We start from the raw sequence: 57,671 nt of genomic DNA on the forward strand, positions 1-57,671 counted from the left end.
CCGCCGCCGCGTCCAGCGCCGCCGTCAATCGCTCGCGCCACCGCTCATCCTTCTTGCGGCGCAGGGCGATGGCAGTCAGGACATTCAGGTGGATGCCGTCGATGATGCGGGCGCAGTTTTGAATGTACGGCTCCAGAGGGGCAAGCGTCAGCTGCGCCGTGTCCGGTCTACCGTCCTCCAGCTCCACCATTGCCTGCGTGAGATACTGGTAGCGCCGCATGACGTTCAGGTGCGTGAGTTCGCGCGGGGCTTTTTCCCGATACCACGCGTCTGCCGCATCAAGGTCGCCGGTGTGCATGTCAATACGGCAGAGCATGGCGTCCATATTGGGCAGAAAGCGTGTCAAACCGCGCTCGGCAAAGCATTCACGGAGTACCTCGATGGTGCGCCGCGCGTCGGCGGGCTGCCCGTTTGCAAGCTGGCTGCGAGCCAGCAATCCACTGACGGCGAACTCCATGTCCGGCGTGCCGTGGTTGCGCACCTCGTTCATCTGCGGGAGAAGGGACAGCATCCGCCCTGTGACGTCCTCGCCCTTTTCAAACTTACTTTCGGCAATGGCGCAGTCCGCAAGGCCCATGCCGTCCCTCCCCAGTACAGCCTCCACAGGGAGACGGAGGGTCTTGTAGAGCAGGTCGTCCTTTTTGCTCCATTCGGAAAAGTCCTTGCCGCCATTCATGATGCTCGGCAGCGCGCTCGTGACGGAAAAGGACGGCAGCGCCACCTCTTTGTTCGTCAGCAGACGGAACACGGCGGGGATGGTCTCCGTCAGACCGTTCACGCCCCGCTGTGGCAGGGAGATGTCCAGCCATGCAAGGCGGCTGCGCGCCTGCTTTCCGGCGGCATCCTGCCTGCCGCAGTGTTCGGCAAACTTTTGCAGTTCGCCATACCAGCGCTCCGAGCCTTCGTAATCCATGGCCAGTGCGCAGAGCATACTCATGCCCTGCATCAGCGAGGGGGAGGCGAGAATTTCCGTCTCCGGCAAGCTGCGGTAGTATTTTTCCATCTCGGCATAGTGACCCATGCCGGGGTGGAGTTCTGCATTACGCACCAGCAGCTCAGAAACCTTGGAATTGTCACCGCCGCTGGTGTAGCATTCCAGGGCATGGGCGTAGTCCTCCTTCAGCTCATAGTACAGCCCGCCCCGGCTGAAGAGCGCTTTGCGCTTTTCCTCGGTATACTCCCGTTCCATCTCCCAGAGGAGAAAAGCCCTGAAACCCGGCCAGAAGTGGAAGCGCTGGCAGTCTTCGTAGCGCAGCATAGTAGTGTATCGAAGAAGCCAGTCCAGCCGTTCGCCGGCACGGGGATCGCCGCTGACCATCCGCGCCATTTCCAGGTCAAAGCTTTCAAAGGGGGCCAGCTCCAACAGGAAGTGCCTCACCGGCAGGTCAAAGCGCCTATAGATGGCGGTCTCAAAGTAGAGGAACACCTCGTGGAACACCCGCGCCACCAGCTCCGGCGTCCACGGCTTGTCCTGGGACATGCACCTCACCGTGATGGCCACACCCAGCGGATAGCCCACGGATTCTTTCAAAATTCCATCGATCTCGCTATCTGTTACGTTTACTCCCGAAAGCTGAAACAGCCGCCGCACATCGCCCGCGTCAAAAAGCAGGTCGTCGGCCTCCAGCACCGTCATCAGCCCCGTGTACTGAAACGCCGTCAGGCAGCCGGGCGGCACACCGCGCGAGAGCAGCACAAAACGGTGCTCCGGACTTGAGCGAATCAGTTCGCAAAGAGCCTGCTGCCTGGCTTCCTCCTGCATGAGCTGAAGATCGTCAATCACCAGAATGTCCCAATCCTGCGCTGACGGTGGAATCACGCAGTCTGGGTCTGCCGCACTTAGCCGCAGCACGTTCCGACCGCGCAGCAGGGCGTCCGCCAGTACTGTCTTTCCAAAGCCGCAGGGCGCACTGAAAAAAAGGACTCTGCCATGCAACATGAAGCTGTCAAACCGTTTCTGAACGGAGGTCTTTATGATGATATTTTTGGTCATTTCTTTCCTCCCTTTGATACAGAGTGAGATTTCCATAAGCCTTTCGCAACCTATCTTAAATTATATTATACGAGTCTGTTTCAAAATGTAAATCATACCAAAGGATGAGACACGCTGCATGCGTTAATTGTCATCATGCCAAGAGAGGGCATACATTCAATGATTATGAAATCATAAAAATCTCTTAACTTCTCTACCAAAGATTTAAGTGTCAGTTCTCTGCTCATTGCACACGCAAAAAAATCCGCCCAGATTAGAACCTAATCTAATCTGAACGGAATACTCATTCAGGCTTGATATTTTCCAAGCATAAATCTCATTTTTTTAGTTTCCTGTTAGCAGAAAAACAAAAAAACGGCAATGATTTTTCTCTCATTACCGCTTAAAATAGAGCGTTCCCTATAGGAATCGAACCTACAATAGACCCTTAGGAGCTCGAATCCACCTTGGGAACACCGATTATTTTAAGTAAATATAAGTCAAGGAAAGCCTTGATTTTCCTAACTATTTTGTAAATCTCTGTCAAAATAAGAAAACGGAAAATCATCTGAGAAAAACGGTTTTCGCTGTCAAATCGCTGACATTGTCACCCTGAGGGTTCAGCTATTCCGTTCCAATGATTTTTTCATAAATATGGCTACCATTTCATTTATAGCAGTAATGATAACACTGTTTTCTTATTAGATTATCTACATAATAGCGTGTATGAGGTCGGACGTCGATGGTTTTTTGACCATAATTTGCTTATATTTACCACAGGCTTCTTCGATTGAAAAAGGTGTACGCTACTACTCCCACCTTTACACTTATACTTATCTCATCAATGTACCATTGAAATTTTATTTTCTTCTTATATAAAATGTATCAATGGCTTTACTTACAAACTCTGCTGTGCCTACTCCTCCAGCATCATCGATATTTTCCGTAAGTTCTCCTCCACCGGCATACATTCTTCCAAGGCCGCTTAAAATCTTATCAGAACATGTATAAAAATGATCCGTAATGTAATCCTGAAGTTTTCTTACATGCACCTGCACCTGTTCATCTGCTGGATCCATTTCTTTCATCTGACCGAATTCAACAAATAATTGCATAAACTCATTTGTAACAGTAGCTTCATCATCTTTCGTACAATTCTTTGTTTTCTCTTCAAACTCCTTATACTCAGAAGTTTGTCCCCATTGTTCTTTTGCTCGTTTAGAATACTCATCAATCTTTCTTGTATCAAATACTTTAAAATCCATATATTTCACTCCTATTCCTTTTATTCCTCGAGCAAAACTAATAAGATTTTCAAGATGCTCCTTTTTCATAGTAAGCAATTCAATCTGCTGCTCTAATGCTTTGTTCCTGTCAAAGTTAGGAGCATCGATTATCTTTTTAATCTCCTTAAGCGGAAATTCCAATTCTTTAAACAGTAGAATTTGTTGCAGCCTTTCCAAGGATGTATCGTCATACAACCTATAACCTGACTCTGTATATTCAATAGGTTTTAAGAGACCAATGGTATCATAATACTGCAGAGTGCGTATACTCACTCCTGTTAATTTACTTACCTCATTCACTGTCATCATTGTCATTTCCTCCTCTCGATAAACATATCGTAAACTATTACGTTGCGTAGGAGTCAATAGTTTTTCAAAGAAATTTTCAAAATTAACAGCTTGATAAATTTATATTTCTACGAAGAAAGCCAAAGACATTTAACTGTTCACCCAATCAAACGTCTTTGGCTTATTTAATTACAACTATTTTTTTAGAGTTTTACCCAGTAACTCATACAGAGCTTCTGCCTCTTCTTGAGATAAAGTAATTCCTTTTCCCATTTTTTCATGTTCTGGTGCCCAGTCATGAATATCATATTTTTCTGCAACTCCATTCCATGAAATCATATTTAATTCTTTTTTCCAACCTTTGGCACTTTCTGAAAGTATTCCTATTGGGTAACAAAAAGCACCGTATTTCTACGGTGCGTTCTGTCAGATATATTCTGTTTTATGATAGCAGAAAACTGGAATTCACAGTTCTTCCATCCTTCCCATCTTCAGCGCCATAACAAGAGTTCCGGCTGCCATCACAAAGACACCAATTTCAATCACATAGATGGGAAGAAGCGCCGAACCTGCCACGGCAAAGAAATCCACGATAAAATGAATCCCATATGCAAGAACCGCTGTAAAAGCCGCTGTCCTGCATTTGCCTGCCTTTACCGCCCGGTAGATCAGCAGTGACAACCCGATATGCAGAATGATGGCACTGATTCTTTCGATTCCGCTTACAAAAAAGAGTGGTGCCGGTGTTGTCCATAGGGCCGACAGCTGTGACACAGTCTGGTTTGCAGACTCAGCAGGAAGTGCCGCCAGCGTATTCTGCATGGCTCCGCTGTTGATCATCAGCATGGACACAAGATTGCTGATTCCGGAGAGTCCTCCGAGCAGAATGGCCTCCACACCGCCATGCCCGATTCCATACATCAGTGCATTTGGAAAATCCAGCCATTTCTTCATCCAGAACTTCATGGCAATCAGTCTTCCGGTCTCTTCAAAAACCGCTGCAGCCAAAGCCGCGTACACATAGTAAAGCCATGGCCTGCTCTGTGCGTTCAGTCCGCAAAACTGAATGACAAGAACATGCAGCAGCTGCTCCAACAGCATGGCAAACAGCAGATAGGTTCCTGCTCCGATAAAGAACGAGGAAATCCTTGCCTTAAGCCTCACCCTTCCTGCAATGAACAAAGCAATCGGTACCCCCATCGAGAGGACAACGGAGCAGATAACTCCCGCTATCGCCAGACCTGATATTGTGTTCAATTCCATCTTTATACCTCCCTGATTCTCAAAAAATTCCTTTATTGTATTTAAACTGTCCATACAATATAAAGCCTAATCCGACAATAACTGCTGGAAGAATGATATAATCTATAATTATTTCACTCCAAAACGAAACAATAAAACCTAATACAAGAGATATTCCTATAATCAGCGTTCCTGTGCCGACTGTTTTTCCATACTTTGGTATATCTTCTTCCTTTACTTTTCGCCTGTTATAAGAGTGAATTGTGCTGATATTGCCTTTGATATTTACAATTCCCACAACAGATATGAACACTCCCAAAATCAACATTATAATATTTTCCATAATGACCTCCTAAAAATAGAATAGTTCCTCAAATTTTTTGTCCAATGCAATACAAAGAATTAGAGCCAATTTTGCAGTTGGATTAAACTGTCCTGTTTCAATAGAACTAATGGTATTTCTTGATACCCCTACCATTTCTGCAAGCTGAGCTTGAGAAAGATTTGCTTCTGTGCGAACTTCCTTTAAGTGATTTTTCAGTTGTAATTGTTCTTTCATATTCTCACCTCTAAAAGATGGCTAACAAATCCAACAAGTGCCAAAATGGAAAGCACAAAAAACAGAACAGTCAAGACCAAATCGCTCTTTCGCTTCATTTTGATAAAACGAACTAACCATTGTGTTGCAATAATGCTGAAGTATATAACCCACGGACTGTAAATCATAGTATGAGCAAGCACAGAAGCTAACAGCGAAAGCAAACAACACACTAAAGCACCAACTCTGCTTGCGTGACTTCCGGCTTGATATACCACTTCCATTTCAGCCAAGTCCTTATTGCGATGTTCTTTTCTGCTTGCATTTAAGATTTCGTCCTTTTTCATAAAAACACCTCCATACCAAGTTTTCTTTGCATATTTTAATCATACACATACCAAGTTTTCTTGTCAATAGAGTTCATAAAAAAGTTACAACCGATATAAGAGATAACTTTTCTACCACTTCGATTATCCTCACGCTTGGTAGCACCTAACACTTTGGCAATGCTCTGTGCAACTGAAAGCTTTTCAGCCAAAACTAATTTCATTTGCATCTGCTCCTTTCGTAAAAAATAAGCAGCCACACACCGTAGTGCATGACTGCTATGTAAAAAGTTTGGAAAGGATTTTTGCAACCTGATACAATTTTCTGTTCTATAATCTCCGTCACAATAAAAATATTTCCATCATTTCAAAAGAGAATGACGGAGATATTTCGCCCTGCTTATTCTTGTAGCAACCAATCGGCTATATCGTGAATTTCGATTCCTTCATAGCTATATTGGGGATGTTTGGTTCTGGCAATAATCATTTTCGGATAAGCATCTCGAATCTGAAGCAGAGGAGAGCATTCTCTCTCAAATGTTTCCTGCCCGGAAATGTTGTCGCTGACCTGAATATAAAACTTCTCGCTGCCTCTCTGAGCAACAAAGTCGATTTCCTTTTGATAGAGCTTGCCGACATAAACATCATATCCACGGCGAAGAAGTTCGATGCAAACGATGTTTTCATATACTCTGCCATAATCCATATTTCTGTTTCCCAGTATTGCATATCGAATGCCGCTGTCACACAAATAGAACTTTTCAGAGCTTTCAAGGTATTTCTTACCTCGGATGTCGTATCTCTTAATATCATAAAATACAAAAGCATTGCACAAATACTTAATGTACTTTCCAACGGTTACATGATTGGTTGGAGTCTCATTTGCTGTCAGTAGCTGACTGACCTTATTCGGAGAAGTCAGGTTGCTGATATTATCCATAAGGAACTCGCTCAGACGCTGTAAAACCAAAGTGTCCGGGAGCGTATATTTCTGTACCAAATCCCTTGTAACAATCGTTTCGTAGACCTCTTTGATATAGTTTGTTCTGTCTTTTTCGGTTCTATAAGCATAGGAACCTGCTAAACCGCCCTTGATAGCGTACTCATCAAAGAGCTTATCTTTGTCACTAATATCATCATAATACTGGCAATATTCCTGGAAGCTGAAAGGAAACACATGAATTTCAATATAGCGTCCGGTAAACAGAGTTGCCAGATCTGCACTCAACAGGAAAGCATTAGAGCCTGTTACATAGATGTCGTATTTTCCCTTAGAGTACAGGCTGTTGATTGCCAGTTCAAACTTGGGACACATCTGAACCTCGTCTACAAACAGGTAGTTCGTTCTGCCTTCCTGATAATGTTCTTCCACATAGGCGTGTAAGGCATGATATTCCTTGATTTCTTCATACGCCAAATCCATGAAGTCGATGAAGATAATATTGATGTTTTCAAAATTGCTTTTCAGATACGCAATATACGCCTGCATCAATTTGGACTTACCAGATCGACGAATACCTGTAATGATCTTGATGTCAGGAGTGCCATTCAGTTCAATGATTCTATCGAGATATTTTGCTCTCGTGATTGTTTTCATATAGTCACCCGCTTTCAAAAACTGAAGTTTTTTCATTTCTCGAAACCGCTTTGCTGTACTTATTATACTGTCTGCTAATAGTATATGCAAGATGTCGCTTTCAAAAACATATTTTTTTTTATTTTTTGAAAGTGGAAACTATGTAAAGGCAACCCGAAGGCTGCCCCAGGCATCAAGCCTATCCTGCTTACACAGGTTCATTATCATCTTCATCGACGGAGCTATCCGGAGGCTCAGGAGGCTGAAGCATAGCACCGGTAATTGTACAAAAGTGTGTTGACATTTACACTGGTAATCTATTTGCCTCAATAATTTTTTCGAGCATTCTGGCAAATCCTTCCGGATTTTGGATTTGATACTGCATATGGTTAAAATCCCTCAAAAACAGGAAAATTACCGTGTATATATGTCTGCATCACTGCATTTCTGTATTTAAAATGTTCTTCTATTTGTTTTAAATACCATACTTACACCTTCTATTTTAATCTATTTTTCTGCACTCTTCCATTCAGCAACAGCATTTTTCACCCGCTGGTCAATATCCAGACGTGCTGTCTGACATTCTTTCGGATACTTTCTTGCCGCCTGAAATGCCAGTTTCATAAAGATTCCAGAACCAATTGGCAGCATCGTCTTTAACATACTCTCCGGAAAAACAAAATGGGTCCCATGCTCGTAAATGACAGACTCCAACCTGCATGTGTGGGGATGATCTTTCATACGCAGCTCCATACGGCGTATATATTTTGCAGTATCCCACAACACATCATCTTCAGCGCCAATCAGCAATAACGTTCCATGAATTTTTTCAATCTTGATCATTTCTTCTTCTGTAATTGGATGAGCTGTTTCTGAGTCATCAAACAATTTTCTCGAATTAATCATATCACCGGTCCGTTTTGTTTCTTTCTCAATCACGTGCCAGTAGTCCGGATGTTTATAACAAAACGGCATATACGGAAGCGGTTCACCTTTATAAGAGAAAAGTGATTCTCCCTCAATCGGCCATTCCTTACAGCCATCTTTTTTCCCCTGCATAAATCCCTGCCAGATAAAATCACTCGGTGTCAGACCAATCGTCAATGTAAGATCTTCAAAATAAGAAGCGGCAGTTAAAGCAAGTGTTCCTGTAGTGGATGCCCCGACAATTCCTATCTTCTGATTACCATGTGTTTTTAACCAACTGATTGCTTTTTCTATACGTTCCAGCGGATAATTATGATGTCCATAATCCTTTTTTGCCGGAGACATTGTCATCACATTCACACCAAGTTTATGTAACCATTTCACGGATGTTCGTGCCAGATAATCCTCTGAATCATCTCCGATCATGGCAATCATTGCACAGTCTGCGTCCGTTTCACATTTCCAATATGCACCATAAAATCCATCTGTTTCCATTTCAAAATGTCTTTTCTGCATCTGCATCATCTCCTTAATATCAACCATATTTCTCCAAAACTATTATTTTGTTCGAGATATTCCGAACAGCCGGAATCTTCCCAATCACATGATAAATCGGCATAAGTTCTTTCATACCCTCAACCAGACTGACTTCATGCAGGATAGAAAAATTTGCTGCAATCTTTTGTAGTTCTGTTCCGTTCTTAACTCCCCATGTGAATTTTGCATTGCTGCCCTCTATAGATTTTTCTTTCACATGTTTTACAACAAATGGTGACATGGTTTCGACCATTACAGTTATTTTCTGAAATGATTTTTCAATAATAGAAAACATCTTTCTGATGTCCTTCTCACACAAATACATAGTAAGTCCTTCAATTACTACCAGAACATTTTCTCCATGATAATCTATATCGTCGACGTAGGAATCATCCATTGCAGACTTTGCAATCTGATAGATTGGACCTGTTTCCAGAAGAAACTGCTGCCTTATCTTCATAGTCTCCGGCAAATCTACATTGTACCAGCGCAGATATTTTCCCTTCAAACGATAACATCTGGTATCCAGTCCGCATGCAATATTTACAACAACTGTATTTTCATGCTTCCCCAAATATTGCCTGACCATCCGGTCTAATACAATTGTCCTTGCAATCACACCATAAGTCATGGCACTATCTTTATCCGCTCTGGAAAAATCATAATCAAGCCTTTCCACAAGTTCTACGGCAATCTCGTCCTTAATCTTCGCATTTTGTTTTTTTGTTTCTTTTGCTCTTGCATACAGGGTCTGTACCATCGTTTCCGGTACACCTGTCACATCCACTTTTTCTTTCATTGTTTGTCGCCTTCCACTGCCTTTCTTACTTCTTCCACCCACTCTGCACTATGACAGCAAAACAGTTCTTCGTGCTGCATATTGTGTCTCCGGATATCCGGATTTTTGAAATAAGTACAATATCTCTTTTCGTATTTTTTTCCCATCTTTGTTGCGTAAAACACATGGATTGTAGTTCCCGGCACATCAATTCTTTGCCACAATGTCAAGTGGTGAATTAAAAAAGGTAGCCAATATCAAAGAATTTATCTTTGTGGCTACCATTCTGATAATTTTTCAGCCTGACTCATACTGCTTAACTTGTACTATTCGAGAGTACGAATTATAATATGACAATATGGAGGTGCAGTATGGATTACATGACTTTGAAAGAAGCAAGTAAAATTTGGGGAGTAACACCCCGTTGGATAAATTATTACTGTTCTGCAGGACGTATCCCAGGAGCGGAAAAAATGGGAACCGTCTGGCTTATCCCGAAGAATGCAACAAAGCCATTAGACGGACGAAGAAAAGCTGCCGGGCAATCAGGAGGGGAACATCATGATTGAAGTTTATTATGCGGAAGATGACGAAACGATTGGCAAGTCTGTAAAAGAATATTTGGAGCAGCAGAATTGCAAAGTGACTGTTTTTGATAGGATTGCCGATGTCAAGAAAGCATTGATCGGTCATTTGCCTACGATCGTTTTGTTGGACTGGAATATGCCGGACGGACAAGGTAGTGAATTGTGCCTTTGGATTCGGGAAAGATGGATAACCCTCCCTATTGTCTATTTGACGGTTCGCGGTGATTCCCATGATATTGTTACGGGCTTCCAAAATGGGGCGGATGATTATGTGGTAAAACCCTTTGATCTTGCTGTTCTGTATTCGCGTATTTTAGCTCTGCTGCGGAGAACCGAGGGCGTAACCCACACAAAACTATTCTGCGATGACTTGATGTTGGATAAAGAGAAAACGGCTGTTTATAATGGGCAGAAAGAAATCGTTGTCAGCCAGCCGGAGTACCGGATTCTCCTGATCCTGATGGAAAACAAGGGAAAAACGATTACCAGAAACCAGTTATTAGAGCAAGTTTGGGATCGCAGCGGGAACTATGTAAATGATAATACGCTGACGGTCACCATGAAAAGACTGCGGGAAAAGCTGAATCATCCAGCCTGCTTAAAAACGATCCGAAGTTTTGGCTACCGTATGGAGGATACACAATGAGCGAAAAATGGAAACAAAAAATACTTCTGATTTTTCCGTTTGCTGTTCTTGCGGCAGGCATGATGCTTACCACCGCTTTCTTCCTGCACACATACCGGCAGATTGCATTTGAACACACTTCGGCATTATGCGAAACCATATTGGCAAATTCTCCCGAAGCCGAGCCGCAGCTATTAGCGGCTCTGAAAGACTATCATTCATTGACGGAACAAGAACTCAGAGGCAACGATTATCTGGGAAAATACGGATACCGGGCCGATGATTTTTGCTATGATTTCCCACCGGATACCGTGCTTTTTCCGATTCTATTTTTCCTTGTGACCGCTTGTGCTTTTGGGGCCGGGATCTTTCTGTCCCGCAGAAAAAATCGAAAGCGAATCGATGATTTGACCGAGTATTTGGAGCAGATCAATATCGGTGCTGGCTGGACATTGATACAAGCGAAGGAAGATGAATATTCCCATTTGCAGGACGAGATATACAAAACTGTCACGATGCTTTATCAAACAAGAGAAACAGCAGTCGCCGCAAAGAAAAATTTTGCAGAGAACCTGGCTAATATTGCGCACCAACTGAAAACACCGATCACAGCGGCATTTTTATCGTTGCAGCTTATGGAAAAAGAGATTCCGGGGGCTTACGCAGAACAGGTTAAACAGCAGTTGAAGCGATTAAACCGTCTGGAAGAATCCTTGCTCATGCTTTCCAAAATTGATGCTGGAACGCTGCCGCTCAAGCGGGAAAAGGTCGATCTTTATACGGTGTTAAATCTGGCGGCAGATAATCTGAACGATCTGTTGCGGAAAAATCATATTACTGTTGACATTCCAGAAAATGGCTGTATTGAATTTTGGGGGGATTTAGAGTGGACAATGGAAGCCCTCATCAATCTCATAAAAAACTGTATGGAATATTCTAAACCGGGCGGAATCGTCCATTGTGACTATGCAGGCAATCCTCTCTATGTAGAAATTCGGGTATGGGATGACGGGGCGGGCTTTGACACAGAAGACTTACCGCATCTTTTTGATCGTTTTTACCGGGGCCGGCGTGCAGCATCCAATGGCATTGGAATTGGCCTGGCTCTTACCCGTTCCATTTTTGAATTACAGAACGGAACTATAACCGCTTACAATTTGCAAAACGGCGGTGCTTGCTTTGAAATAAGGATATACAGTCACTGAGATGTCACTTTACTTTGCTATACTGTATGCAAAACCATCCGGTAGAAAGGAGAAAGTGACATGGAAATATTAAGATGTGAAAACGTCCGAAAAGTATATGGTGCAGGAAACAATCAGGTTGTTGCACTGGATCATATTGACCTGTCCGTACAAAAAGGAGAATTTGTTGCCATCGTAGGGGCGTCGGGTTCAGGAAAATCCACCTTACTTCATATTTTGGGAAGTGTGGATAAGCCGACAGAAGGGAAAGTCCTGATAGAGGGGACAGAACTATCTGCCATGAACCGAACACAGGCAGCCATTTTCCGGCGTAGGAAAGTCGGGTTGGTCTATCAGTTTTATAACCTTATCCCCACCCTTACCGTCCGAAAAAACATTCTCATGCCGCTCCTGTTAGACAAGCGCAAACCAAATCAGGAATACTTTGAGCAGATTGTACATTCCCTGGGAATTGAAGATAAACTGGAATCACTGCCCAGTCAGCTTTCCGGTGGACAACAGCAGCGAGTTGCTATCGCTCGTTCTTTGATTTATCGCCCTGCCATCCTGCTTGCCGATGAACCAACCGGCAATCTGGATCGGAAAAACGGAGAGGAAATTATTGACTTGCTGAAATTGTCCAACCGCAATTTGGATCAGACCATTCTTTTGATCACCCATGATGAAAAAATTGCGTTGGAAGCGGATCGCATTATCACCATAGAGGATGGAAAAATCATCAGCGATCAGAAACGGAGGTAAGGATATGTGGAAAGACTATTCGACAGGATTTATAAAAAAGAATCGGGCTTCCAGCATATCCGTTCTGGTCGCAGCTTTTATTTCCGCTTTGTTTCTGTCTTTACTGTGCGGTCTATTTTATAACTTCTGGAATTATGAGGTAGAATCCGTTATTTTAGAAGAAGGAAACTGGCAAGGACGTATTACCGGGGCATTTGAAGAAGATATAGTGTCTGAGATCGAAAATTTTGCCAATGTAAAAACGGCAGAAATCAATGAAGATTTATCTGACGGGCAAACGCTTGTCGTTGATATTTGCTTTGATGACATGAGGGCTGTATATCATGATATGCCTCTTATCGCCCAGCAGGCAGGCGTTCCTGAAACTTCCGTATCCTATCATGAATCGCTGTTGTCAAGTTATTTCATCAACGATCCGCAGGATAGCACGCCACCCTTATTGATGGCTTTTTATCTTTTTGTACTCCTTCTAGTGTCAGTGTCTTTGATTTTAATCATTCATAACTCCTTTGCAGTATCTATGAATGCCCGTGTACATCAATTTGGCATTTTCTCCAGCATTGGGGCGACACCGGGGCAAATTCGTACCTGCCTCTTACAGGAAGCGGCGATACTTTGTGTGATTCCTGTTTTACTCGGAAGTTTTATTGGAATTGCTTTGACGTTTGGAGCCATCCAAGCTGTCAATGTTCTCGCAGATGGTATTGTCGGCAGACATGAGGCTACCTTTATCTATCATCCACTCGTGTTTGCCATCACCATTCTTGCCTCGTTTTTGACGGTGCTGATTTCTGCCTGGCTGCCGGCTCGGAAATTAAGCAAAATGACCCCGCTGGAAGCTATAAAAAATACGGGGGAATTGCAGTTAAAACGGAGAAAAAAGTCCCGTATTCTTGCGCTTTTATTTGGGACCGAAGGAGAGCTTGCCGGAAATGCGCTGAAAGCACAGAAGAAATCTCTGCGAACCGCTACGTTGTCGTTAACTCTTTCTTTTTTGGGCTTCGCGTTAATGCTGAGCTTTTTTACGCTATCTGGGATTAGTACAAACCATACCTACTTTGAACGCTATCAGAATGCCTGGGATGTGATGGCAACACTTGAGGACACAAAGATCGAGGACTTTGCTTATACGGATGAAATCCATGCATTGGCTGATACAGATAGCATAATCTATCAAAAGGCAAATGCTGTTTGCTCTGTTCCGGTGGACTCTGTCAGCGAAGAAGTAAAAAGCCTGGGAGGTCTTGAAGCAATCGCAGAAAGCGATGTCCGTATAGCGGATGGGATTTATACCATTCAGGCTCCCATTGTAATTATGGATGACAGCAGTTTTGCCATGTACTGTGAACAGATCGGCGTTTCTTCAACTGAGAATGGAAGTGTTGTTCTTAACCGTATTTGGGATAACATAAATAGCAATTTCAGGTACAAGGAATACGTTCCTTTTTTATCAGAAAACCAGGACACGATGATTTTGCAGAGCCAGGGAGACACGGCTGCGACTGTGACAATCCCAGTTTTGGGTTTTACGCAAGAGCCGCCGGTTTTAAGAGAAGAATATGATAACTATGCCTTAGTTCAATTTGTGTCACTTTCCACCTGGGAACAAATCGAGGAAACGATTGGAAATGCGGAACCAGACACTTATATTCGCATTCTTTCAGAAAAAGAAAGAACCCTGACAGAACTGAGCACGATTGAGGTTGAACTGACGAATGTGCTGGGACACGACATTTCTTTCGAAATGGAAAATCGAGTTCAGGAAAAGCTGGACAACGATGCTATGCTGAACGGATACAAACTGGTCGTTGGAGCGCTGTGTGTGCTGCTGGCCTTCATCGGGATTGCCAATGTGTTTTCCAACACGTTGGGATTTATCCGGCAAAGAAAAAGAGAATTTGCGAGATATATGTCCATCGGCATGACACCGGAAGGTATGCGAAAAATGTTTTGGATCGAGGCCCTCGTCATCGCAGGCCGCCCGGTTCTGATCACGCTGCCGATTACTGCTGTGTTTGTGTGGTTGATGATAACGGCAAGCTACCTGAATCCAATGGAATTTTTGGCCGTAGCACCCATTGTTCCCATCCTGCTTTTTATCGCAACCCTTTTTGGTTTTGTCGCACTGGCATACTATCTGGGTGGCAAACAAATCTTGAAGTGTGATCTGGTAGAAGCACTTCGAACTGATTATATGGGATAATTCTATCAATTCGGACACACAAAAGCCCCATCCCTCGAAATAGAGAGATGGGGCCAACTATTTACGCGGCAATCTCCGGGATTTCCCCGACAAAGTTATAAACGATCCTGACTTCCTGCACCTTCTGGCCGTCCACCTTTTTGACTTCGCCAATTAAAATCTTGCTGATAAGCCGGTTCAATACCGCCTCGTCCAGTTTCTCAATGGCGGCATAGCGCCGGATTTCCTTGATAAAGGTACGGACTTCGCTTTCCTGTGCATCCGCCCGGCTCTGCATCACCGCCAGATCGTGCAGGCGCTTCTGGTTGGCTTCCTGCTCCTGCTCCAGCGCCGCCGTCAACTTCATAAACCGCTGCTCGGTCAGGACGCCTTTGGCCTTATCCGTGTACAGGCTTAAAAACATCCCGTCAATTTCCTGATTCCGGGCTTCCAACCGTTTCCGTTCCTTCTCCGTCTGGGAAGCGTCCACCAGATACCGGCGCTCCATCCGGCTGCTGAGCCGCTGGTAGAACGCATCGGCGTCCTTCATGGCCTGCGCCGCCAGTTCCTGTATATCCTTCAGTACCAGATTATATAAATCCCTTGCTTCAATCTTGTGGCTGGTACAGGCGTTCTTACCCAGCCGGTTGTAGGTCTGGCAGATATAGTATGCCTTGTCAATCGGCTCTCGCATCTCGCCGGTGAAACGGTTTTTGCCGGTTCTGCCGACTTTTTCATACCGCACCTGCATGGACTTCCCGCAGGTGGCGCAGTAGACAAGCCCGTGGAACAGGTTATAGAAGGGGCAGGCGTTGCCTTTCATAATGGTTGGCCTTCGGTCAATGATTTCCTGCACCTGTTCCCATTCCTCCGGTGTCACAATCGCTTCGTGGCAGCCCTCAATGACCTCCCATTCCTCACGGGGGATAATGTCATAAGTGTTGGAGCGGATGCCCTTCTGATGTGTCCGGCAGACAAGATGTGCGCCTTTATAAAAGGGATTCCGCAGGATATGGCTGATCCTCGCACTTCCCCATGAATAGTAATTCACGTCACATTCTGTATGGCTTTTTACTCTGGTAATAGGGATTTTATCATCCATGAGCTGCTTTGCAATCCGCATACAGCCCCAGCCATCCAGCGCCATATCATAGATTTTTCGGATCACCGGCGCAGTATCCGGGTCAAGGATGAGATGCCCTTTGTCCTCCGGGTCACGCATCAGGCCAAGAGGCGGCTGCCCGCCACAGAACTTTCCCTGCCGCGAACGGGTCATGCGCCCCGCCAGCACCTTTTTGGAAATATCCCGGCTGTACATATCGTTCAGGATATTCTTAAAGGGCGTGATGTCCATTTCCTGACGGGTCAGGCTGTCCACGCCGTCCGTGACGGCGATATAGCGTACATTGTGTTTTGGGAAAAAGATTTCGATATAGCTTCCAGCTTCGATATAGTTCCTACCAAGTCTGGATAGGTCTTTCGTGATGACGCAGCCGATTTTCCCCGCCTCAATGTCAGCGATCATGCGCTGGAAGGCAGGGCGGTTGAAATTGCGGCCCGTATAGCCGTCATCCACATAATACTCATACTGGAACATCCCATGCTTTTCTGCAAAGTCCCGGAGCATGAGTTTCTGGTTGCTGATGCTCATGCTCTCATTGTCGCCGCCATCATCCAGAGAGATACGGCAGTAGAGAGCGGTGATTTTCTCATAGACTTGTTTTTTCCTGCTCATAGCGTTCTCCTTCTATGAACAGGGACACGATACCATTATAGTACCATGCCCCTGTCCCTGAATCAACCGTTTTTACGCCGCTTTTTCTGCCATTTCGCGCTGCTGACGCCATTCTTCGAAGTGTTCACAGGTCTGACGCTCGATCAGCTGCTCAAAGGCTTCCCGCATGGACTTCTCCCCGGAGAACTCCCGCACCACCACAAAACGGACTTTATTCTTCTGATTTTTGCTTTTTTCCATAGGCTACCTCCATAGAAAGGCAGGCCGGGCGGCAGTTCCGGCAACGAAGTCCGGCAACGAACCTCTGAAAACCTGTAAACTACCGTCTGGCCCGCAAATCTTACTTTGTGAATTTTCTTGAAAAATCTCGTTGCTTTCGTTGCCGGAGATAAAGATAATGATAAAAATATCCCTTATTTACAGGCTTTTCCCGTATCCAGACAGGGAAAAACCCGGCAACGAACCCGGCAACCAAGCGGCAACCATCCCGGCAACAGACCGCTATTTTCAGGCGATCCACTCCTTTGGAAGCTCCAACTGGCGGCATTCTTCCTCGCTCAGTTCCACAAATCCATCTTCGTTGCCGGGCAGTTCGTTGCCGGAAACATCCCGTTCCCAACCCTTCTGCCTGCCGTATCCGGCGAACATTCTCGGATTAGAGAACGGCTTCCAGCCCGTCACCACCGTATTCATGATCTCGTTGATATTATGAAGCTGCCACCGCTTCGGCTCGTCATAGGTGTGGCCCAGCGCCTCCTTAAAAAGCTGTTTGGAGCAGACCATGCTGCCGGTGTAGTGTTCCAGAAAGCCCTGTATCTGCCCGGCCTCGGTGTCCTCCGGCATGAAATCCTTTTGCACCTCCACCAGCTGGCGCTGGATAGACTTGCTGAACTTCATGGAATAGTGGCCGCTGCGGTAAATCGTCATGGCCTCCGCCCAGACCTGCAACAGATAAGCTCTGGAAGCGTCCTCGTCCTCCAAAATGTGAACCTCCGCATTCTCCGGGTAAATCATGATCGGAAGGAACCGCCGGTTCCCGGCCCGGTCAAGGGGAAGGAAGTCCAGCGTGTTAGACGAACCGCCGAACACGCACTGCCGCAGCCGGTCTTTGGGCTGGGCCTCGTAAGGTGTGCGGTAGGTTTCCTTCTGGCGGCTGATGAACGAGCGGATTTCCTCTATGCTTTTGGCGCTGCTGGTGGCCAGCATCTCCGACATCTCAATGATCCAGTGGCCTTGCAGCTTTAGGAACACCCGGTCATCGTCCAGCTTTTTCAGGTCATCGGAAAACCATTCGTCCCGGATTGCCAACAGCCGGAAGAAGCTGGACTTTCCAGCCCCCTGTCCGCCCACCAGACAGAGCATTTCCTCATATTTGCAGCCGGGAGAAAACACCCGCCGGATAGCCCCCAGTAGGAAGTGCTTCAGCATTTCCTCCACATAGTCGCTTTCGTCTGCACCTAAGAAATGATGGAGACAGGAGCGGATGCGGGGCGTCCCGTCCCATACAAGGCCGTTCAGCACGTCCTGTATGGGATGGTAGCAGTTTTCATTCGCCACGATGGACAGGGCCGCCGTCATTTTCTTCTCGCTGGTCAGGCCGTAGGTCTGCTCAAAATAGAGAAGCAGATACTTCACGTCCGTATCCGTCAGGGCGCTTGTATTCCTGCGCCAGCCCAAATCCCGCACAATGTCCACCCGGTCAGTCAGGAGATTTAGCCGGATAGCGTCCCGCAGCAGCGGGTCATGGCAGAACACTGTCCGGCAGTTGCCGATGGTGTTGGCGGGCTGGCCTTTTTCCGTGACAGAGAGGCTTTCCCGCACCTCGTCAACGCTCTGCTCCGGCGCTAAGGCTGCGGCTGCGCTCATGACGGCCTGCCGGGTGGCTGGCTCTAAACTCTGATACTCGCTGCTCAATCTTCCTCACCTCTTTTCCATGCTGGACGACAACGGATGCCCGTTCCTCTATGCTGCCGGACAGGAGAATATCCAGCAGATACTCCGTGTACGATTTCTTTTGCAGGGCCTCCACGAACAGCGGATTCCATGCTTCATCCGGGTTCTGCGGGGCGTATTCCTGCTCCCAGTGTTCCAGCAGATGCAGGTAATCGCACAATACCCGGAAACATTTCTGCTCTGCCTGCCGGTAGCGCAGTTCCTCGCTGATTTTTCGCTTGACCGGCCTCCTGCGGGGCGGGTCATGGCCTTTGGCGTCATAGCTGACAGAAAAATCCTCCGCCAGTTTCAACGCCGCCTCCTTACTGCTCAGACCAAACAGACGGGCGGTAAAATCAATCACATCCCCGTCCGCCTGACAGCCGAAACAGTGGAACCGGCGGTCAATCTTCATGCTGGGATGCTTGTCATCGTGGAAGGGACAGCAGGCCATCCCGTTTCTGCCGACCTGCACCCCGTAAGATTCCGCAGCCTGCCTTGTGGGGACAGCCTGCTTTACCGCTTCAAACACATTCGATTTTCTCACCTCCAGACAGAGAAAAAGGCACCTGAATCCTGAAATCAGACGCCTCATAACTCCATATCCTGTTTCTTAGTAGGGGCAATCCGCCCCTCACGTTCCCAACGCTCCCGGTTCTCCCGGGCAGTGTTGATTTTTGCCTTTGCCAGTTTATCCATAATGGATTCTTTGGCTTTCTTCTTGATCTGCTCCTTCCCGGCCTGCTTGACCTCCGGCTGCATCAAGGCCGTCTGCACTGTTTTCAGAATCTTACCGGCGGATTGCAGTAACCTCTCCCGCACCCTTCCGAGGATTGTGTTTGCTAAACGCACCACTTCCGGGGAATTTTTTGCCTTTGGCGATGTCACATTCTTTCGGTAATCCTCGATCACTTTCAAATCTTCAAGCTGGGTCTGCTCCCGTACTTTGTCGGTCACCACCTCCACCGCCTTGTCATAGGCCACATCGGAAACATCATCTAACAGCGTCTCCACATCCTCAATTTTGAGCGTCAGTTCTTCCAGTTTCTGCTCCTGCGCCGCAAGCTGCTCCTTCTGCTTCATCAGGATATAATCCTGCTTTTCCAGATAGTCCCGCCCGCCGTAGGACGGCTCCTGATCCAGATGCAGACCATGCCTGCGGCAGATGTCAAAAAGCAGTGTCCGGCAGATGGCATCAAAGGTCTGCTTGCGGTTATTGTTCCGGCCTTTGGGCTTGTCCGGTTTTGGGAGAGGGACGCCAAGTTCTTCCAGCGCCTTCTCCTGTTGGGGACACAATTCCCCGTAGCGGTTCTCACAGTCAAAGACGTGCCGCTCATGAATGTGGGGCGTGGCTTCGTCCAGATGAAGCGCCCAATCAATGATATGGACATGGGAACCGAAGCGGCGGTCAAATTCCTCTTGAAATTCTGTGACAATCTGAAACAGCACTTCCGGCGGGACGGATTGCTCCATCGTGCCGATCTGGTAGAGCGTTTCTTCCGGACAGGTCTTGTTATTTTTCAGCAAGTCCTCCACAGTACGGTTGCGTTCCGTGTGGCGTGTTTTCTCATTGCGGGCGTTCTGGGCCTCCACATGGCCGCCGTAATGCTCGTAGTAGAACATCCGCTCAATTTCCTCAAAGCTGAAATCCGGCTGTTCCGGGTTCTCCCGGAACTCATGGGTGGTAAAGCCCCGGTAGCAGTCCCAATAGATATTTTGTCTGGCCCGGTCAGCGTCAATGTGTTCGCTGTTCTCCACATCGAACCGGCGGTCATTGTGACGGGGATTGTAAGTGCCATGCTTGCCGGAGCGCCCATTATGTCGTGTCAGTTTCAAACAGTTTTCCTCCTTCCTGCGAAGATGTTACGGGGCCGGGGAGGGCGGCGAAGCCGCAAATCCTGCGAAAGTCTGCGTCAGGTAATACCCAGTACAAGTTGACGCAAGCATCAACTTTCCCTGGGCCGAGGTTTTCCACCTCTGGACACCGGAGTAAAGGCTCGCCGCCTCTACACACCGCACAGGCGCTGCCGCCCTGTACCCGCCCAATGGGCGTTGCCCCTTGACCCCAGCAGTGCGCTGCCGCCCCTGCACCCCGGCACAAAGGGCTGGCTGCCCTCTGTACTCCCACACCGGCGAAGCTGGCTTCCGCCGCAGGAGCGGCTTCCGCCAGTTTCACCGGCTCCGTATCCGCACATTTGCGCCCATAGGCAGGGAGTGGATACGGAATACGCCTGTGTGGATTGCCGGTCAAAACACCGGGTGCAGACCCGGCGTTTTTTCCGTAAATGCCCCGATTTCAGGCGATTTTTTCTCCTGCCACCACCACCTGAAAGCCATGCTCCTTTGCGTACTCCCTTGCGGCGGCTTTCCGTTCCTCGCTGTACGGCGGCACCAGCCGGATGGACAGCCGGGACTTGTCCAGCACATAGGTCACGCTGCCCTCCGGTGTGCTGCGTTCCAACCGGCACAGCAGCGGATACTTCCGGCTGAAATCTGCAAGCCTGCGCTTCAAGCTGGCGTTGAATGTGTAGATGCTGGCAAGGTTCTCCGCCTCGTTCCAGTTGATAATGGTTTCCTTCTCATACTTAGACAGCTTCTTCATACAAATCCTCCTCATAATCAGTATAAGATTTCAGCACACGCAGGCTGCGCTTGAGACGGCGGTACTCGTCCATCTCCATCCGCAGATGGTGATAAAAATCCGCATACCAGCTTTCGTCCACCTCCGTCTCCACCTTCCGGGCCAGCCCCAGCATCCGGCGTTTGGCTTCCGGGTCAACGGTCAGGGCCGTCAGCCATTTCAACCGTGTCACCGTGTTGTGGTGGCTGGGGCAGCCATAAGCGTAGAGAATCTTCTTTTCTTTCATACTCAGTGTCATAATGATTTCCTCCATTTCTTTGCTGCGGAGCCATGCGCCCCGCGTGATAAACTTGTTTCTGTCCGCCGGTCTGCCTGCAAGCCGCTCCTGCCCGGAATATTTCCCGGCGTATCGGCCTCTTTGGTGCGCTCGATTTCTGTCCTGGCGTCACTTCCCCGGAGGCCATACCCCTTGCAGCCGGTCATTCGATTTTCAAGGTTCTGTGCCTGTCTGCAAGAACCAGTTTACCGAAAAAAGAGGCCCTTTCCCGTATGTCCAAAACGTCGGAAAAACGCTCGAAATCCGCATATTTCCACGCTTATGGAATCGTGCTATAATGAAGGTAATCACTGAAAAAACAATGACGAGAGGGGGCTTTGGATGTACGCAAAGCTGACAATCCCGGAGCGGCTCAAAGACCTGCGTGTAGTGGACAAGCACCTGACGCTGGAACAACTGGCGGAGCAGACCGGCCTATCCAAATCTGCGCTGGGAAAGTATGAAACCGATGACTACAAGGACATCAGCCCGTTTGCCATTGCGACACTGGCGGATTTTTACGGCGTGTCCACTGACTATCTGATGGGACTGACGGAAAATAAAAATCACCCAAATACAGAACTTCAATCTCTGCATCTGAGTGATGATATGGTGGAACTTTTAAGCAGCGGCAAAATCAACAACCGGCTTCTCTGCGAACTGGCTACCCACCCGAACTTCCGGCGTCTGATGATAGATATGGAAATCTGCATTGACCAGATCGCCAATATGCGGGTGGAACAGATGAATCTGGTGATGGAAGCCACCCGGCAAAGTATCCTCAGCAAATATTCGCCTGGAGAAGATGATCTCTATGTGAGGACGCTGGAACTGGGCCAGGTACAGGAAAGCGATTTTTACAGCCATGTTATGCACGATGACCTGGACAGCATCGTCCGGGACATCCGGGAAGCGCACCGCAAGGACAAGACCACTGCCGACCCGCAGCCCACGCTGGATGATGTGAAGGAAAAATTTGAGCAGGCATTGCAGCAAGGTAGCAACGAGGAAATGGTAATCCACGAATTCTGTGACAGGCTGCAAATCCCGTTCGAGAAGATTTCCTCGGAGGATTTCTCGGCCTTCCTGCGGATACTGAGCCTGTCGAAGATGCTCAAAAATCCCAACAACATGAGGGGAAAGACTAAGCCGCAGCCATACTATGCACCCAAACGTAAGAAACGCAGGTAACAAAAAAGCCATCCACCGTAAAAAGTGAATGGCTTTCATATTTTCAGGCTATACAACGGGGACTATTTATTTTCGCCCCGCTGCACCTGTTCGTGGGCCTCCTGCTGGACAAGTAACCCAGCTGAAAAACCATATTTGAAGTGGCTTTCGTTTTCCTCGCACTGGGCTATCGACACCTGCTCTCGCAGTTCCTCGACCAGTTTATAGTCCTCCTTGCTCAGACGCTCAGATAATGTCTCCATCAGGTCTGAACAGGCTTTGAGCGCCCGTTTGTACTCCGGGGAATCAGCGACCACCGTTTCACAAGGATAAAACCTGCCGTTATACATTTCTTCCAGAATCATGCACCCCACCTCCTTCAGACGAAAATCATCTCAGAGCAAATGATTTCTTCTGCCCGGCTGCGGATGCTGTTCATAGATTGTACCCAGCAGAGCCAGTTACGGGCTTTCAGTTCCTCAGTAACACCTTCCGCTGCCTGCATCTGCGAGATGATACACACCAGCCGGTCATTGGCCTGCCCGTTCAGATCGGCAAGATACGTCCAGAGTTTTCCCGACAAAAGCAGTTCATTGTACTGGCCGGGCCGGTGTTCTTGCAGGAACGCCTTGTGCATCCGACCCCATCGCCCGATAGGGCGGCTTTCCCCCGGCAGTCTCAGGTCGGGGATGTAGTAATCTCCCATCAGCGTATAGCTGATACCATTGTGATGGATTTTCTTTGGTAAATGCTCCATGTTCGACCTCCTGTATTCAGTTTTTTCAGAATCCAGTTGATCGTGTCCCTGTTCATGTAAAATTCAAGGCAACTGAACTCTTCACGAACAAGTATGGCATATCCATGCTGGACTTTTGTAACCAGATCCGAATAGAACTGATTATAAATACTCTGTTTTGTAATCCACGGACTTCCTCCTTTACCGATTCCAAACATATTCAAAAATCCATTATATAATTCTTTTTTAGCCCCGTCTGCCTTGCTCAGTTTTTTCTGCATATATTTCGGAAGAGCACCTGTATGTGCCATTTTATACATGAAAGGCACTACCATGGATGCCTGAATTTTTGCTACAAGTTTACCTGTTTCATCCATATCGCTGCTCCCAATGATGCCATGTTCTATATGAATTCTTTTTCGCTGAATCAAAAGAGAGACTAAACTTCCACCAAGAGAACATCCATACGCTGCCTTAATTCTTCCACAATACTTTTTCTTGATTTCCTGCTCAATCTTTTCGCATTCATCTTCCATTGAATAAAATTCTGTTTTCTCATTTGGATCAAATCCATCATAAGAAACTGTTATCGTGTAAAAATAAGAATGTAATCCATCCAGTACATGTTCAAAGCTGCTATACAGGCAACAGGTACCGGGAAATAAAAATATTACCGGTTTACTACTGTCTCCACTTTCATAAAATTTCATAGCTGGCCTCCTTTAGGCTTTTCTCACAGTCCTCTTTTAGATTGTTCTGTATATCGCATATGTGTTAGTTTTGTCTAACTACATATTACTAAAAAACCGTGCGCACTGCAAGACTATAATATCGCACGGTTTCTTTTCCATGTTTTTCTTTTTCCCGCTGTATTTTTCCTCCCTGCGTTTAGATATATAGAGGGATGAAAACACAAGAGCAAGTTATCAGAAATTGAAACTGGAAGTATAGTGTTTGAAGGATGGCCCTCAGTTCCTCCTCCGTCTGGAACGGTGGAGAAAACCATCCCCTTTTTTGCGAGAACATTTTTCACAAGCCAATCCGTTATTTTTGATTTACCTTTAACATAGAAACAGGCAATAAAAGTACCGCCTGATTTCAAAACACGCCATGTTTCCTGAAATGCTTTTTTCTTATCGGGAAAGGCATGGAATCCATTCATAGACAGCACAATATCAAATGACTCATCATCCATTTGCAAGTTTCCCACATCACCCTGAATACACTTAATATGTGCATAGCCATTAAATCTTCTCTCGGCTTGTTCAAGTATATCCATACTATAATCAAGACATGTAATATTCGCATTTTTCAGGGATGTCCACTTGCATTGTGTAAATACAGCCGTCCCAACTGGAACATCAAGAAGACTTCCTGAAAAATCGTCAGGAATATACGATAAGATTTTCCGGGCTATATCGTTGTCATCCGTACCACTCCAGAACAGCTTAATATACAGCCTGCTAAAAAGGTTTCTCTGTGTAAGTACATCGTCATATATATTTTTTGATGTTTCATAAGCGTTTTGTATTTTGTCTGCCATATTACACCTCCAAATTGCGATAAATCTATGTATTTCTTTCCAGTTTATTGTGCCATTAACTTAAAGTGCTATGTAAATTTGTTATTAAATTGTGCGTGAATCAGACAAACTTGAATCTGTCGCTTTAATACCCGTGGTCAACATGTTCCCAATTTCCACTGTCATTCCTAATTAGAATCCATTTCCAATCATCATATGTTGAATCCGGATTAAGCGAACCATCCCCGCCTGATGAGTCTACATCGAAAGATGATAATATTACGATTGCTTCATCCGCGTCATATTGTTCAGCCCATTCATAAAATTCATCGGCGTATGTATCTCCGGGATAGGTCAGTTTTGTCAGTGTGCAGCCGTCAAATTCGTTGCCGAAATAGTCTTTTACTGTTTGGAAAGCCGCCTCAATATCACTGTCTGAATATATTTCCGATGGTTTCCAATCAGGAATTTGAACATTGTCAATATTCCCACCACTATTCTTTCCACCACAGCCGGCAAGAACAAAAATCATTATCAAAGCTGTCAGAAAACAGAATATAGTTTTCCTATTCATTTTTCGATACCTCCTACGAATTCAAATTTTCCAGCTCGACAAGCTGGGATTTGTCTATACATTGATACAACTATCCAAAGCGAAGATACAGAACATATCCAATCACTAAGACTATAGGAACAGAACACACTATGCACAGGACTAAACATATTTTTCCTAGAAACTTCAGCTTTTTATTCTCCAGTTCTTTTCCTTTTTTCATAAGGACAATTGCTGCAACGAGCAATACGAGCATAAATACAAATAAACCTATAAAGAACCACCAAAACAATATAATTGTAGGTGCATTTTCCATAATACATACCTCCCAAGTCTATAATCCAAACAAATCACGATTGAGATTTCACCTATTCTAAGGAATTTAATAACTGTTATATTTTGTTACTAAATTTCTCACGAGCCATTGAAAACACTAAGTTTGTGGTAGGTGAACTTTCCCTTAGACTTTCCCTTGTGTTATATCTTCCCACAGGTTTTTACGAACTCTGATAAGGGAAAAAGTAAGGGAAAGAAAATCTTATAAAACAGTATAACACAAAATAAAACTGACATGGTGAACTGATTGAAATGCTTCAATATTTTTTGATTTTAAGGAGACACAACATGAATACCATTTACGCAGAATACAATATGTATCACAACAGCATTGATATCTACACATCTGCCGGATATATGTTACGCATTGACTGTAATAAGGCAGAGGATGGACTAAAAACTACTCCCTGCTCACAATGTTCGTTAAATGCTCTTGCGATTGATGAGCCACTAGAGTATGTTAAGCTATATCTTGATGGAACTATGCAGATGTGGGTAGATGCAGAAGACGCATAAGAATAACACTCTGCATATACCACCATATATACAGAGGGGATAGCCAGCATTTCTTTCGTGCTAACTATCCCCTTTACTGAATATATATGCCGTAAGTCTTAACGCTGCATATTATTCATCATCTTTTTTCATGCGTACACTTAACAATGCAAGCAGACCTGCAAGTGAAGCAGCCAATAATGTCACCCAGAGCATTAGATGGCTGTTATCGCCAGTCTGAGGTGCTGTTATCTGCTGGCTGTCGTCTGTATTATTTCCACTGTTACTGTCATTAGTTTTCTTGTCATCAGGTACAGCTGCCGGATTACTATTTGGATTATCATTGCTGTTGTCCTTATTACCGTTGTTGTCTTTACTACCTTCATTATCTGATGTATTCTTGCTTACCTTAAAGCTTGTAACTGCTGAGCCATCTGCCCATACGATTTCAAATGAATGTGTTCCGACAGAAAGTGTTTTCAGGTAATCTGCCTTTAAGATAATAATCGTTGAACCTTCTTTTGCGATGTAGTTCTTTGCATCAATTATGCTTCCATCAACTTTTACGCTTTCAAATTTAGAAAATTCTCCATTTCCTCCGATAGTGATGGTTCTGTCTGTATTCTGCTTCCACTCACTGTCTGCACCAGATATAATTTTATAAGATGCCAGAGCTGCATTTACCTTTATTGTAATATCCTTTGTCTTTGTTACGCCATTCTTAGTATATGATACTGTCAGTATCTTATCTCCATCCGCTGACATATCTATTGCGAATACATTGGTTGTATAATCCTGCACAGGTTCACTGTATCCGTCTGCATAGTACACAGTGACTGCAAGGTCATCCACATTCAGGGTATCGCCTGCTGTATACGTGGTCTTTGTCTTTGATGCTTCAATCCGCTCAGGAGCAAGGGCTGTATTGTGGGTAATCTTCAAATTACCATTAGCCATTGTGATATCATAGTTGGCTGTCACATCCACACCTGCAGCATTTTCAATCTTCACACCACTTACGGAGATTGTTCCATTCTCTGTACGATCTGTTGTGCTTGGTGTAAGGGTTATTTCTTTAATGCTGTCACCTGTAATGAGTCCATCCTCTGATACGGTATACAGACTTTGGTTAATATCTTTACCCCAGACAATATCCTGTTCCTGTGCTGTTATGGTAACAGGCTTTTTATTTATGGTTACTGTCTTTGAACCCTCAACGGTAGTATAGTTATCCTTCGTAATCCGATAGTATACGGTATACGTACCTTCATTGCTAAAAGAAGGATTATCACTGCCGTAGGTTATGCCATCGGTGCTGTAGGTTACGGCTGCTCCTTCAGGATTGGTCACGCTCACGCTGATGCTGTGTGGCTGTCCGTCATAGGTTGTGCTGTAATCCGTTGCCGTATACAGGATGGTTCCGTTATCTACCGTAAGAGTAACTGTTTTCTCTCCTGCCGCAAAGATTCCGTTTGCTACAGTACTTACCTTAATCTTAAAGGTTCCTGTCTGGGTTACGGTAAGTGTTGTACCCGAAAGCGTGCCTTTTCCGGTTCCGCCATTCGTTCCAGTAACAAGTGTATACATTGCAGCTCCTGCATTATTGTCGATGCTAAAATACTGTGATACATCAACGGTTTCACCTGTATATGTTATACTGCTGTCTGTTCCGGTGATGGCGACAGGGGTTGCGGCTTTATTCTTAACCGTAATCGTGCCTGTGATATTGCCTGTACTTGTATCATAGCCCTGACAGTTAGCAGCGTTATAATTCGTCAATGCAGATTCAGGGATTGTCCACCTAAAGATGTTCTCTGCTTCCGGCGTTTTGTCATAAACTCCTCCGTCACTCTCAATGGTCCATGTCACAGCCATATCTTCTGTAGTTGGTGACGTTGTTCCTTCAAATGTTACTGTTGCCGTCTTTCCAAGCTCCGTGTTCGTTCCGCTTATAGGCGTTGTATCATATCCATCATAGCCATAGTAAGCTGTAAATGTATTATTTTCCGGTACTGTCGGCGCAGCTACACTTTCTATCTTTCTCTTGTCTGTTGTAAATTCTTTGGTTACTGTCAATGTATCATCTGCAGCATTCTTTGTAACACTCGTTGCGGTATTGCCTGATACGGTAGCTGTCACATTATCTGCAAATTCATAGCCTGTATCTGCTGTAAGTGTAATGCTTGCCGTGTATCTCATATTATATCCCGCTGTGGTATCACTTGGTGTCCATGTAATCTGTGGTGTGGTGCTTTTTACACCTTCTGTTGTACATGATGCTTCGGTATCCAATGCAGTATCAGGCATCGGAGTATCAATATCTGTAATTGCTATTGAATGAATTATTTTAATATTTGTCTCAGTTGCATTGACCGCATAAGCCACATTATCCTCGGTTATTTCCAGCCAAATTTTGCAGGTTGATAAATCGATTGATGCCGGTGTATATGATTCTGCCTCAATAGCAGATACGTTCACAACATCTGTTCCTGTAATCTTCTTACTGTAATACCAATCATTTGTTTCATCTTTGCCTTGCACAACAAGTGCCACGGTTTGTGAGGTAGCACCACCCTTCACCGCCTTAATATCACCTGTTGTGGTGTTATAGGTTACTGTACCAATATTCTTATCTTTTCCATCAAGTCTTAAAGTCATCGCCGTACGTTCTGCAATCGTTCCCGATTCTGTACCAGATGATGCTGCTGTCGCAGCAGATGCGAAGAGAACAGATGACAGATCCAGATTGGAAGCGGGCTGAACAGGGCTCCCGGAGTCGATGTCGACACGGCCGAGGATGACATAATAGCCCCGATCCGCGCACAACGCAGTGTCACCACTACGACCGTAAGGCGAGCGCAGCCAGAACCACTCTCCGTTCCTCAAGTAACTACTCATGGCAAGTACTGTACTGTCATCGGTTCCTGCCCACAAGTATTGGTCATTATCATAATCTCCCTGTAACGCATACAGTTTGTCTGTGGTGGTATAGGTTACACTACTATTCTTCGTATCCTTCGTTGTCACTGTGGTGGCATTCATCAAGCCCTGCTCGGCTGAGGTGAAGTAGGATGTATTCGTAGCCATACCCTGCAGTGTATCACGAAGTTCACTTGCTCCGTAGTGATTTGCGTATACTTCTGTTATAGTCGCTTCACTATAAACACAATCTGACCATAGATTTTCATCATTCTTATTGCTTATGTCTGAATTAAACTTCTGCCCTCTTGCAATCGGGCTTGCGGCAACGATGATGGTATTATCCCCTGATACACCCTCATCCTTTCCTAAGATGTACCATTCCTGTGCTGTTGTTCCATCTGATTTCTTACCAAATACCAGCTTGCCGTAATTTACTGCAGTTCCATTACTGTATGGTTTAAATGAATTCATCAACTGTTCTTTGGTTACATAGGTGGTATTGATTTTTTCAATCTCTTTTTCTGCGTTTACTGCATATGAAACATTATCCTCGGTTATTTCCAGCCAGATTTTGCAGGCTGATAAATTGATTGATGCCGGTGTATTTGATTCTGCCTCAATAGCAGATACATTTATCGTCTCTGTTCCTGTAATCTGTTTACTGTAATACCAATCGTTTGTTCCATCATTGCCCTGTACGACAAGTGACACGGGTTGTGATGTATCACCCCTCACCACCTTAATATCACCTGTTGTGGCACTATAGGTTACTGTACCAATATTCTTACCTGTTCCGTCAAGTCTTAAAGTCATCGCCTTACCCAATGCGATTGTTCCTAACTTTGCTTGATCAGATGATGCTGCTGTCGCAGCAGATGCGAAGAGAACAGATGACAGATTCAGATTGGAAGCGGGCTGAACAGCTAAATCGTAGTCAACATAGCGGTTGCCGACAATCAGACCCGGAATACCTATCAACGCAATGCTAACATCATCAGCGTAAGGCGAGCGCGACCAGAACCAAAAATCGTAGCTCGAAGAATAGCTGTTCCAGTAACTATACCTGGCAAGTACTGTACTGTCACTGGTTCCTGCCTGCAGTTTATTATCATTAAAATCTCCCTGTAATGCATACAGCTTGTCTTTGGTGGTATAGGTCACATTACTGTTCTTCGTGTCCATCGTTTTCACTGCGGTATCATTCATCAAGCGCTGCTCGGCTTTGGTGAAATAGTTTATATCCGCAGCCATACCCTGCAATGCCTTTCGAAGGTCACTTGCTCCGTAGTGGTTTGCATATACTTCTGATGGATTACTTTCATATACACCAAAACTTGAAGCAAAAGACTTATTGTCATAGCTTGAATTAAACTTCTGCCCTGTTGCTATGGGGCTTGTGGCAAAGATGATGGTATTATCCCCTGATACACCCTTATCCTCTCCTAAGATATACCATTCCTGTGCTGTTATTCCATCTGATTTTTTACCAAATACAATCATTCCATAATTTTCTGCAGTTCCATCTGCATTCGGGGCAAATGTATTATCCATCAACTGTGTCTTTGTGGCATAGGCTGACACACTTGGTTCCGTTCCCGAACCGGATGCTGCCTGCACCTTATTTGCTCCGCCTGACATAGCAGGAACCAGTCCTGCTATCATGGCAAAGGTAAGAACAAACGCCATTCCTTTCTTAAAATTATGCTTTAATCTTCTCATCTGAATCCTCCTTTGTTTTTGTAAATATAGTATTAAAATAGATACGTTTTCTTAATTTCCATGTATGACCATGCTTTAAATTCAAATCAAATGATCCCCCCTTATCAGACAGAAAAAGCACCACTAAATACATACATCTTATCCATGTACATATTTATTGATGCTTTTATCCGTTTCCTTTTATGAATATGAACAGTCGAAAAAAAGGCGCAGTCAGAGTGCTGTGCTGTGCTGTGCTGTGCTGTGCTGTGCTGTGCTGTGCTGTGCTGTGCTGTGCTGTTAAGATTATCTCTCTGACCGCCATGCCTGTCTACCTCCGTTGCAATATTTCTATAATAATTAGAATAGCAAAAATGTCAGGATTTATCAATCATTTAAATCTGATATTATAGTAATATTGGCTGGACATCATTTCTAAAGAAGCGGAGTATTACCTCATCTCTTTGTCAAATGTTCTTCTATTGTTTTGTCTAAACTTTCCAACATCTTTCTGCAATCGGGCAAGTTTCTCTGACATCATTTCTGTCTTATTCATTGGTGTTTCTGCATTGTCATTGGATTTCTTCCAGTCATCAACTTCCTGCTGATACTCTGCATATGCATTTTGAGATTCCTTGTAGCTTAGATAAAATTCATTCATGTTCTCAAATCCGTAGTTACGAACCATATTTGAAAGTCCTATCTTCAATCGATTGATATAATCAGTCTTTTCATCAATCTTTCTCTGTAATTCAGCTTTTCTTGTAAGCTTTGCCAATCCCTTCAAATCAGATAATTCAATCTCAAGATTACCCCGTTGCTGTTCAGCCTGAAAGATAAGATTATTCTGATTATCAAGCTCTGCTTTTATTTTTTTAAGCTTTGGATATGTGGCTGCCTCTGGTGTCATTACAGGCTTGTCTGGTTTTGTAACATTAACTTCCTTGATTGTTTCTTCTTGCGTTGTTATTTTATTCTCAACTTTTGTAGATTCTTCAATAGCAGAAGTATTATCTGTGTTATCTACCACTATATTGCTTGTAAAATCTGTTTTTTCGGCATTTGTAACATCTGTATGCAGTATCTTATTCCGAATAGCTCTGGCTGCTTCAAGCACCTTCGATATCAGCAGTACCAGTTCCGTAATCGCCATATTAAGTATCAATGCTAATCGTTGAGGTTTGTTCCCATATATTTCAATCGACCTTTTTATCGGTTCTGTGATATGTTCCCTTTTTATCTGTAAAATATCATCCATAGGAACATTGCTTATGATTGCCCTGTCAACCTCCCGATTCCAGTCCATCCGCAACTTATTATCCTGCTCAATCTGTTCTGCCTTTGGATTATTCCTACCAATCTTCTTGGTAGCAAGATATGGACCATTGCGGTCAAATACTGTTAATCTGTCTTTTTCGTCCGTTACCCAATGGTTTATCATTCTGGTATAGAATAGTTTTACCTCATCCAGAAAATCTTCCTGCTTGAACCTCGTATTCTTTGAGGTAAACAGCTTCTTCTCATAAACCTCGCCTTTCCCTATAACCTTACATCTTTTGCGGATATTGCCAGCTTCATCAAGGATTTCTTTCTTAGTCCTTACATGATTACCATGCTCATCATAGAACATATTTCTTGTGGCAATCTTTATAACAGGCTCCGCTAATAACTGCCTTTCGGAAAAGATAAGATGGATATGGAAATTTGTCATACGCTTATTGTGGTGAAGTGCTGCAACACATTCCACACCATACTTTTCTTTGAATTTATCCGTAAACGATTTTAGCAGCATATCGGGCATTCCCTGTTCATAAAGTGATTCAGGCAGGGCAATGATAAGTTCTCTTGCCTCGATACAATTTCCCTCAACACCGCTTTTCTTAAATTCCTGCTGGCTGCATCGTGCAAGTTCTGTCCAGTAACTTCTTTCCGTAGTTTCATAGACAGCATACAGATGTTCCTGCTTTGCATGGCTTGATATATAGGTTATTCTTCCCCGGACATTCGACAGCTTGGTCATCTGTATAAATGAATGTCTTGTTGTCAATGTGCTTTCTTCTCCTTCCTCTGCTAGTGGGAATGGAGTACGAACAGACAATATAAGTGGTATTGTTGTTGGCTTATTGCCGTATCCGGCATAACCAAATGCGACAGCATTTGTATAAGTCACGCCTGCGTGGCTTTGCTCCCTGCAAGGGCGAAATACGCTGAGCATAAACCGCAGGTTTGTGCGAGGGGTGTATTTCGCTCTCAAACGCCGAGGGCTTTGATATCTTGTGATTTTCCTGTCCTTCCATTCCAATAATTGGTTGTTGCATATCAGAAGAAGCACATGTTATAATCCTCTTGCGTGTAGGTATATCATGGCTTCGGTCTGATATATCAGAGGCGGTTTCATTAGAAGCCGCCTCTCTTAAGTTGTCACTTTTCTTGTGACCGGTTTTACGCTGCTCTTATCTCTCAAGTCTCTACCTTCGTTTACTTCCATGAACTTTTCAAGCATATCCGTTTTTATAAGAACTTTTCTTCCGACATTTAGAACAGGAAGCTTTTCCCACTCAACAAGTTTTCTCAGAGTGTTTCTTCCAATTCCTGTATAGTCGGCAGCATCTTCTATAGATAGAGCTATCTTTCTTTCCGTCATTTAACCGCCTCCTTTAAAATTGCATTATGCAATTTATTTTTTCTGTCAGTATATCGCATTTATATTTTATTGTCAAGCGTTACGAAATTGTAAAGATGATTATAGTATTGCATATTGCAATTTTAATTTTTATATGATATAGTATGAACATACCGAAAGGAATAATCAAAAAGGAGGCAGACAACATGAAGGATAAGGAACTTCGCCGGATTATCGGTGAGAGGGCTAAAAGCCGAAGAACAGAATTAAACCTTACACAACCTTATGTTGCAGACAAGATGGGAGTCACCGCTTCCACCATACAGCGTTATGAAGCCGGAACAATCGACAATACCAAGAAGATGGTACTGGAAGGACTTTCCGAAGCACTTCATGTATCTGTGGAATGGCTCAAAGGTGAAACTGACAGCTACGAAACAGATATAACAGATAAGAAAGAACTTCTTATAAAAGACGCAATGACAGGTATTATCGAAAACCTTCCAACAAACCTTGATAACGCAGAAGGAGATTTTGCCAAGAACCTGTTGCTGGCAGTATTAAACGAATACAAGCTCTTTGCTGATTCATTTACCAATGCCTGCAATAATTTCAAGGGAAATACAGAATATGCAGATGTAGCAGCAAAGATGGGGTTTGAATCCAATCAGGAATATAACGAAATAATGTTTCTGAGAGAGATTACTCACTCAGTAAACGCATTCAATGATATAGCTGACATCATAAGAACATATTCCAAGAATCCGGATGTGGCGGCACAGAGACTATCCAATCTCTTAGAAGATAATTCCGATTCGGTATAGAACGACAACCGGAGTTATGATACAATGAGCACAAGCGAGTCAAGCTGTTTACAGATTTGACGAGCGGCGAATTGGCTTATGGACTTGTCCATAAGATGCCTACACGCAAGAAGCATTTCATCAGTTCCGATTGTCGAATATCGAAAGGAGAAACACGATTATGGCAAAAGGATCTGTAAGAAAAAAAGGAAAAAAATGGTACTACCGCTTCTATGTAGAAGATCAAAGCGGCAATCTGGTTCAGAAAGAATACGCTGGAACAGAAAGCAAGAGTGAAACGGAAAAACTGCTCCGTCAGGCAATGGATGATTATGATAATAAAAAGTTTGTTGCTAAGACAGATAATCTCACTGTAGGTGATTTACTTAATTTATGGTCTGAGGAAGAACTAAAGACAGGGACATTAAGCAATGGAACTGTTGAAAACTATCTCGGTGCAATAAGGGTTATCAAGAAACATCCTATTGCTGACAGAAAGTTAAAAAATGTTACTGCGGAACATTTACAGTCATTCTTTGATTTACTGACATTTGGTGGCGAATATCCGGATGGAACTGTCAAAAAGGGATACAGCAAGGATTATATCCATTCATTTTCTGCTGTATTACAGCAGGCTTTCCGATTTGCAGTATTTCCAAAGCAGTTTATTACTTTCAATCCAATGCAGTATATCAAGCTGAAAAAACAGGCGGAGGATGTGGATTTATTTTCGGATGATGACATTGAAGAAGGTGTTCAGCCAATTTCACACGAAGATTACCAGAGGTTAATAAAATACCTTGAAGAAAAGAATCCCCCAGCAATACTGCCAATTCAGATAGCATATTACGCAGGGCTTCGCATCGGTGAGGTTTGTGGTCTTACATGGCAGGATATTAATCTTGAGGAACAATACCTGACTATCAAGAGAAGTATCCGTTATGATGGAGCTAGACACAAGAACATCATTGGACCTACCAAACGAAAAAAAGTAAGAATTGTTGATTTCGGAGATACGCTAGCAGGCATACTGAAAGAAGCAAGAAAAGAACAGCTTAAAAACCGGATGCAGTATGGTGAACTCTATCACCGCAATTACTACAAAGAAGTACAGGACAAAAACAGAGTGTATTATGAATATTATCATCTGGATGGAACACAGGCTGTTCCTGAAGAATATAAGGAAATATCATTTGTCTGCTTAAGACCGGATGGTTGCCTTGAATTACCAAGCACACTTGGTCTTGTGTGCCGGTCAGTTTCCAATAGGCTGGAGGGATTTGAAGGATTTCATTTTCACCAGTTAAGACACACCTATACAAGCAACTTGCTTTCAAACGGAGCTGCTCCAAAGGATGTGCAGGAACTGTTAGGACACTCAGATGTCAGTACCACTATGAATGTCTATGCTCACTCCACCAGAAAAGCTAAGCGAGATTCGGCAAGGCTTCTCGACAAAGTGGCAGGCAATGACTAAAAAGAAATTTCCCTTATTTCCCTCACGATTATCTCACAAGGGCAAAAATAAGGGAAAATACATATCATTTCATCATACAAGGCTCTGCATGCCTTGAAAAACACGGAAAGTTCAGGAAATCTCTCCACAAATATCGATTTATAGACTTCTCGTATATATATTTTACCACATACTTTTTCCAAAGGCACTGACTTCTCAACCCTTAATTTTCATCTCTGCTATTATACGTTCTTCCCTCTGTCTCTCTTCACAATAACCCCAGAAGTCTTTCAATGCTTCCTCATCCGATTTCCACGGCAATGGTATGGGATACAATTCATCTAATCGCTTCACAAGTTTGCGTACCGCTTCGGTATCGAACTCCTCATCACTTGCCTCCATTACATAAAAATCCAGTTTTTCATTTATCATTCTGATTCCTTCGTCTTTGGTCATGTTAAAACCTCCCTACATTATATACATGGCACTTCCCCCCCCTTTTCCCTGAACGAAAAAAAACGCCCAGACTAGAATTTTTAATCTAATCTGAGCGATACTTCGTCAGGCCCGTTTTGTCTTTTTGGTACCCGCAAGCACCATATAATAAAAAATGCAACAATGAATTTTTACAATCATTGTTGCAAAAAACCGATGTTCCCAGCGGGAATCGAACCCACAACTAGCGCTTACAAGGTCGGGTCCTTACAGAGAACCTATGATTAGTTAAGTTAAGATAAGTCAAGGAAAGACTTGATTTTACTGACTTCCCTGTAAATACATATCAAAATAAGGAAACTGAAAATCATCCAAGTTAAGCACCTCTCGCTGACAAATGAGTGACACTGTCACCCTGAGGGTTCAACCATTCCGTTCCTACGAATTTATATTTACGACTACCATTCTCATTTAGCAATGCAGTAATGATAACACTGTTTTCTTTTTTCTGCTGCCTATTGTTATGGTAATTAGTTTTTTGGTTTTTATGGATGGAATCTTCCAGATACGCAAACTCAAAAAAGGGTTTATGTGGAATCCAGGTTGAAATTACCAGAAAAAACCAAGCACGAACATACTGATCACACAGATAATCTCGTCTGTTAATAATAAATTCTACATTCTCTTTCTCCATTGTACCTTACTACTGGGGTATATGATCGGTCTTGTTTATGGTATTAAAAAGACCTTCTGCAGAAGCCTGTTTTATCCTTTGATGAATCCAGCCTTTTCCACAGAAGGTCTTTTATTTCTACATATATTTAAACTATGTTTGGATTTTATTTGATGAATCCGACCTGTTTGCTGATGATTTCGACCTGCTCATCCTTCTTTTTATTATATTCCACTTTCTTCTCTTCAAAGTAGTTTCTTCCATAAGAGTCAATGGATACAATCAGAGGGCCAAATTCTTTTACATGGCAGTGCCACAATGTTTCCGGCATTCCTAAATCCTTCCACTGTGCCTCCACGATTTCTTCAACTTCCACTGCTGCCACAACTGCATTTCCGGCAGGGAATACACAATGGATGGCACCGAAGTCCTTGCAGGCTCTCTCGGTGTTTTCCTTCATACCGCCTTTTCCGACGATGACACGGACACCTGTGGTCTCTACGAATTCATATTCAAACTTTTCCATTCTCATGGATGTAGTAGGTCCTACGGATACCATCTCGTATTTTTCATCTCCCAGAGGACGGATAATCGGACCGGCATGCAGGATTGCAGCATCTCTGACATCCACAGGAATCTCTCTTCCCTCTTCTACGACACGGCGGTGTGCCACATCACGACAGGTTGTGATATCTCCTGTCAGGTATACAATATCTCCAATGTGAATATCTTTTAAATCCTCTGCCGATACAGGTGTTACCAGAATTTTCTTACCATCTTTTATTTCTACTGCCATAATGATTCTCTCCCTTCTGAATTAGTTCTCTTCCTTATATTCAAAACCGGTATGGGTATCTACCGTAAAGTTTAAGTCCTTATCAAATACAATATGTCCTCTTCTGTGGCTCCAACAGCCTACATTCACTGCCACACCAATCGCAGATGGATGACGTGCGGTATTCTCAATATTAACTCCCATGACAGAGTAATTGCCACCCATACCCTGCGGTCCAAGGCCAATGGAATTAATACCATCTTCCAACAATTTCTCCATTTTAGCAGCGTTGGCATTATCGTTGTGAGAACCTACCGGGCGCATCAGTGCCTTTTTCGAGTTTAATGCTGCTGTTTCCACGGAAGTACCGACGCCGACACCAACTAAAAGTGGAGGACATGCATTCAATCCGTAAGTTGTCATGCGGTCTAATACAAACTTGGTCACTCCCTCATAGCCTTCACCCGGCATTAAAACGGTAGCATTTCCCGGAAGCGTGCATCCGCCACCTGCCATGTAAGTATAGATTTCACACTGGTCGGAGTTCGGAACGATGTCCCACCATACGGTAGGAGTTCCTTTTCCTACATTTTTACCGGTATTGTACTCATCAAAAGTTTCTACTGAGTTGTGACGAAGCGGTGTCTGAACCGTAGCCTGAATGACTGCTTCTTTCAGCAATGCTTCAAGGTCATCAATGAAAGGGAATCTCGTACCACATTTTACCCAGAACTGTAATACACCGGTGTCCTGGCAGGACGGGCGGTTTAATTTCAATGCCAGCTCCTGATTGCGGAACATGGTGTCATAGATGACCTTTGTCATAGGAGTGTCCTCTTTGTCTCTCATCTCCTGCAATTTTGCAATTACATCATCCGGCAGTTTCTTTGCGGTAAATCCTACGAACTGCGCCATAATATCAGTCAGTTTCTTTACTTGTGCTTCATTTGACATATCTTTTTCCTCCAGATTTTTAATCATTTATTAAAAGTGAAATTTTATTGTGGTAAACATTTCACCCTACGGGTAAAATGGGAATGCGATTGGTAAAATTATCATGCTGACCACGGTTGCAATGACGATTAACGGCATTCCGCATTTTACATAATCCATAAATTTATAGTTGCCGGCTCCGACTACCATCGTATTGGCAGGCATTCCGATTGGAGTTGCGTAAGCACAGGAACCTCCGATAACACATGCCATCAGAACCGCTCTCGGGTCTGCTCCCATACCCTGAGCAATGGAAACACAAATCGGTGCCATCAGGGCTGTGGTAGCTGTATTTGACATAAAGTTCGTCATGATACAGCATAAAATAAATACTACAAAGGTAAATAATACCGGGGAAGGATTTTCTCCCAACGCTCCAATCGCCTTGTCTGCAATCAGCTCTCCGGCTCCTGTAACTTCAAGTGCCTTTGCCAGGGAAAGCGTACCGCCAAACAGGAAAATGGTCTTTAAATCAATGGATTTTAACGCTTCTTTTTCGGAAATAACTCCGGTGACCATTAATAAAATAGCTCCCACGCAGCCTGTGATACAAAGTTTTACACCAATCTGTTCTTCAAAAATCATTCCAATCAAAGTAACAATCAGAATCACCAGAGATAATACTTTTTTCCACTTTGGAACATTACTGAAATCCCGTGATTCATCAAAAATAGAATCATCTGCATCCGTTGTGTCATGATGTGGTAAAATTTTAAATCCGATCGTAGCATAAAATAGAATACCAACAATCAGAATCGGCAGACCAACAATCGCATACTCGAAAAAGCCAAATTTCAGTCCCAATGGTTCAAGTGCAGATTGTGCGATCATATTGCCGGGCGCACCAATCAGGGAAAGATTTCCTCCCATCGCTGCTGCAAATACTAACGGCATTAAAAGTCTTGAACGCTTATACCCTGACTTCGCTGCTATTCCAATTACAACCGGAATAAGAACTGCTGCCGTACCGGTGTTAGAAAGAAAACCGCTCATAACTCCCACAATTACCATGATTGCGATAATCAGACTGCGTTCTGTTTTTGCAAATTTTGTTACCAGACTTCCAATCTCATTTGCCATACCGGTTTCAAACAATGCCCCGCCTACAATGAACATGGCAACAAACAGAATCACGTTACTGTTAATAAATCCATTGAAAGCATCACTTACGCTCAACACACCGGTAATTACAAGACCAACACAGACAATCATGGATGTCAGACCGAGCGGAATCTTCTCTGTAACAAACATGATAATGGCAAATGCCAGAAATATTAATGTAATTACTGTCGGGCTCATAGAAAACCTCCTTTTTCTCTTTTTTCTCGTTTTAAAAAGTGACATGGCCTTGTCGTTTTCCTTTTGTAAACACAGCATATCGCATTTTCAGTATAATGTACATTTCATATACTTGACATCAGCATAGCTTTTCCCTATACTGAAATTATAATATAAATTTTCTGTACAATGACGGAGGGTTCTATGACACTGACACAATTAGAATACTTTTGTATGGTATGCCGCTACCATAGTATTACCCGCGCGGCTGAGGCGCTCTACGTCTCCCAGCCTACGATCTCCACTTCGATCCGAGATCTAGAAAAAGAGTTTCATCTGAAATTTTTTAACCATGGAAAGAACAGAATTTCCCTCACCAAAGACGGTGAGACTTTTTATCAGAAAGCAGAATTTATTCTAAAACAGACGCAGGAACTGTACACCGACTTTTCAAATATTGAAAAAAAGCGGCACCCGCTGCGGATCGGTATTCCTCCTATGATCAGCACGGTATTTTTTCCGCGGGTGACCGACCAGTTTCAGGAGCAGTATAATATTCCCATTCAACTTTTAGAATATGGCTCCCTCCGCGCCCGTACTTTAGTCGACAGTGAACAGTTAGATATTGCCATGGCAAATATGGATTTTTATAATCTGGATAAATATAACAGTTATGTCATGATGGAAGACAGATATGTCTACTGTGTTTCCAAGACGCACCGGTATGCCGGTGAAAAAGAAATTACAATTGATATGTTAAAAGATGAGCCCATTATCTTATTCAATACGGACTCTGTTCAGACCCAGACAATCGTCACCCGTCTGCGCAGTGCCGGGATCACACCAAATGTCCACATGTACTGCAGCCAGCTCGTTACTGTTCTTAATTTTGTCCGGGGTGGTAAATGTGGTGCTTTTTTATATTCCTCTCTTGCTACCAATCCCCGTGATTTTGTTGCGATTCCGGTTTTCCCGGAAATCACCAGTAAATTTGGTATCATCTGGAAAAAGGGAGTTTTTGTGCCGGATCAGTTAACTAAATTTGTAAAGTTTATTCAGGAGTACGATGTTACCCCTTATTTACCGAAACTTTAATCTGATCAGCCGTTTCTCAGAAGACATTGATCTGATTCTTGACTGGCGTGTACTGGGTTATGGAAAACTTGAACCCTGGGAAAACCAATCCAACACAAAACAGGATGCATTTAATAAAGAAGCTAATAACAGGGCTGAGATTTTTCTTACAGAACAGTTCTGTCCTACCATAAAAAGGAACTGTCATTAGAACTGGGGTGTGACGCTAATATTTACATAGAGGAGAATGACAAACAGCCTGTTATTTTCGCTTATCCAAATCTGTTCACAAATCCTTCTACCCTACAAGTAATCCGCCTGGAAATCGGAGCATTAGCAGCCTGGACACCTGCTAAGATTGCAAGCATTGAACCGTATACAGCTGTATACTACCCAAAAATCTTTGAGCAGAAAAATACTGAAATTCTTACCGTTTCACCAGAGCGTACCTTTTGGGGTTAAAGTGCTATGTAAATTTGTTATTAAATTGTGCGTGTCAGATAAACCTAAATTTGTTAATTAGAATTGCTCTCAAAGCAATAATTATCTTAACATTCCCCAAATACACTCCAGTAATGTTAGTGCAAGGATAATGTTAATAACTCCCCACTCATTATGTCCGTAGATTCTGACATATTCCTTTATAAGTTCTTTTACCTTGGTGCATTTTGGTACAACAAATGTTCCCAGGGACTGCTTATACTCAATCTCCTTTTTTCGCTTTTCGGCTTCTTTCAGCGTGGTATAGCCTTCCGACTTCTGGTGCTCCGTGCCATCTGCATCATTTACACGGTAGACAACACTGTATGATTTTTTTCGCTTCCTTATATAAGCCATATTATCCAGCTCCTTCCTGGTATTCTTTCAGCCATTGCAGAAATTCTTTGCGGTTTATTCTCAGAACTTTCCCGGCTCCAACACATGAAAAGCGTTCCATCTGCATCCATTTTGTGATTGTTCCGCTTGTAACTCCTGCAAGAGCCGCTGCCTCTGATCGGGAAATATATTCTTTTGTCTCCATACTCTCCTGATTATCCTGCTTTACTTGCTCCGACTTCTTCACAACCTGATATACACTCTGCGCATTCAGAAAATGCTGAAAACTCTTTTTTGAAATCCACTTCTTATCCTCAAACACCTGAATTTCAAAACAGTCCTTAAATCTGCTTGCCCTGGTGATTACAGACATCTTCTCCTTCGTAATTCCAAGAAGTGCTGCCGCTTCGTGCAATGGAATAAAATCTGCCTGCAGATCCGTGATCGTAGGCATCTTTCCTACTTTCTGATACATGATCTGATTCTCATACCATTTTTCAAATACCTCAATGGGAATTCTCTTTGTAAAATCTACCGTAAAAGTCTCCAGTTTTTCTTCACGCCATATCTCATACAGGTTTGAAGAATGGATTCCAAGAAGATTTGCCGCATCACGAAAAGAATAAGATTTCTTTGTCAGTTCAGCTCCCGGATCTTCGCCATTCACTTTTTTATGTTTTACCTGGTTTACATACCATTTTTCAAAACTCTCCAGATCAACACGCATCTGGCCATTGATGATCTCCGTCTTGAAAAAATTCCTGTGTACCAGCCAGTAGCTCTCTGTCTTTTTGATTCCCAGAAGTTTCCGCATCTCCGGAACAGACATTGTTTTCTTCTTTGCCAGCTTTCCGGATGCCATATTTTCTTCCATCTCCATCTCTTTTCTTATATTATCTGCACCTGTAAGATTATCCATAGCTTTGAATTTCTCCTTTTCCTGTCCTTTCCTCAATATACCATGATTCCTGTTAAATCTTTAGAACGTCAGCGACGTTCACAGACACCTACATGTCATGCTTCTGATCCAGCCATTCGTCAAAACTCTTCTTTGAAATACGGTATTTGTTTCCAATCTGGATCCAGCGGAATTCATTTTTCTTCAACAGCTCATATACAGTCGGTCTGCTGATTCCAAGCATTTCCTGTACTTCCTTTACGGTATAGCATCTTTTTTCTGCAATATTCTCTGCTGTCATTCCCATTATGCAATCCCTCCCGGCTGTCCATCCATGAATCTCTTTACCTGCTTTTTCATACGGACTTTTATTTTCTGCATCTGCTGTCTCGCTGATTCATAGGTAATTCCCTGATCCTCTGCAATATCCGAAATTGTCTTTTCTTTCAGCAGATACTTGGTAAATGTCTCCTTTTCTGTGCCAAGAATCCCAAGCTGACTGTTAAACAGGTTATAGTCTTTCCTCATATCCCTGAGAATGTATGCATCCCTGATATATACTTCTGCCTGGTCTACTCCGTCCAGTGCGTTACCTGAAAAATCACAGTTGATCAGCGCTTCCCTTGTAATAACATTGTTGATTGCTTTTCTTGCGGTGGGATTACTGGTCATTCCTCCTGTCTGTACTCTTACTCCAAGATCTCCAGCTGACTGCCGGCGGCTGCTTTCCTTTTCACATTCAATCATGTAACGCAGCCCGTCTGTATATCCGTCCACGATGCCAATGAATTTTGTATAGTTTTTGATAATGATATCTATGCGCTTCTCTGATGTAGCTCCTGTATATACTCTGATAAGGTTCTTTTGCCTGCCATAATGCCATTCCGGTTTTTACACCATATCTCTTGGCCGTATAATCAGCGGTCAGCACAATTCCATGTCTCGCCTCAGGATCACCTCCTACTGCTACAGGCTTTCCCCGAAGCTCCGGATGATGCAGAAGCTCTACTGATGCATAAAAACAGTTACAATCACTATGCAGTATTGTCCGGTTCACTGAATCACCTTCTTTCCTGCTGCCGGATGATATGCCATCCGTCTACATGGCATAATATAATACTTTTTATATTGCTATTCAACGATAATTTATTGCATATTATCAATACAGTTGATATTGTGTATTGATTTTTAGGGATTCTTATGCTAATCTTGATATATCCCAATAGGGAGATCATACCTGATATGATTACTTAGAAAGGCATAATACTATGAAAGATTTAGGAAAGACCATTGCTAAATACAGAAAAGAACATAAGCTGAACCAGAGCCAGCTTGCAAAAGAACTGGAAAACTATGACATCTATGTAAAGCAGAATTCAATCAGCGCCTGGGAGCTTGGCACAGCAACACCAAATGCCAGACAATTTCTCGCCTTATGTGAAATTCTTGAAATATACGATATCTATACGGATTTTATTGGTCAAAGTCCCCTTAACCCATTCCGAAACCTGAATGAAACGGGAATGAACAAGGTTCTTGAATATATCAGAGATCTGGAAAGCACCGGCAACTATAAACCGGCAGATATCATTCCTATTCACGTGATCCAGGAAAGAAAAGTATTTTACAATACAGTTTCTGCCGGTACCGGCTCTTTCCTCGATAGCGATGAATATGAGATGATTTCCTCTCCTGATATTCCGGAAGCCGCAACCTTCGGTGTATATGTAGATGGTGACAGTATGGAGCCTAGATATCATAATAAGGATCTCATCTGGATTGAACAGACAGCATGCCTTGATGATGGCGAAATAGGTATTTTCTATCTTGATGGAAACGCATATGTGAAGAAATTTCAGAATAACAGACTCGGAACCTATCTCATATCACTGAATAAAAAATATGATCCAATCCCGGTTACAGAGAATAGTTCCTTCAAAATATTCGGCCGTGTTCTTTCATAAGTCCTTTTTTGGGGACACTTAAAACTGTAGTATTATTATAGCGGAACAGACCTGAACAATTCTTAATTTGGAGGTGCATATATATGAATACTGATATGGATATAGACATAAACACCATGACAGACACAATTACTTACAAACTTGTTGAAGCAAGGGCAGATCTTGGCATTACCCAGAAAGAACTTGCATCAGCAACCGGCATCAGCCTGAAAACTATTGCCAATATCGAGTCAAAACAGCATATTCCTTCTCTGCTATACGCCATGAGAATTGCAGATTTTTTTCACAAACCGGTAACAAGCCTGTTCTGCTATCATCCTGGTGTTCAGCAGACTCCCTCTAAAGGAGATGATCTGAATGAATAATAAAAAAATGTTAGATTTCCAGACAATCGCTGTTGATTTTGATGGCACTCTCTGCTACAGCAAATGGCCGGAGCTTGGTCAGCCAAACCAGGCACTGATCGAATATCTCCAGGAATGGAAACGCAATGGCAACAAACTCATTCTCTGGACCTGCCGCGCCGGTGAAGCTCTGTCGAATGCTGTCGAATGATGCCGGGAACAGAATCTTGAATTTGATGCAGTTAATGACAATCTTCCGGAAAACGCAAAGGCATAGAACCCGTAATGGGACTATGCCTTTGTGCTTATTCTGGCATTCATTTTTAGTTAGTGCGGGTTATTTACCTAATACAGTTCTTCTCATAATAAAAATCTGTTAGTTAAACTTTTTCAAATTTTGCTACTTCATCCGATAAATCTTCCGAAAGGTTCTTATTTTCGTCCGCCTGCACTGTAATTGCTGAAATTGCTGTTACAAGTTGTGATATCTCTTGTGCTACGTTTGTAACACCTTTTGCAGATTCTTCAATTGCTATAGAAATGTTATTGATACCTTCATTCATATCATTCATTGTACCTAAGCTATCTTTTGACTTAACTGCAAACTCGTTAAATGTATTACTTGCCTGATCAGAATCAGCATCATAATTTCCAATAATTTTTACAAAGTTGTCATAATCAAGTGCTACCTTTTCATCTACAAAACGAATCATTTCCGTTGCATTTCCAGACAGATTGTTTACTGCCTCAATAACTTTTCCACTGATTTCCTGAATATTGTTTGCTGTATCACGTGAACTATCTGCAAGCTGTCTGATTTCATCTGCAACAACGGCAAAGCCCCTGCCTGCTTCCCCTGCTCTTGCTGCTTCAATCGATGCATTAAGTGCTAGAAGATTTGTCTGTGCTGCGATATTTAAGATATTTTCTGTAAGTTTTGCAATTTCATTTACAGACTTAGATGCTTCTACTGCCTCCGCGACATCCTTTTGAATGCCATCAAATGTTTCTACTGTTTTTTCTTTTGATGCAATCGCTTCTTTATAGCTATTTTCTGCAGTAAGCTTCACTTCATGCATCTTCATTGCAGAGTTCTTAGCATCCTCATTCATGCCTTCCATTTTCTTTAGCAGATTATTACATCCTTGGGCTAAATCATATAGAGAAGCAGATACCTCTTCCATGGATGCTGCAAGTTCTTCCGATGTTGCACTCACATTGGATGCATTCATATTTGAAGATTCCGCCTCATTTTGTACAAGATAGGAAGATTCTTTCATATCTTTTGATACACTCTGAATCTTTACCATAAGATTTTGTAATGTTTCAATAAAATGGTTGACACCATTTGCAAGCTGACCAATTTCATCACTGGTTTCATCAAATACTCTTAACGTAAGATTACCCTGTCCTGATTCTATACCTAAAATGATATCATCCAAATCATTCTTTGCTCTTTTTGCCGGACGAACAATGGACTTATTAATAACAATCGAAAGAAGTACGATTACAATAATATCAGCTACCACAAGTGCAAGATCAAAAATGATGCTTCCATTTATTCTGTAGTTGATATGTCTGATGGCTTCTGCCACTTCTCCTTTTGCTGTTTCAAAAACCGCGGTATCATTATTTTCCACTGCTTCTTCATATTGTTCAAACTGTTCTATAAGCACATCATTCTTTCCTCGAATAGCTTGTAATGCCATTAAATTCAAGGCTGTAATCAAAACTGCAAAAAAGCCTACAGACACTAACATTGTTACTAACTTTTTTCCCAAGTTCTTTCTCTTTTTCATGTATATTTTCCTTCTTTCTGCGAAAAGCACCAATGCGTTATGTTTTGGAATTTTTTAGCATCATTCTACCCCACCCCACAAAATTTTGTCAATACTTTATTCTCTTGATAGAAAATTTTAATCTTTACTCTGATGAGGATGGCGTGAAACACATCCGTATCAAAGCCAGACCTAATAAATGGCATGAGAATGACTGCCCTTTCTGTCACAAGTCATGTCCTGCTTATGACAAACATTCCAGCAGACCAACCACTTGGAGGGGACTGGACTGGGGTGGTATTCTGGTCGAAGTTGAATACCAGACGCATCGTATCATCTGCCTTGAACATGGGGTTATATGTTGCCGAAGTTCCATGGGCATATCCAGGTAGTAGATTTACCAAGGATTTCGACCTTACCGTTGCATGGTTTGCATCCTATCTTCCAAGAAGTACCACATCATACTTCATGAGAGTGGACTGGGAAACTGTAGGCCGCTGTGTCAATCGTGCTCTTCACGATTTAGAACCGGAGCACTCAAGAAGACTTGATAGTCTGGTTAATATCGGCATTGACGAAACCAGTTACAAAAAGGGTCACAAGTACATTACAGTAATCGTTAATCACGATACCAACACAGTGGTATGGGCATCGGAAGACCATGGCAAATCCGTTCTTGAAAAGTTTTATAAACAGCTTACTCCAGAGCAGCTATCCAGCATCAAGGTTGTTACAGGTGATGGTGCCAAATGGATCACAGAGTGTGTAAATGAATACACTCCTGACTGCGCCCATTGTGTTGATTCCTTTCACGTAATCGAGTGGGCTATGACAGCTCTCGATGAAGTCAGAAAAGATATCTGGCATGATGCCTACAGCGAATATAAGCAGGTCAAAAAAGATAATCCATGTAGCAAGGGTCGTCCTAAAAAGGATGATCCTGAACTTGCTATTGTGAAAGCAGCTAAAGCTAAAGCAGATGAGATAAAAGGCTCTGCATACATGATAAAGGTTCTCTGTTTCCTTTTTGATACCAAATATCATATGCATTATATAATATCTTTCTAAACTCTTCCATGTTTCTATTATTGATAGTATTAAAATCTCCTATGAGAATATACTCTTCGTTAGAATGTTTCTGTAAAAATGAATACAATTCATTCCAAAATTGTTCATCATATTTGGGTGGAATTGGTTATCTAATTAACTACATTATTTTCTGTCTAAAATATCCATAAATTCGTCACCTGTAATTGTTTCCTTCTCATACAGGTACATAACCAGTTCGTCCAGTTTTTCCCTGTTTTCAGCAAGGATTTTTCTTGCTTTTTCATGCTCTGCTTTTACGAGCTGCACGACTTTTTCATCAATTTCCTTCTGGGTATCTGCGGAACAGGAAAGAGACGTATCGCCGCCAAGATACTGGTTGGTCACGTTTTCCATTGCCACCATGTCGAATTCATCTGTCATGCCATAGCGGGTGATCATCGCTCTTGCAATTTTTGTTGCCTGTTCGATATCATTGGAGGCTCCGGTCGTGATCTCACCAAATACGATCTCCTCTGCCGCACGTCCGCCTGTAAATGTAGCAATCTTATTCTCAAGTTCTTTTTTCGTCATCAGATATTTATCACCCTGCTCAACCTGCATAGTGTAGCCGAGTGCACCTGAGGTACGCGGGATGATCGTAATCTTCTGGACCGGTGCTGAATGACTCTGCAATGCAGCTACCAGAGCGTGTCCTATCTCATGATATGCAACAACCTTCTTCTCCTGATCTGAAAGAACCGCATTCTTCTTCTGATATCCTGCAATAACCACTTCTATACTTTCTTCGAGATCAGATTCATTTACAACGGTCCTTCCACTACGGACAGCACGTAATGCTGCTTCATTTATAATATTGGCAAGCTCCGCACCGGATGCACCGGATGCCATACGTGCAATCGTATGCAGGTCAACATCATCAGATGCTTTTATCTTCTTTGCATGAACCTTTAAAATTGCTTCACGGCCTGCAAGATCCGGCAGTTCAACCGGCACACGCCTGTCAAAACGTCCCGGACGTGTAAGTGCCGGATCTAACGACTCCGGACGGTTCGTTGCAGCAAGAATGATGACACCATTATTTCCTTCAAATCCGTCCATCTCTGTAAGAAGCTGGTTTAAGGTCTGCTCCCTCTCATCATTTCCGCCCATTTGTCCGTCACGCTTTTTACCAATGGCATCAATTTCATCAATAAACACGATACATGGTGCCTTTTCCTTTGCCTGTCCGAAAAGATCTCGAACTTTGGAAGCTCCCATACCGACAAACATCTCAACGAATTCTGATCCGGACATTGAGAAAAATGGTACATTTGATTCACCCGCAACTGCTTTTGCAAGCATTGTTTTGCCGGTTCCCGGAGGTCCTACAAGAAGGACACCTTTTGGCATAGACGCACCTACATCAGTATACTTCTTCGGATTATGAAGATAATCAACGATCTCTGAAAGGTTTTCTTTCGCCTCATCTTCTCCTGCAACGTCTGAAAAACGGATTCCCTCACTGGATTGCACATAAATCTTCGCATTGCTTTTTCCCATTCCAAAAGCCATCGAATTTTTTCCTCCGGCATGCTCCATCAGTTTCTTCGCCATATAATTTCCCAGTGCGATAAAAAGAATCAATGGCAAAACCCCGGTCAGCAGGAAGCTGATGATCGGTGACATCTGCTTATCGATATCTTTTGCGAATACGGCTCCACATTCATATAGCCTGTCCGTCAGGTTCGGATCGTTCATCAGACCTGTTTTATAAATATTTTTTTTGATCTTTATCTGTAAAGATGATCTGATTGTCCTCAACTTCTACTTCACCAATATTCTTCTTCTCGATCATGCTCATAAAAGTTCCATAATCCGTTTCCTTTACCTGATGCTCCATAAGGATTGGTGTGACAACCAGATTAAATACGATCAGCACTATTAACACAATCCCATAATAATATGCCAATGGTTTTTTCGGTGTTTTAACTTCTTTCATGGTCTTTCCTCCTGTTGTTCTGCGTTATGCTTTCTCCGTGCATTTTCGTATTATTTATTCTGCCATCTGACTTCGCCCTTGGACAGAAGCGGATAACAGATCAGCTGATCTGAATCCAGATTTTCCGCATGCATGTCAACCGCTGTGATCTGATGATTATCATAAGTCGTATAATAATAAATACCTTTTGCTGTATTACAACAGGACGTGTATATCGTGATCTCATATTTGCCTTCTGTCACCTCACAGCATCCACGCTGCTGATCTACGGATCCTAAGATATGGAAGAACTGGCTTACACTCTCATCCTCTTCTTCACCGGAGATCGAATTTAATTTTGTAAAGGCAACTTTCACAAATCTTGACTGGCTGGAAAGATCTCCAGGTATTCCCATTCCACCCATTCCTCTGCTATATGCATCAAGCTGTAATACTCCTGCAAAAGTACTCTCCGGCTGTTTTCTGGATACTCCGGCATAATTATTCAGTGCAAACATCTGACTCGGGAATGGTGGATTATTGGTAAGCACTCCTACCGGATTATCATATACATGCAGCCCATCTTTCATAGACTCAACAACGATACTGGAGTCTTTGTCTGCAATGATCCAGTGAAGCTGTGCTGTCGGCAGCTGTTCACTGAATGCTGTACCTGTCAGTCTCATTGCTGCCAGCTTCTCTCTCGCCTCTGCTACAGTAGCACACTGTGTAAGGATCCATGGGATGAACTCGAACTGTGCCACCTGGCTGACTTCTGTTTCATCTTCCGGCAAAGCCTCTTCATATGCCGCATTGCCGACAAAATTAAGACCTGCCATTCCAAGGCCTTTTTCATTAACAGCATCATAATAAAGCGGATAACCTTCTGCAACAAATGCCATTCCGATCAAAGCATAATGGCTTTTTATCTTCCCGGCAAACCGGAAATCAAATTCGTAATTTCTTGGCGTTATCGCGATCTGTTCCCCATAGGAAAATTCATAATCAAGCGTTCTGCCCATATAAAAATCTTTTGTTTTGTAAGTTGCTGCTGTACACATATCGAACACCTCTTCTTTCTGCTATAATAGTCCTGCAAACAATCTCATAAACAACTGTCCGAGCCGTAAATATGCACTCCGTCCTGTGCGGTACTTTTCGGTCACTTCCCTGCATTCATTCATGGTTGCTCCCAGATCATCTCTTATATCCAAAACTGTCTGACTATCCGCCATAAAACAACCATTTTTAAAGTGGTGATAAAGCAATGCCATTCAGTTAAGCATCATTTTAGTGGTTTTCTGTCATAGAAAGCCACTGTTTTTATGCCTAAAAACTTTAAAAATATTACAAAAAACAGTTGACAAGTAAGCCAATATATGTTGCGCAAGCCTTGATTATAAACATATTTCAAGGAGGCTCATTATGGCTGATTTTTTCTTATCTAATTTAAAATCCACACTCGACAACTGCATCACAGAACTCGATGAAATCCACTCCATGTTCTGCCGTAATCCGGAAAGTGATTTTACCAGGAACCGCAAACTTTCTTTCCGCGAGTATATTCAGTTTATGCTCCAGATGCAGAGTAAATCCGTTTCAAATGCAGTAAACATATGCAGGGCATATCTCAAACACGATGGTAACGAAACAGAGTCCATGCTTCTCATACAAAAGTATCTGACACCTGTCAAGTACAATCGAAAATATCCTATCCACCTCCGTCCAAAGAGAAATAGGGATTTCATGTATCGGGTTGCATAAATCTCGTTACCATTATTCTGCATTATAAGGCAGATAAGCAATCTGTCTTTTTGTCATAAAAAACCTTATCTAAATGACATTGAATGATTTATTTTCTATCTAAAATTTTATTAAACCGACTAAAGACTCCATAGTTTGTGTGTTTGACTTACTGTTTATATCTATCTTCTCCTAAATATTTTTCTAGTCATTGCAATATAAAATTGCTTATACAGTCTCTCCCTTAAGAGTCCTGGTATTCTGGATAATATACAGAGCGACCGATATGACCATCATTATAGCGCACAAACCAATCAACAAATCTGATACCATCGGTGTAATGTGGAACCATATAATATGCACCGCTGCAGTTCCATATAATAAAAAGGTTACTATCTTTCCATGCCAGTCTGCACCATGTACTTTTCCTGTCTTTCGTATCACAAGACATCCACTGACTACCATATACAGCTCCTTACCTGCCATTATTACGATTAAAAGAAGCATATGCGGAAAACGAGTAAACAGACAGATTAACATCGCTGCCTGTGTCAGCTTATCAGCCACCGGATCAAGTATTTTTCCTAAATTACTAATCCTATGGAATCTTCTTGCGATATATCCATCAGCAAGATCCGTAAGACCAGACAGCAATAAGATTTCACCAGCTAACAGAGGATTTTTCTTTACACAATAACTCCATATAATTACCGGAATCAGACAAAGCCGAAAAAAAGAAAGAAGATTAGGAACCGTAATAATTCTATTCAAATTTTCTTCCTGATTCACTTCACTCTGCATGTACGGTCACATCACTTTCCTTTTTTTTAGACATAAACCAATAAAATATAACACAAAATGCTAAAGCAAACACAACACCAAAAACATTTTGAATCACTCTAAGACTAACCGCTCCTTGTAGTCCATAAGTCTCTGCAGCAATGGCTAAAGCACCAAATGTGTTAAATACTGCCTGCCAGCCATATTGTGCTGAAAATCCTACACCGATTCCACCAAGGATTCCTATATATGCATAGATTGACGAAGGAAGCAGAAAATATAATACTGTAAAACATATAACACCTGCAATATTTCCGACAATCCTTTTACGGACTCTGTAGTGCATATCTTCCATAAACGGCAAAATCGTGGACATGGCCGCAATACCAGCCCACATTGCACGTGGCATATTACAAAGTTCTGCAATGCAAAGGACAATCGGTACGCATAAAATCTGACATATCTGCCATTTTGTTCTGGAAGAAGTGATATCAAATTCTTGTATCAGATCTTTCAGATTTCTTTTATAAGTTCTGTTTTTATGATTTCGATAAAATACGAAGCAGGTAAGTGCTGCACCGAAAGCCATTCCGACTAATCGCATCTGATAGCTTTTTCCCGTAACATCATAACCATATAGCAGCAGATACCCAAGAACCAATGTAGATTGATTAAACATGAATGGATTATGGCATCCGAACAGAATCAACACAGCCAGTGCCGCAATATTTAACAGCATTCCCAATACCGGTGAAAACTGATTTGCTAAATGCGGACATACAGTCATAATTACAAAGAACAAAGCCAAAAGCATCGTAGATTGTCCGGTGTGGATCCCCAGATCCGCATTTCTAAACACCATAAGGCATAATAAGACTACTACACCTACAATGCTGTTCTCATTTCCAAATAGGATGCTGAAAATACTAACAAAGAAAAAACAAAATGCCATTGTAACAGCTATCTTCACCAGATATACCAGTATATGATATGATTTTTCTTTCACTGTTTCACTCTTTTTCAACAGGTTTTTAGAACCTGCCTGATTTAACTGCAACTCCTGATAAAATGTCATATAAATTCTCCCATCTTCTAATTTATCTTAAAACTATATAATCTCATCTTTCTGTATTGGAAGCTCTACAACAAATCTGCATCCACCATATTCCCGGTTTTCTGCCTTGATTGTCCCGCCAGCACTATCTACGATCCGTTTCACAAGTGCAAGGCCGAGACCATTTCCTTCTGCTTTGTGAGAACCGTCTGCCTGATAAAATTTATCAAATATTCTGGTTTTCACATCATCCTCTATTCCCGGTCCTTCATCTTCCAGAATAAACATTACAGAATCCTTTTCCTGCTTCAGAAACATCATAATTGTCCCCTTTGCAGGACTGAACTTAATCGCATTATCTAAAAGATTCATCCATATATGCATAAAAAGTCCTTCATTCCCAGTATATTTAACTTCCTCCAGCTCTACCTGGAAACCAATTTCTTTTTCTGTCCATTTTGTCTCCAGGGAAAGAAATGCCTGACGGATCTGTTCATCCAAACGATATTCTGTTTTTTTCATTGGTATGTTCTGATTCTCTAACTTGGATAACAGCAAAATATTTCCAACCAATCCGGAAAGCCTTTGGGTATTAAACAGGATTTTTTCTACATATTCCTCTTGCTCCTGAGACAGTTCTTCTCCCTGAAGAAGCATTGTATACCCTTCAATGGCATTAATCGGGGTCTTAAACTCATGAGAAACATTAGATACAAAATCCATCTGCAGCACCTCTGTTGCACGAAGTTCTTTTGTCATAACGTTAAAACTCTGATAAGATTCTCCAACTTCTGCTATACGGCTGTTCGTTTCCAAATGCTGTTCAAAATCTCCCCGAGAAACTTCCTTCATTGCTTTACTAAGCCTGGTAATTGGTTCCAGTAACTTTGCATTAATAAAGGAAGTGATCAGCCCTGCAATCAATGTATTGAAAATCAAAAGCCAGCCAAGCACAGGTATGCTGCCCGGCAGATGAAAAAAATGATTCAAAAAAGCAAATAATAAAGCAGATATGACTGTTGAAAATACAAGTGCCAGCCAGATTGCACCAGTCAGACAGGATCGGATCCGCAATCCTTTTTCTTTCTTTTGTTCCATTATTTTTTCACCACCTTGTATCCAATTCCACGCATTGTTACGATTTCAAAATCAGGGTTATCTTTAAAACGCTCCCTGATTCTTCCTATATGTACCTCTATCGTATGTGGGTCTGCCTCCGTCTCGTATCCCCATACTTCATCCATCAACTGTTGTTTTGTAAATGTTCTGCCTGGCGAAGCTGCAAGCTTATATAAAAGCAGGAATTCTTTTTTAGGCAAAACAAGACTTTCCTTATCAGTTATAACCGTCATTGCATCATAATCAAACTCTGTTGAACCGATCACAATTTTGTGTTCATTCAGTATCTGTGCACGGCGAAGCAGTGCTCCGACTCTTAAAACCATTTCATTCACATTTACCGGTTTTACCATATAATCGTCACTTCCCGAAAGAAATCCCTGGCGCATATCATCAAAGGAACCTTTCGCAGTGATCATAAGTACCGGTATCTGATATCCTGCTGAACGGAGTTCCGACACCAGTTCATAACCATCCATAACCGGCATCATAATATCGGAAATGATCAGATCAATATACTCTTTATCCAATATTTCTAATGCCAGTGCTCCATCCGATGCACTTTTGACCTGATATCCATTCTTCTCAAGCACTTTTTGGAATAGCTGGCTTAATTCTTTATCATCTTCTACAATTAATATTTGAAACACGATCTTCTTCCTCCTTTATCAGAACAGATATCTTGCCCATCCAAGCAGATGCTGTACCAAAAGTACGTTTCTCTGACGCTTCTTTGTCAATTCAATTGGCTCTACATGATACGGATCACGATAGGTTCCATCTTCCAATACCTGTCGGGACACTCTTTCATATTCCATCATGCCTTCTTCCAACTGCTTATTAATCTCTTTGCTACGTATTACAAGCATCAGTTCCGTATCCAGATACGTGCTTCTCATATCCATGTTAAAGGAACCTATTACGGATAGATCATCATCAATCAGGATGCTTTTTCCGTGGTAAGAATAGCCGCCTTCATACTCCCAGATATCAATTCCTGTATTTAAAATTCTGTTTCTGTTTCTCGCATAATCAGCAGAACCAAACGGATTTCCATTGTTGGCAACCGAATTGGTCATGATAGAAAAATCCGGAACTCTCTCCGCAATCTCTTTCCATGTATTATACATCATATCATTGCAGATAATATATGGTGTATGAATTTTCACGCGCTCTTTTGCATTTTTCATTAGTTCTCCCAGTTGATACCAGACTACTGGTTCCTTGGGACCTGTGTGGATAGGATTTGACACTAATGCAATCTTTTCTGTCTCAAAAGTTTCGTCCGTGTAATCGGTATCGCAGATTCTTTCCTTATTCTCTTCAAAATATTTCTGATAGCCGTTCTGCAGCTCTAAAACTGCGTTCTTTACAGATTTTCTATTTGCCAGTTTTTTATTGTCATGAAAATAACCACTGTCTTCTTGTTCCCATATCGTTTCAAAATACTCTAACAACTGGTTAACTGAATTTTCTTTCTCAGGTTCATCGCAAACCACTAACACGTCTCTGTCATAGTTCTTATGTCCCGGAAAATCACCCAGGAAATAATTGTATGTATTTCTTCCCCCAAGAATATATCTCTTTCCATCTGCAATCAAATATTTATCATGCATTCTACCCATCATTTTCCACGGTTTCAACGGATTGGCCTTATTATACAGTTTAATTTCAACATTCTCATGGGAAGATAATCCATAGAAATACGGATTGCCTTCCATATCAACCCAGCTCTCCATTCCATCTACTAACAGACGAACATGCACACCTCTGTCTGCCGCATCATGCAGTGCTCCTAAAATCAATTTTCCACTTTCATCGGATTGAAATGCAAAAGTAGAAAGAATAATTTCCTTTTTTGCATTCTTGATCAAACGCACTCTTTGTAAAAGCGCTTCTGGATTCTTTTCTATGATTACTGCCCGTTCTGTATTTTCACTGCATTCGTTCCATGACCCATTTTTTGTTTCTTTTTTGGTTGTATTGGACACTTCCGGCTGCTTTTTATATGCAACGCAGATTCCGAGCAATTCATAAAAAGCCATACATAAAAAAATTGCCAGTATAACAAGAAGGATTTTACATATTTTATACTTTTTCATTGTACATCACCTGATTCCTTTTTATTTCATACTTATACAATACAAAGTCAATCTCAATTTAACCTCAACAAGGTTTGTTTTTTCATCCATGCAAAATCTTCTTTGTACAACAGACTGTTAGATATAGCAAAAACGGCCTTTCAAAAACAGTTAACTTCTAAATCAACTGTTTTTTGAAAGGTCGTTTCATCAGATTCTTATAGCAATCCAGCAAATAATCTCATAAATAATTGTCCTAGTCGCAAATATGCACTTCGTCCGGTTTGATATTGGTCTGTCACATCACGACATTCTCCCATCGTTCTTATCAGATCATTTTTTATTTCCACAACTGCCTGACAATCTGCCATAAAACAGCCGTTTTCAAAATGGTGATATAAACTTCGATAATCCAAATTAATTGTTCCACAAGTTGCCATACAGTCATCTGCCACACTCATTTTTGCATGACAGAAACCAGGAGTCCACTCATAAACACGAACACCATGTTTAACTAATCCATGATAAAAAGAACGCGTTATATTATAAATGAATTTTTTATCAGGGATACCAGGTGTGATAATTCTTACGTCTACCCCTCGCTTAGCAGCCAGACATAACGCATGCGTCATTTCATCTGTTATGATTAGATATGGAGTCATAAACCAACAATATTTTTCAGCTTTATTTATCATACTGATATAAACTTCTTCTCCTACCTGCTCATTATCCATAGGGCTGTCTGCATAAGGTTGAACAAACCCAGTTTGCTGTGCCGCATAATCATAGTGGAAAAGGTATTTACTAAAATCAGGATCATTAGCATCCTTAGCACTTACTGCATTCCACATTTCCAAAAATGTCACCGTAAGCGACTGAACAGCATCTCCTTCTAAACGAATACCTGTATCTTTCCACTGTCCATACGGGTGTGTGTAATTAAAATATTCGTTTGCTAGATTATATCCACCTGTAAATCCGACTTTTCCATCAATAACTGTTATTTTTCTATGATCACGATTGTTCAAAAACAGATTTAAACCTGGCATAAACGGATTGAATACACGGCAATGAATTCCTATTGCCTCCATCTTTTTCACAAAATCTGTGTTAATAAAGCCTATAGAACCCATATCATCGTAGAATACTCTAACTTCCACACCTGCTTTTA

The 57,671-nt window shown here is 42.7% G+C and carries 63 protein-coding genes and 1 pseudogene (2 of these 64 running past the window's edge); 17 read left to right on the forward strand and 47 right to left on the reverse strand.

Features of this window, described 5'->3' with window-relative positions; all coding sequences use genetic code 11:
* The 12 genes from NQ488_14155 to NQ488_14210 form a co-directional block, all read right to left on the reverse strand.
* Positions 1-1,993, reverse strand: the 5' portion of a protein-coding gene (locus NQ488_14155; GenBank protein UWN95664.1) for a LuxR C-terminal-related transcriptional regulator. Its footprint begins 371 nt before the window's first position; the window shows 1,993 of its 2,364 coding nt (coding positions 1-1,993); it begins with the start codon at positions 1,991-1,993; its stop codon lies beyond the left edge, outside the window.
* Between the two features lie 92 nt (positions 1,994-2,085).
* Positions 2,086-2,220, reverse strand: a complete 135-nt coding sequence (locus NQ488_14160) for an AAA family ATPase (GenBank protein ID UWN95665.1) — start codon at positions 2,218-2,220, stop codon at positions 2,086-2,088.
* A gap of 612 nt (positions 2,221-2,832) precedes the next feature.
* Complete coding sequence (locus tag NQ488_14165; GenBank protein UWN95666.1) at positions 2,833-3,567, reverse strand: MerR family transcriptional regulator; 735 nt, start codon at positions 3,565-3,567, stop codon at positions 2,833-2,835.
* Positions 3,568-3,741: 174 nt separating this feature from the next.
* Positions 3,742-3,933 carry a PC4/YdbC family ssDNA-binding protein gene (locus tag NQ488_14170; protein UWN97176.1) on the reverse strand — a complete coding sequence of 64 codons (192 nt, stop codon included), beginning with the start codon at positions 3,931-3,933 and terminating at the stop codon, positions 3,742-3,744.
* A 78-nt stretch (positions 3,934-4,011) separates the two neighbouring features.
* Positions 4,012-4,809, reverse strand: a complete 798-nt coding sequence (locus NQ488_14175; protein UWN95667.1) for a YhfC family intramembrane metalloprotease — start codon at positions 4,807-4,809, stop codon at positions 4,012-4,014.
* A 19-nt stretch (positions 4,810-4,828) separates the two neighbouring features.
* On the reverse strand, positions 4,829-5,131 hold the full coding sequence (locus NQ488_14180) for a hypothetical protein (protein ID UWN95668.1): 303 nt from the start codon (positions 5,129-5,131) through the stop codon (positions 4,829-4,831).
* A 9-nt stretch (positions 5,132-5,140) separates the two neighbouring features.
* Complete coding sequence (locus NQ488_14185) at positions 5,141-5,347, reverse strand: helix-turn-helix transcriptional regulator (GenBank protein UWN95669.1); 207 nt, start codon at positions 5,345-5,347, stop codon at positions 5,141-5,143.
* Positions 5,344-5,673 (reverse strand): DUF6442 family protein, encoded by a 330-nt coding sequence (locus NQ488_14190; GenBank protein ID UWN95670.1) that lies wholly within the window; start codon positions 5,671-5,673, stop codon positions 5,344-5,346. Before NQ488_14190 ends, NQ488_14185 begins: the two co-directional genes overlap by 4 nt.
* Positions 5,674-5,708: 35 nt before the next feature.
* Positions 5,709-5,876 (reverse strand): hypothetical protein, encoded by a 168-nt coding sequence (locus tag NQ488_14195; protein ID UWN95671.1) that lies wholly within the window; start codon positions 5,874-5,876, stop codon positions 5,709-5,711.
* Positions 5,877-6,052: 176 nt separating this feature from the next.
* Complete coding sequence (locus NQ488_14200; protein UWN95672.1) at positions 6,053-7,285, reverse strand: ATP-binding protein; 1,233 nt, start codon at positions 7,283-7,285, stop codon at positions 6,053-6,055.
* A 450-nt stretch (positions 7,286-7,735) separates the two neighbouring features.
* On the reverse strand, positions 7,736-8,671 hold the full coding sequence (locus tag NQ488_14205; protein UWN97177.1) for an acyl-CoA thioester hydrolase: 936 nt from the start codon (positions 8,669-8,671) through the stop codon (positions 7,736-7,738).
* A 19-nt stretch (positions 8,672-8,690) separates the two neighbouring features.
* Positions 8,691-9,491: a class I SAM-dependent methyltransferase gene (locus tag NQ488_14210; GenBank protein UWN95673.1), complete on the reverse strand. Its 801-nt coding sequence runs from the start codon at positions 9,489-9,491 to the stop codon at positions 8,691-8,693.
* A gap of 350 nt (positions 9,492-9,841) precedes the next feature.
* On the opposite strand from NQ488_14210, the gene NQ488_14215 reads away from it, so the two are divergent.
* The 5 genes from NQ488_14215 to NQ488_14235 are packed head-to-tail and all read left to right on the forward strand — an operon-like array spanning position 9,842 to position 14,831.
* On the forward strand, positions 9,842-10,039 hold the full coding sequence (locus tag NQ488_14215; GenBank protein UWN95674.1) for a helix-turn-helix domain-containing protein: 198 nt from the start codon (positions 9,842-9,844) through the stop codon (positions 10,037-10,039).
* Complete coding sequence (locus NQ488_14220; protein ID UWN95675.1) at positions 10,032-10,703, forward strand: response regulator transcription factor; 672 nt, start codon at positions 10,032-10,034, stop codon at positions 10,701-10,703. Before NQ488_14215 ends, NQ488_14220 begins: the two co-directional genes overlap by 8 nt.
* A complete protein-coding gene (locus NQ488_14225) occupies positions 10,700-11,887 on the forward strand; it encodes a HAMP domain-containing histidine kinase (protein UWN95676.1) in 1,188 nt (395 codons plus the stop codon). Before NQ488_14220 ends, NQ488_14225 begins: the two co-directional genes overlap by 4 nt.
* Before the next feature lie 60 nt (positions 11,888-11,947).
* A complete protein-coding gene (locus tag NQ488_14230; protein UWN95677.1) occupies positions 11,948-12,628 on the forward strand; it encodes an ABC transporter ATP-binding protein in 681 nt (226 codons plus the stop codon).
* Positions 12,629-12,632: 4 nt separating this feature from the next.
* Positions 12,633-14,831, forward strand: a complete 2,199-nt coding sequence (locus NQ488_14235; GenBank protein ID UWN95678.1) for an ABC transporter permease — start codon at positions 12,633-12,635, stop codon at positions 14,829-14,831.
* 61 nt (positions 14,832-14,892) lie between these two features.
* Here NQ488_14235 and NQ488_14240 read toward each other — a convergent pair whose 3' ends face one another.
* The 7 genes from NQ488_14240 to NQ488_14270 all read right to left on the reverse strand — a co-directional run bounded on the left by NQ488_14240 (position 14,893) and on the right by NQ488_14270 (position 21,356).
* Positions 14,893-16,545 carry a recombinase family protein gene (locus tag NQ488_14240; GenBank protein UWN95679.1) on the reverse strand — a complete coding sequence of 551 codons (1,653 nt, stop codon included), beginning with the start codon at positions 16,543-16,545 and terminating at the stop codon, positions 14,893-14,895.
* Positions 16,546-16,617: 72 nt separating this feature from the next.
* Positions 16,618-16,785, reverse strand: a complete 168-nt coding sequence (locus tag NQ488_14245) for a hypothetical protein (GenBank protein ID UWN95680.1) — start codon at positions 16,783-16,785, stop codon at positions 16,618-16,620.
* 267 nt (positions 16,786-17,052) lie between these two features.
* Positions 17,053-18,411, reverse strand: a complete 1,359-nt coding sequence (locus NQ488_14250; protein UWN95681.1) for a virulence-associated E family protein — start codon at positions 18,409-18,411, stop codon at positions 17,053-17,055.
* The gene (locus NQ488_14255; protein UWN95682.1) at positions 18,371-19,072 is read right to left on the reverse strand and encodes a CHC2 zinc finger domain-containing protein; all 702 of its coding nucleotides are present in this window, start codon (positions 19,070-19,072) and stop codon (positions 18,371-18,373) included. The genes NQ488_14250 and NQ488_14255 overlap by 41 nt, the downstream gene beginning before the upstream one ends.
* The gene (locus NQ488_14260; GenBank protein UWN95683.1) at positions 19,069-20,313 is read right to left on the reverse strand and encodes a plasmid recombination protein; all 1,245 of its coding nucleotides are present in this window, start codon (positions 20,311-20,313) and stop codon (positions 19,069-19,071) included. Before NQ488_14260 ends, NQ488_14255 begins: the two co-directional genes overlap by 4 nt.
* 460 nt (positions 20,314-20,773) lie before the next feature.
* Positions 20,774-21,079 (reverse strand): molecular chaperone, encoded by a 306-nt coding sequence (locus NQ488_14265; protein UWN95684.1) that lies wholly within the window; start codon positions 21,077-21,079, stop codon positions 20,774-20,776.
* On the reverse strand, positions 21,063-21,356 hold the full coding sequence (locus NQ488_14270; GenBank protein ID UWN95685.1) for a hypothetical protein: 294 nt from the start codon (positions 21,354-21,356) through the stop codon (positions 21,063-21,065). Before NQ488_14270 ends, NQ488_14265 begins: the two co-directional genes overlap by 17 nt.
* A 360-nt stretch (positions 21,357-21,716) precedes the next feature.
* Between NQ488_14270 and NQ488_14275 the strand changes: the two genes are divergently transcribed.
* Positions 21,717-22,565: a helix-turn-helix domain-containing protein gene (locus NQ488_14275; protein UWN95686.1), complete on the forward strand. Its 849-nt coding sequence runs from the start codon at positions 21,717-21,719 to the stop codon at positions 22,563-22,565.
* 62 nt (positions 22,566-22,627) lie between these two features.
* Here NQ488_14275 and NQ488_14280 read toward each other — a convergent pair whose 3' ends face one another.
* From NQ488_14280 to NQ488_14305, 6 genes are all read right to left on the reverse strand, one after another.
* Positions 22,628-22,909: a hypothetical protein gene (locus tag NQ488_14280; protein UWN95687.1), complete on the reverse strand. Its 282-nt coding sequence runs from the start codon at positions 22,907-22,909 to the stop codon at positions 22,628-22,630.
* Positions 22,910-22,923: 14 nt separating this feature from the next.
* Entirely contained in the window at positions 22,924-23,301 is a 378-nt protein-coding gene (locus NQ488_14285; GenBank protein ID UWN95688.1) for a TnpV protein, read from the reverse strand.
* Positions 23,250-23,990 (reverse strand): hypothetical protein, encoded by a 741-nt coding sequence (locus NQ488_14290; protein ID UWN95689.1) that lies wholly within the window; start codon positions 23,988-23,990, stop codon positions 23,250-23,252. The genes NQ488_14285 and NQ488_14290 overlap by 52 nt, the downstream gene beginning before the upstream one ends.
* Positions 23,991-24,103: 113 nt before the next feature.
* A complete protein-coding gene (locus tag NQ488_14295) occupies positions 24,104-24,823 on the reverse strand; it encodes a class I SAM-dependent methyltransferase (GenBank protein UWN95690.1) in 720 nt (239 codons plus the stop codon).
* Positions 24,824-24,947: 124 nt separating this feature from the next.
* A complete protein-coding gene (locus NQ488_14300) occupies positions 24,948-25,376 on the reverse strand; it encodes a hypothetical protein (protein UWN95691.1) in 429 nt (142 codons plus the stop codon).
* A 70-nt stretch (positions 25,377-25,446) separates the two neighbouring features.
* Positions 25,447-25,671 carry a hypothetical protein gene (locus tag NQ488_14305; GenBank protein ID UWN95692.1) on the reverse strand — a complete coding sequence of 75 codons (225 nt, stop codon included), beginning with the start codon at positions 25,669-25,671 and terminating at the stop codon, positions 25,447-25,449.
* Between the two features lie 308 nt (positions 25,672-25,979).
* On the opposite strand from NQ488_14305, the gene NQ488_14310 reads away from it, so the two are divergent.
* Complete coding sequence (locus NQ488_14310; GenBank protein UWN95693.1) at positions 25,980-26,207, forward strand: DUF6061 family protein; 228 nt, start codon at positions 25,980-25,982, stop codon at positions 26,205-26,207.
* A gap of 111 nt (positions 26,208-26,318) precedes the next feature.
* Here the strand turns inward: NQ488_14310 and NQ488_14315 are convergent, their stop codons facing one another.
* The 3 genes from NQ488_14315 to NQ488_14325 all read right to left on the reverse strand — a co-directional run bounded on the left by NQ488_14315 (position 26,319) and on the right by NQ488_14325 (position 33,450).
* Complete coding sequence (locus NQ488_14315) at positions 26,319-30,827, reverse strand: bacterial Ig-like domain-containing protein (protein ID UWN95694.1); 4,509 nt, start codon at positions 30,825-30,827, stop codon at positions 26,319-26,321.
* Positions 30,828-31,257: 430 nt separating this feature from the next.
* Positions 31,258-32,976: a MobA/MobL family protein gene (locus NQ488_14320; GenBank protein UWN95695.1), complete on the reverse strand. Its 1,719-nt coding sequence runs from the start codon at positions 32,974-32,976 to the stop codon at positions 31,258-31,260.
* Between the two features lie 243 nt (positions 32,977-33,219).
* The gene (locus NQ488_14325; GenBank protein UWN95696.1) at positions 33,220-33,450 is read right to left on the reverse strand and encodes a helix-turn-helix domain-containing protein; all 231 of its coding nucleotides are present in this window, start codon (positions 33,448-33,450) and stop codon (positions 33,220-33,222) included.
* A 185-nt stretch (positions 33,451-33,635) separates the two neighbouring features.
* Between NQ488_14325 and NQ488_14330 the strand changes: the two genes are divergently transcribed.
* Together NQ488_14330 and NQ488_14335 are read left to right on the forward strand one after the other, a co-directional pair.
* Entirely contained in the window at positions 33,636-34,253 is a 618-nt protein-coding gene (locus NQ488_14330; GenBank protein ID UWN95697.1) for a helix-turn-helix domain-containing protein, read from the forward strand.
* 160 nt (positions 34,254-34,413) lie between these two features.
* The gene (locus NQ488_14335) at positions 34,414-35,709 is read left to right on the forward strand and encodes a site-specific integrase (protein UWN95698.1); all 1,296 of its coding nucleotides are present in this window, start codon (positions 34,414-34,416) and stop codon (positions 35,707-35,709) included.
* Between the two features lie 195 nt (positions 35,710-35,904).
* Here NQ488_14335 and NQ488_14340 read toward each other — a convergent pair whose 3' ends face one another.
* The 5 genes from NQ488_14340 to NQ488_14360 form a co-directional block, all read right to left on the reverse strand.
* Positions 35,905-36,144: a histidinol dehydrogenase gene (locus NQ488_14340; GenBank protein UWN95699.1), complete on the reverse strand. Its 240-nt coding sequence runs from the start codon at positions 36,142-36,144 to the stop codon at positions 35,905-35,907.
* 355 nt (positions 36,145-36,499) lie between these two features.
* Complete coding sequence (locus NQ488_14345) at positions 36,500-36,817, reverse strand: hypothetical protein (protein ID UWN95700.1); 318 nt, start codon at positions 36,815-36,817, stop codon at positions 36,500-36,502.
* A gap of 145 nt (positions 36,818-36,962) precedes the next feature.
* The gene (gene ttdB, locus NQ488_14350) at positions 36,963-37,592 is read right to left on the reverse strand and encodes a L(+)-tartrate dehydratase subunit beta (GenBank protein UWN95701.1); all 630 of its coding nucleotides are present in this window, start codon (positions 37,590-37,592) and stop codon (positions 36,963-36,965) included.
* A gap of 21 nt (positions 37,593-37,613) precedes the next feature.
* Positions 37,614-38,525, reverse strand: coding sequence for a L(+)-tartrate dehydratase subunit alpha (gene ttdA, locus NQ488_14355; protein UWN95702.1), 912 nt, complete (start codon positions 38,523-38,525; stop codon positions 37,614-37,616).
* A gap of 66 nt (positions 38,526-38,591) precedes the next feature.
* Positions 38,592-39,863: an SLC13 family permease gene (locus tag NQ488_14360; protein ID UWN97178.1), complete on the reverse strand. Its 1,272-nt coding sequence runs from the start codon at positions 39,861-39,863 to the stop codon at positions 38,592-38,594.
* A gap of 183 nt (positions 39,864-40,046) precedes the next feature.
* On the opposite strand from NQ488_14360, the gene NQ488_14365 reads away from it, so the two are divergent.
* The 3 genes from NQ488_14365 (at position 40,047) to NQ488_14375 (ending at position 41,378) form a co-directional block, all read left to right on the forward strand.
* Entirely contained in the window at positions 40,047-40,937 is an 891-nt protein-coding gene (locus tag NQ488_14365) for a LysR family transcriptional regulator (GenBank protein UWN95703.1), read from the forward strand.
* On the forward strand, positions 40,909-41,127 hold the full coding sequence (locus NQ488_14370) for a nucleotidyl transferase AbiEii/AbiGii toxin family protein (protein ID UWN95704.1): 219 nt from the start codon (positions 40,909-40,911) through the stop codon (positions 41,125-41,127). Before NQ488_14365 ends, NQ488_14370 begins: the two co-directional genes overlap by 29 nt.
* A gap of 71 nt (positions 41,128-41,198) precedes the next feature.
* Positions 41,199-41,378: a nucleotidyl transferase AbiEii/AbiGii toxin family protein gene (locus tag NQ488_14375; protein UWN97179.1), complete on the forward strand. Its 180-nt coding sequence runs from the start codon at positions 41,199-41,201 to the stop codon at positions 41,376-41,378.
* Between the two features lie 81 nt (positions 41,379-41,459).
* On the opposite strand, the gene NQ488_14380 is transcribed toward NQ488_14375, so the two are convergent.
* The 5 genes from NQ488_14380 to NQ488_14400 all read right to left on the reverse strand — a co-directional run bounded on the left by NQ488_14380 (position 41,460) and on the right by NQ488_14400 (position 43,687).
* A complete protein-coding gene (locus tag NQ488_14380) occupies positions 41,460-41,753 on the reverse strand; it encodes a hypothetical protein (GenBank protein UWN95705.1) in 294 nt (97 codons plus the stop codon).
* Position 41,754: 1 nt separating this feature from the next.
* Positions 41,755-42,651, reverse strand: a complete 897-nt coding sequence (locus NQ488_14385) for a helix-turn-helix domain-containing protein (protein UWN95706.1) — start codon at positions 42,649-42,651, stop codon at positions 41,755-41,757.
* Between the two features lie 88 nt (positions 42,652-42,739).
* Positions 42,740-42,916, reverse strand: a complete 177-nt coding sequence (locus tag NQ488_14390; protein ID UWN97180.1) for a helix-turn-helix domain-containing protein — start codon at positions 42,914-42,916, stop codon at positions 42,740-42,742.
* A gap of 20 nt (positions 42,917-42,936) precedes the next feature.
* Positions 42,937-43,377 carry a hypothetical protein gene (locus tag NQ488_14395; GenBank protein UWN95707.1) on the reverse strand — a complete coding sequence of 147 codons (441 nt, stop codon included), beginning with the start codon at positions 43,375-43,377 and terminating at the stop codon, positions 42,937-42,939.
* Positions 43,370-43,687: a hypothetical protein gene (locus NQ488_14400; GenBank protein ID UWN95708.1), complete on the reverse strand. Its 318-nt coding sequence runs from the start codon at positions 43,685-43,687 to the stop codon at positions 43,370-43,372. The genes NQ488_14395 and NQ488_14400 overlap by 8 nt, the downstream gene beginning before the upstream one ends.
* 211 nt (positions 43,688-43,898) lie before the next feature.
* Between NQ488_14400 and NQ488_14405 the strand changes: the two genes are divergently transcribed.
* The 3 genes from NQ488_14405 to NQ488_14415 all read left to right on the forward strand — a co-directional run bounded on the left by NQ488_14405 (position 43,899) and on the right by NQ488_14415 (position 45,149).
* Positions 43,899-44,594, forward strand: coding sequence for an XRE family transcriptional regulator (locus NQ488_14405; GenBank protein ID UWN95709.1), 696 nt, complete (start codon positions 43,899-43,901; stop codon positions 44,592-44,594).
* 83 nt (positions 44,595-44,677) lie between these two features.
* The gene (locus tag NQ488_14410) at positions 44,678-44,959 is read left to right on the forward strand and encodes a helix-turn-helix domain-containing protein (GenBank protein UWN95710.1); all 282 of its coding nucleotides are present in this window, start codon (positions 44,678-44,680) and stop codon (positions 44,957-44,959) included.
* Positions 44,952-45,149: a hypothetical protein gene (locus tag NQ488_14415; GenBank protein ID UWN95711.1), complete on the forward strand. Its 198-nt coding sequence runs from the start codon at positions 44,952-44,954 to the stop codon at positions 45,147-45,149. Before NQ488_14410 ends, NQ488_14415 begins: the two co-directional genes overlap by 8 nt.
* A 169-nt stretch (positions 45,150-45,318) precedes the next feature.
* Here NQ488_14415 and NQ488_14420 read toward each other — a convergent pair whose 3' ends face one another.
* Positions 45,319-46,737: a methyl-accepting chemotaxis protein gene (locus NQ488_14420; protein UWN95712.1), complete on the reverse strand. Its 1,419-nt coding sequence runs from the start codon at positions 46,735-46,737 to the stop codon at positions 45,319-45,321.
* 291 nt (positions 46,738-47,028) lie between these two features.
* Between NQ488_14420 and NQ488_14425 the strand changes: the two genes are divergently transcribed.
* Positions 47,029-47,784 (forward strand): ISL3 family transposase, encoded by a 756-nt coding sequence (locus NQ488_14425; protein ID UWN95713.1) that lies wholly within the window; start codon positions 47,029-47,031, stop codon positions 47,782-47,784.
* A gap of 144 nt (positions 47,785-47,928) precedes the next feature.
* Here the strand turns inward: NQ488_14425 and ftsH are convergent.
* Positions 47,929-49,744: pseudogene (ftsH, locus tag NQ488_14430) on the reverse strand (ATP-dependent zinc metalloprotease FtsH).
* Between the two features lie 50 nt (positions 49,745-49,794).
* Positions 49,795-50,784, reverse strand: coding sequence for a choloylglycine hydrolase (gene bsh / locus NQ488_14435; protein ID UWN95714.1), 990 nt, complete (start codon positions 50,782-50,784; stop codon positions 49,795-49,797).
* Between the two features lie 364 nt (positions 50,785-51,148).
* Here bsh and NQ488_14440 point away from each other — a divergent pair, with 364 nt between their 5' ends.
* Positions 51,149-51,487, forward strand: coding sequence for a hypothetical protein (locus NQ488_14440; GenBank protein UWN95715.1), 339 nt, complete (start codon positions 51,149-51,151; stop codon positions 51,485-51,487).
* A gap of 207 nt (positions 51,488-51,694) precedes the next feature.
* Here NQ488_14440 and NQ488_14445 read toward each other — a convergent pair whose 3' ends face one another.
* The 6 genes from NQ488_14445 to cls form a co-directional block, all read right to left on the reverse strand.
* Positions 51,695-52,267, reverse strand: coding sequence for a CDP-alcohol phosphatidyltransferase family protein (locus NQ488_14445; protein UWN95716.1), 573 nt, complete (start codon positions 52,265-52,267; stop codon positions 51,695-51,697).
* Entirely contained in the window at positions 52,257-53,321 is a 1,065-nt protein-coding gene (locus tag NQ488_14450; protein ID UWN95717.1) for an FUSC family protein, read from the reverse strand. Before NQ488_14450 ends, NQ488_14445 begins: the two co-directional genes overlap by 11 nt.
* A 33-nt stretch (positions 53,322-53,354) precedes the next feature.
* Positions 53,355-54,398 carry a HAMP domain-containing histidine kinase gene (locus tag NQ488_14455; GenBank protein UWN95718.1) on the reverse strand — a complete coding sequence of 348 codons (1,044 nt, stop codon included), beginning with the start codon at positions 54,396-54,398 and terminating at the stop codon, positions 53,355-53,357.
* A complete protein-coding gene (locus tag NQ488_14460; protein UWN95719.1) occupies positions 54,398-55,069 on the reverse strand; it encodes a response regulator transcription factor in 672 nt (223 codons plus the stop codon). Before NQ488_14460 ends, NQ488_14455 begins: the two co-directional genes overlap by 1 nt.
* 18 nt (positions 55,070-55,087) lie before the next feature.
* The gene (locus NQ488_14465; protein ID UWN95720.1) at positions 55,088-56,521 is read right to left on the reverse strand and encodes a phospholipase D family protein; all 1,434 of its coding nucleotides are present in this window, start codon (positions 56,519-56,521) and stop codon (positions 55,088-55,090) included.
* Positions 56,522-56,718: 197 nt separating this feature from the next.
* A protein-coding gene (gene cls, locus NQ488_14470; protein UWN95721.1) for a cardiolipin synthase crosses the window boundary here: on the reverse strand, positions 56,719-57,671 show its 3' portion. Its footprint extends 607 nt past the window's final position; the window shows 953 of its 1,560 coding nt (coding positions 608-1,560); the start codon falls outside the window, past its right edge — the gene reads right to left on this strand; its stop codon occupies positions 56,719-56,721.

This window comes from [Bacteroides] pectinophilus (assembly GCA_025146925.1).
GTDB lineage: Bacteria > Bacillota > Clostridia > Lachnospirales > Lachnospiraceae > Bacteroides_F > Bacteroides_F pectinophilus.

Bases quoted from the DNA above. Each gene is read 5' to 3' on its own strand.
- NQ488_14160 (UWN95665.1), bottom strand. From the start codon at position 2,220: ATGAGCAGAGAACTGACACTTAAATCTTTGGTAGAGAAGTTAAGAGAT.
- NQ488_14165 (UWN95666.1), bottom strand. From the start codon at position 3,567: ATGATGACAGTGAATGAGGTAAGTAAATTAACAGGAGTGAGTATACGC.
- NQ488_14175 (UWN95667.1), bottom strand. From the start codon at position 4,809: ATGGAATTGAACACAATATCAGGTCTGGCGATAGCGGGAGTTATCTGC.
- NQ488_14180 (UWN95668.1), bottom strand. From the start codon at position 5,131: ATGGAAAATATTATAATGTTGATTTTGGGAGTGTTCATATCTGTTGTG.
- NQ488_14185 (UWN95669.1), bottom strand. From the start codon at position 5,347: ATGAAAGAACAATTACAACTGAAAAATCACTTAAAGGAAGTTCGCACA.
- NQ488_14190 (UWN95670.1), bottom strand. From the start codon at position 5,673: ATGAAAAAGGACGAAATCTTAAATGCAAGCAGAAAAGAACATCGCAAT.
- NQ488_14195 (UWN95671.1), bottom strand. From the start codon at position 5,876: ATGAAATTAGTTTTGGCTGAAAAGCTTTCAGTTGCACAGAGCATTGCC.
- NQ488_14200 (UWN95672.1), bottom strand. From the start codon at position 7,285: ATGAAAAAACTTCAGTTTTTGAAAGCGGGTGACTATATGAAAACAATC.
- NQ488_14205 (UWN97177.1), bottom strand. From the start codon at position 8,671: ATGCAGAAAAGACATTTTGAAATGGAAACAGATGGATTTTATGGTGCA.
- NQ488_14210 (UWN95673.1), bottom strand. From the start codon at position 9,491: ATGAAAGAAAAAGTGGATGTGACAGGTGTACCGGAAACGATGGTACAG.
- NQ488_14215 (UWN95674.1), top strand. From the start codon at position 9,842: ATGGATTACATGACTTTGAAAGAAGCAAGTAAAATTTGGGGAGTAACA.
- NQ488_14220 (UWN95675.1), top strand. From the start codon at position 10,032: ATGATTGAAGTTTATTATGCGGAAGATGACGAAACGATTGGCAAGTCT.
- NQ488_14225 (UWN95676.1), top strand. From the start codon at position 10,700: ATGAGCGAAAAATGGAAACAAAAAATACTTCTGATTTTTCCGTTTGCT.
- NQ488_14230 (UWN95677.1), top strand. From the start codon at position 11,948: ATGGAAATATTAAGATGTGAAAACGTCCGAAAAGTATATGGTGCAGGA.
- NQ488_14235 (UWN95678.1), top strand. From the start codon at position 12,633: ATGTGGAAAGACTATTCGACAGGATTTATAAAAAAGAATCGGGCTTCC.
- NQ488_14240 (UWN95679.1), bottom strand. From the start codon at position 16,545: ATGAGCAGGAAAAAACAAGTCTATGAGAAAATCACCGCTCTCTACTGC.
- NQ488_14245 (UWN95680.1), bottom strand. From the start codon at position 16,785: ATGGAAAAAAGCAAAAATCAGAAGAATAAAGTCCGTTTTGTGGTGGTG.
- NQ488_14250 (UWN95681.1), bottom strand. From the start codon at position 18,411: ATGAGCGCAGCCGCAGCCTTAGCGCCGGAGCAGAGCGTTGACGAGGTG.
- NQ488_14255 (UWN95682.1), bottom strand. From the start codon at position 19,072: ATGAGGCGTCTGATTTCAGGATTCAGGTGCCTTTTTCTCTGTCTGGAG.
- NQ488_14265 (UWN95684.1), bottom strand. From the start codon at position 21,079: ATGAAGAAGCTGTCTAAGTATGAGAAGGAAACCATTATCAACTGGAAC.
- NQ488_14270 (UWN95685.1), bottom strand. From the start codon at position 21,356: ATGACACTGAGTATGAAAGAAAAGAAGATTCTCTACGCTTATGGCTGC.
- NQ488_14275 (UWN95686.1), top strand. From the start codon at position 21,717: ATGTACGCAAAGCTGACAATCCCGGAGCGGCTCAAAGACCTGCGTGTA.
- NQ488_14280 (UWN95687.1), bottom strand. From the start codon at position 22,909: ATGATTCTGGAAGAAATGTATAACGGCAGGTTTTATCCTTGTGAAACG.
- NQ488_14285 (UWN95688.1), bottom strand. From the start codon at position 23,301: ATGGAGCATTTACCAAAGAAAATCCATCACAATGGTATCAGCTATACG.
- NQ488_14290 (UWN95689.1), bottom strand. From the start codon at position 23,990: ATGAAATTTTATGAAAGTGGAGACAGTAGTAAACCGGTAATATTTTTA.
- NQ488_14295 (UWN95690.1), bottom strand. From the start codon at position 24,823: ATGGCAGACAAAATACAAAACGCTTATGAAACATCAAAAAATATATAT.
- NQ488_14300 (UWN95691.1), bottom strand. From the start codon at position 25,376: ATGAATAGGAAAACTATATTCTGTTTTCTGACAGCTTTGATAATGATT.
- NQ488_14305 (UWN95692.1), bottom strand. From the start codon at position 25,671: ATGGAAAATGCACCTACAATTATATTGTTTTGGTGGTTCTTTATAGGT.
- NQ488_14310 (UWN95693.1), top strand. From the start codon at position 25,980: ATGAATACCATTTACGCAGAATACAATATGTATCACAACAGCATTGAT.
- NQ488_14315 (UWN95694.1), bottom strand. From the start codon at position 30,827: ATGAGAAGATTAAAGCATAATTTTAAGAAAGGAATGGCGTTTGTTCTT.
- NQ488_14325 (UWN95696.1), bottom strand. From the start codon at position 33,450: ATGACGGAAAGAAAGATAGCTCTATCTATAGAAGATGCTGCCGACTAT.
- NQ488_14330 (UWN95697.1), top strand. From the start codon at position 33,636: ATGAAGGATAAGGAACTTCGCCGGATTATCGGTGAGAGGGCTAAAAGC.
- NQ488_14335 (UWN95698.1), top strand. From the start codon at position 34,414: ATGGCAAAAGGATCTGTAAGAAAAAAAGGAAAAAAATGGTACTACCGC.
- NQ488_14340 (UWN95699.1), bottom strand. From the start codon at position 36,144: ATGACCAAAGACGAAGGAATCAGAATGATAAATGAAAAACTGGATTTT.
- NQ488_14345 (UWN95700.1), bottom strand. From the start codon at position 36,817: ATGGAGAAAGAGAATGTAGAATTTATTATTAACAGACGAGATTATCTG.
- ttdB (UWN95701.1), bottom strand. From the start codon at position 37,592: ATGGCAGTAGAAATAAAAGATGGTAAGAAAATTCTGGTAACACCTGTA.
- ttdA (UWN95702.1), bottom strand. From the start codon at position 38,525: ATGTCAAATGAAGCACAAGTAAAGAAACTGACTGATATTATGGCGCAG.
- NQ488_14360 (UWN97178.1), bottom strand. From the start codon at position 39,863: ATGAGCCCGACAGTAATTACATTAATATTTCTGGCATTTGCCATTATC.
- NQ488_14365 (UWN95703.1), top strand. From the start codon at position 40,047: ATGACACTGACACAATTAGAATACTTTTGTATGGTATGCCGCTACCAT.
- NQ488_14370 (UWN95704.1), top strand. From the start codon at position 40,909: ATGTTACCCCTTATTTACCGAAACTTTAATCTGATCAGCCGTTTCTCA.
- NQ488_14380 (UWN95705.1), bottom strand. From the start codon at position 41,753: ATGGCTTATATAAGGAAGCGAAAAAAATCATACAGTGTTGTCTACCGT.
- NQ488_14385 (UWN95706.1), bottom strand. From the start codon at position 42,651: ATGGATAATCTTACAGGTGCAGATAATATAAGAAAAGAGATGGAGATG.
- NQ488_14395 (UWN95707.1), bottom strand. From the start codon at position 43,377: ATGATTGAATGTGAAAAGGAAAGCAGCCGCCGGCAGTCAGCTGGAGAT.
- NQ488_14405 (UWN95709.1), top strand. From the start codon at position 43,899: ATGAAAGATTTAGGAAAGACCATTGCTAAATACAGAAAAGAACATAAG.
- NQ488_14410 (UWN95710.1), top strand. From the start codon at position 44,678: ATGAATACTGATATGGATATAGACATAAACACCATGACAGACACAATT.
- NQ488_14415 (UWN95711.1), top strand. From the start codon at position 44,952: ATGAATAATAAAAAAATGTTAGATTTCCAGACAATCGCTGTTGATTTT.
- NQ488_14420 (UWN95712.1), bottom strand. From the start codon at position 46,737: ATGAAAAAGAGAAAGAACTTGGGAAAAAAGTTAGTAACAATGTTAGTG.
- bsh (UWN95714.1), bottom strand. From the start codon at position 50,784: ATGTGTACAGCAGCAACTTACAAAACAAAAGATTTTTATATGGGCAGA.
- NQ488_14440 (UWN95715.1), top strand. From the start codon at position 51,149: ATGGCTGATTTTTTCTTATCTAATTTAAAATCCACACTCGACAACTGC.
- NQ488_14445 (UWN95716.1), bottom strand. From the start codon at position 52,267: ATGCAGAGTGAAGTGAATCAGGAAGAAAATTTGAATAGAATTATTACG.
- NQ488_14450 (UWN95717.1), bottom strand. From the start codon at position 53,321: ATGACATTTTATCAGGAGTTGCAGTTAAATCAGGCAGGTTCTAAAAAC.
- NQ488_14455 (UWN95718.1), bottom strand. From the start codon at position 54,398: ATGGAACAAAAGAAAGAAAAAGGATTGCGGATCCGATCCTGTCTGACT.
- NQ488_14465 (UWN95720.1), bottom strand. From the start codon at position 56,521: ATGAAAAAGTATAAAATATGTAAAATCCTTCTTGTTATACTGGCAATT.